Consider the following 57671-nt stretch of genomic DNA (forward strand, 5'->3'; position numbering starts at 1 on the left):
GATCATCAATTTTTACACCTGGCGGCAGCGTCAGGTCATCTGTAAAATCAAGTTCAGTGCCCTTTGTCAAATCCTCTGTCATGGCTCAGACCCCCACCCTAATAAATGGAAAACAATAACATGATGTTTTCTCTAACAACGGTATACTCTATTTGACAAATTAGTGCTATTATGCTATTATATAAGCGATGTTGAATTGATTAGCCCATTGATTTGACTATCCGTCATTTTAACATGTTTTTTATGGTTTTACAAGATCATTTTTTTCTAATAAAAATGAACGCTGGTCCTTCGGGATCAGCGTTTTTATTGTTTTCCTTCATTAATCGTGTTGGCTGGGCCTAACTCTGCTTTTCGCTCCGCTTCTCCCAAACCTGCTGAAGTGCATTGCGGAATGCTTCAAGAGGTTGGGCTCCGGAAATGGCATACTTCTCATCCAATACAAAGAACGGAACGCCGCGGATTCCAATTTCGCCGGCCACCCGTTCGTCACCCCGGACTTCAGCGAAATACGACTCGGAGGTCAATATTTTTCCAACTTCCTCACCGTTTAATCCAATGCCCTGAGCCAGAAACACAAGGGTATCTAAATCCCCGATATTCAACGAATCCGTAAAATAAGCTTTAAACAGCCGTTCGGACATCTCGTTCATTTTCCCCTGCTCCCCCGCATAATGAGTCAAGCGATGAGCATCCAACGTATTCGTAGGAATCATCGTATCGAACCGTTAGACGAGACCTTCGTCGGCGGCTTGCTCCGCTACCCGGTCATTGGCGGCTTTCGCTTCTTCCAGGGACATTCCATACTTTGCGGCTAAAATTTCTTCCATGCTGGATCGGGTTTCTTTAGGCGCATTCGGATCCAGTTCAAAGCTGCGGAACATCACATCAACCTCATCTTTATGCGGAAACTGCTGCAACGCTTTTTCGAATCTTCTTTTTCCGATATAACAAAATGGACAACCATAGTCCGACCAGATTTCTACCTTCATGATGTAATTGCCTCCCATTCATGATCGCTGGTTTATTCAGCGGATCAACCCCAGTTCCTTCGCCTGCTCTTCCGTTAAAATAAACTGCTCGCTTTCCCAAAGCTCATCGGTACTTGAAATGCCGAACATGATCATAATTTTTGACCAGATGTCTTTTTCCACAGCTTCACTCTGCGTAATTATGATTTTCATGATCGATCTTCTCCTTTTATCCGTTCACTCTTTGCCTTACTTCCTGTTTAACCGGTTACCCGGATTTTGAAGCTAAAGAAGGTCTACGTTATAAAGAGGACAAATATTCCAATGAAATATATCGAACCTACGTCTACTACCTCCTGAAGTACATTATTTAACATACCCCGGCTAAAAATTCAAATTCGAACGACAAGTTAATCCAAAAGGCCTATGGCGTTTCATTCCAATTATGACGAATATATTATCATACCCCTTTCTTTGGTCGCAGATCCTTCTTGGTATTCAGGGACTTCGGCCCAAGTTCGGGAAGCTCCATTTTTAATTCTGCGTGGGAGGTAAGGCCTGGAATCGTCATTGCATTCATCCCTACTTTGCTTTTATGTCGTTCGCCGCTCCTATTTCCGCTAAGAACTTACTAACTTAATTCCATAAAAGGAGTGTACTTCTTCGTGAAAATCAACGCTTTCCCCCGCAGATTTGCCATGCTTATCGCTATCTTTTTAGTGTTTGCCGCATTCGGAAACCATGTTCAAACCGCCCAAGCCGACAATAATCTCGCCCCGGGGGCTAAAACAACCTGGTTGTGGCACACGCAATTGATCAAAACCTCACCCGCCGAAATTCTTGATTTTTCTGAATCTCAACATATCGGAATCATCTATCTTCAAATCAGTTCGAAAGTTGATCTTGATTCATACAGAACCTTCATCCGTCAGGCCCGTTCCAAGCAGATCGAAGTCCATGCTCTGAACGGCGCCCCGGATTGGGCATTATCCACCAGCCGGCCCAAACTGGATTCATTCATGAAATGGATTGTTGACTATCAGAAGACCGCTGCTCCCGAAGAGATGCTGGCAGGAATTCATGTGGATATCGAGCCCTATCTCCTTCCCGAATGGAAAACCGATTGGTCAGGTCTGGTCACGCAGTGGCAGGAAAATATTGATGCGCTCGTTCAACAAGCGGAAGCCGCAAATTTGCCGATTTCAGCCGCATTGCCATTCTGGCTCAACAACTATAAAGTACCGGGAAGCGACCAAACCTTAAGCTCCTGGATGATCTCCAGATTCGAATCGGTTACGCTCATGTCCTACCGCGATCAAGCCAAAGCCATCTATGACACGGCCAAAAATGAGCTCCTGGAAGGTGAACGGTTAAATAAAAAAGTGTACACGGGCGTTGAAACGAAACCCTCTTCCGAAGGTAACTTTATTACTTTCTACGAAGAAGGCAATGCCGTATTAAACGAACAACTCTTGCAACTGGAACAGCTCGCTTCGGCCCACGCTTCCTTTGAAGGGATCGCCGTGCATGACTTGGTAGGCTGGATGGATCTCGTTAAACGGGACGAGCCCCCAGCAAAATAACAAAGAACCCGGTTCGTTTAGCCTTCAGTTGGCTTGACGGACCGGGTTTTTCTTTTATGAATTACGTTCGGGACTCTGCAATGCGATAGTTGTTCCACGCGAAGCGCCAATTATTATTAAAAGGTAGCGTTTTCATAAAAAGGAATGTCTCTGACTCAAGACTTGACTCATTCATTACTTTCTTATTTCAAGTTTAATCGACTCCGCCCGATTTCCAGGACTTTACGGCTCGTACCAAATCGACCGCATTTTGCTTTATTGTCTCGTATCGTCCTTCTCGCACGAGTGCCGAATGTACTAAATACCCTCCAATCCCAACGGCCGTTGCTCCCGCTTCCATGAATCCGTGAATATTGTCAAGCCGTACGCCGCCTGTCGCGATCATTGGAATATGATTCAGCGAAGCCCGGATCTCCTTCAAATAGCCAACCCCAAGCGTAGCCATCGGAAACACCTTCACTGCGGTGGCCCCAGCCTTCCAGGCTCTTACGATTTCCGTCGGCGTCATGGCCCCCGGAAAAACGCCGATGTTGTTACTCCGCGCAAAGTCTACAACCTTCTCGTCCAGGTTCGGCGAGACCAGATATTCCGCTCCGGCCCTGACAGCTTCTTTGGCCTCTTCCAGATCCAGCACCGTGCCTGCTCCGATCTTCATCCGTTCACCGAATTTTTCCCTCCAGCCTGAAATCATATCGATCGCACCTTTGGTATTCATGGTTACTTCCGTAAATACGATGCCGCCGCAACAAAGCGCTTCAGCTATGTTACACGCCTTTTCTTTCGGTACACCACGCAAAATGGCGACGATCTTTTCTTCCTTTAGCCGTTCCAATAATGCTGTTGTCATACCGTTCCTCCTTAGTATGTACTTCTTTTCACTTACATTCTAACTCATAACATATGACTTGTAGAGCCCAAAAAGTTATAATGATTCGTAACGCATAAATTTCCAAAGGAGTGACATTTATGAAGTTTACATTTTTGGGACATTCATCACTTTTTATCGATACCGGAGAGTACAAACTGATCGTCGATCCATTTCTGACGGGAAACCCGGCAGCAGCGGTCCAGGCCGATGAAATCCAGGCGGATTACGTACTGCTGACCCATGGTCATTCCGATCATATCGGTGACGCGGAGCATATCGCTAGGGCAACCGGGGCAACGATCGTCGGGATTGTCGAACTTGCCGATTTTTTTGAATCAAAGGGGTTAAAAACCATCGGCATGAATCTGGGCGGGTCTTTTAAGTTCCCTTTCGGAAAATTAACCTTCACCCCCGCCCTGCACAGTTCTTCCGTACAAGTTGACGGAACTAATGTTTATCTCGGCGTAGCGGCTGGAATTTTGCTGGATCTGGACGGTTTCATCGTTTACCATGCCGGGGATACCGCCTTGTTCAGCGATTTGAAACTGATCGGAAATCGCCGCGACATCGATCTCGCCTTTTTGCCGATCGGCGATTATTTCACCATGGGGCCCGAAGACGCCCTCATTTCAGCCGAATGGCTTCATCCCAAGCATGTCGTCCCGGTTCACTACAATACGTTCGGACTTATCGCCCAGGACGGAGAGCAATTTGTCGAGGAATTGAAAAAAATAGATATTCGCGGCCATGCACTGAAACCGGGAGAGAGTCTGGATACTTCAGATTTGGACAAGTAAGAATGCTGTAAACGCTAAACTCCACAGTCTTCCGGTATGAATATCTGTGGAGTCTATATTCACTCTTTTAATTAATGTAATGAATCATTCAATCCGTTAATTCTTTTCCCTTCGTCTCGGTACCAAGCAGGAATACGGCCAATGCGCCAATCAGGATCGTGACGAAGAAAATCCAGAAAATCGAACCGATGGAGAATTGACGGGCAACCAACATGCCAACGAGATACGGCCCGATAATGCCTCCCACCCGGCCGAAGGAAGCGGCCAAGCCTACCCCGGTAGAACGGACCCGGGTCGGATACAGTTCCGGCGTATAGGCATACATGCCTCCCCATGCTCCCAGGTTGAAAAAGGACAAACAAATGCCCGCTGCAATAAGCATTCCTTCGCTTGTTGCATTCCCGAACCACGCAGCGCTCACCGCCGTCAGGAGCAGATAGACCACCAGGACGAATTTGCGGCCGAATTTCTCGATAAAATAGGCGGCCGTAAAATAACCCGGCAGTTGGGCAAGCGTCATGATCAGCACATATTCAAAGCTTTTCACAAGACTGAAGCCTTTAAGCATCATCACATTCGGGAGCCATAAAAACATGCCGTAATACGAGAAAACAACCGTAAACCACAGGATCCACAACATGATCGTGGAACGTCTATGAGGGCCTGTCCAGACCGATACAAAACGTTCCTTGACGGAAAGCCTGCGGTCCTTCTTTCCGGCTATCCTTTGAGTAAACCGCGGCGGGTCCTGAATCGACTTCCGCAGATAGAGCGCATATAATGCCGGAATTGCGCCAATCAGAAATGCGGTTTGCCAGCCGTATTTCGGAATGACAAAATAGGCGATCAAAGCGGATAAGATCCAACCGGCGGCCCAAAAGCTTTCCAGCAAGACAACCATTTTCCCCCGGTCTTTTGCCGCAACCGACTCCGATACCAGCGTGGATGCAACGGGCAGTTCCCCGCCCAGGCCGAAGCCGGCTATAAAACGCAGCACGCATAACACGGCAAAACCGGTGGCAGCCGCCGACAATCCGCTGGCTATCGAAAAAATGAGCAGCGTCCAGAGCAGTACAGCTTTGCGGCCGTACTTATCGGCCATAATTCCGGCAATCGCCGCGCCAAACGCCATGCCGACCGAATTGATGCTCGTAAAGAATCCGGTCTGCTGCGGCGTGAGGCTCCATTCCGCGGCCAGTGCCGCAGCGATAAACGAAATAATTCCGACATCCATCGCATCGAACATCCAGCTTAGCCCGGCGCTCATCAGCAGCTTACGTTGCTTAGGCTTTGAAGCCGTTTCTGCAGTATTCATTTGTATTCCCCCACTCATCCTCGAATCATTTTCTATATCGCTTAGCTTGCATCTTATTTTAGCAAAAAATGCTATTCTTTTCACAAAAAAATCCCTGTGACGAAGCTTAATGAACCGCGAGTACAACCATGCCAATCCCGGCTGCCGTCAAATGGCCACGTTCAATATCTTGAACGGTTTCGTCCCCAAAAATAACTTCCCAACGCCCTAACTCCGGTAACCGGTATTTCCCTCTATCGGGTAAGGCTTGGTACAAAACGTACAGATGCCGGGCGGGATCACCTCCGGCATGATCCCGTAACGTATATGCTATCGCAGAATCCTGAACATGCTCTACCTGAAGATGCCTTACCACTTCCGCCGCCGTTCTTAGCCGGAAAGCGGGATGCTGCCTTCTTAGTCGGATCAGCCTGCGCACACGCTCCACTTCATCCCAATGCTCCGCACAACGAACCCAGTCCAACCGATTGATCTCCGCTGGAGCCTGAAAGCTGTTTTCAAGCCCATTTTTGGACCGCAGAAACTCCTGACCGGCATGAAGAAACGGAATCCCCTGGGAAGTCAGGACGATCCCCGTAGCCAACCGGTGCATGCATCTACGCGCTTCATGACTTGCCTTCAGCGCCGAACAGGACAATTTGTCCCACAGCGTTTGATTGTCATGGCATTCGGCATAATTCACACTCTGGGAAGGCTCGGACGCAAAACCGCGTAAATCGTCATTATAATGAATGGCACCACAGACCCCGCTCATAATTTGTGCTGCCTGCCCCAACCCGCCGTTCACAAAGCCAGGCTGCTCAGGTTTGAAAATATCACCTTTGATCGCATTACGAAGCTCTCCGTTAAAATAGCCGATCCCCGGCATCCGGGATGCTTGTGACTGATTCGCTCTCCGCTTCGGATCAAGCTCCGTTTCCATCAACCATCCCTCCCCGAGCAGCAAAATGCTTGGATCGGTTTCATTCAGCCGACGGCGGATCTCGTTCATCGTCTCCACGTCAAGCAGACCCATCAAATCGAAGCGAAATCCGTCTACCTGGTACTCGGTTGCCCAATAGACCACAGAATCAACTATAAATTTCGACATCATCCGGCGCTCTGAAGCGCAGTCGTTTCCGCAGCCCGATCCGTTCGAGAAACTCCCATCCTTTTTGTAGCGTAAATAATATCCCGGAACCAGCTTCGTGAAATGAGCGATATATCCATCGTAAATATGGTTGTACACCACGTCCATAATCACCCGAAGGCCTTGGTCATGCATCGTTTGAACGGCATGCTTCAATTCGGAGATCCGGAATTCCGGCTGAAAAGGATCGGTAGCATAGCAACCTTCCGGCGCATTGTAATTTTTCGGATCATAGCCCCAGTTGTACTGCCCACCCAAATATCCTGTCCCGGATTTCGCTTCATCCACGCTGGCTTTAGCGAAATCTTGAAACGGCATGAGTTGAACATGGGTGACCCCCAAATGCTTCAGATAATCCAAACCGGTAAGAATGCCTCCGGGCCCCTGCGTTCCCGTTTCAGTAAATCCGAGATACTTCCCCTTGTTCTTGATGCCGCTCTCCGGATGAAGCGAGAAATCGCCAATATGTACTTCATAAATTACCGCGTCGGTGAATGAGGCAAACGGCGGTTTATCCTTAGTCCAGCGGTCCGGGTTGCTTTTGAACAAATCAAGAATAACGCCTTTGTCCCCATTCACCCCAACCGCTTTGGCATAAGGGTCCACCGCTTCTTTCCAGTTTTGGCCAACCCGGACGAAATAAGTGTAATAAACTTGTTCCAGGTTGCGGGTAACGGTTAATACCCAAGTACCGCGAACATCCCTGGTCATCCCCAATTCTTCATAGGTCTTGCTGTCCCAGGAGGGGTATAATCTCAGTTTTGCCTCCGAAGCCGTAGGTGCCCAAAGCCGAAATGCTGTCTGTTCCGGTGTATAAAACGCACCTAAATCATTCCCTTCGTAATTGAACGCTGCATCAAAATCGCGCGAAAAAACAGAGATCCCCCCGGTTACGGCGAGATCTCCATAATCTGTTACCATGTTTCTTTGCTGCTGAACCGCCAAATCGGTCCCTCCCTAAGCCTAAGATCACAAGCAAGTTCCTGTGATCATAACATGTTCTTGGCGCAGCCAAGTTATGCGGCTTATAAAGAATCATTGAAAACTCGGCAAGCGCAGAACATGACCCTGAAGGGTTAGTACATATTTTGTTTAGGCGGTCATGCTGCGGTCTTTTTTTGCCATCATCCGTTGTCTTATAAAAAAAGCTCCCAAAAGCACCAGTAAAAATCCTACATAGGAAAGAATCAGCAACCGGAGATCCATGCCCGGAAAAACAATCGATGCACTCAGAATCCCGAACAACCAAATGCTCGATAAGTTACCGATAATGTTGGACCATGTATAGGGGACCGTTCTCAAATTGGACACGGCCGACATAAAAGAAATAAGGTTATTAGGCATGATCGGAATCGTCCGCAAAAAAATAACGGCCCAAACCCCGTACCGGTCCAGGCTTTTTTGCCAGCGTTCATATTTTTCCAGCTTGGACAGCCATTTTCGGTTAAACCAATCGAAAAACATGAACTTGCTAATTAAATAAACGGCCATTCCGGCCACCGAACCGGCGATCCAACTGGCCAACAGTCCATTAGCTACGCCAAGAACGGAAATATGAAGCATGACGAGGGTCGCGAAAGGAAATACCCCGACAATGCCCTGAAGCAATGCGAGCGGAATCGTGATCAGAAGTATCCAGAATCCTTTGATTTGGGTAACTTCAAGCAGCCACCCGGTTATTTGCTCAATCCAGTCGTTCAATGCAGTTCTTCTCCATTCTCATCATCCGGTTCTACTCTTTTCCCTAAAATCACCAGGTCGCGTTCTACCCCGTCCAGATTCGCTACCCGGGGCAAGAATGCCCACGCTTCAAATCCGAATTTGCGGAGCAAGGAAAGACTTGGTTCATTATGGGCGAACACAAAGCCAAGTAACGTCTTGACCGAGATAATCGGGCAATGTTCGACGGCCTTCTTCAACAATATGCTTCCAATGCCTTTGGAGCGGTGAGCCTCAGAAATATAGATGCTGATCTCCGCGGTCGCTTGATAGGCCGGTCTGCCGTAAAAAGATTGAAAGCTGAGCCAGGCAACGATCTCTCCCCGTGATTTCATGACCCATAAAGGCCTTGAATCCGGAGCATGATCATCAAACCAGCCCACGCGGCTTTCCACCGTGACCGGTTCCAGATCGGCCGTAACCATCCGTCCCGCAATCGTCTCGTTGTAGATCGCCACGATGGCATCCAGATCGGTAAGCGACGCATCTTCAATCGCGTAACCTTCAATCTCGGATTTGTACATAATGTTCCACCTTCGGGAAAGGATCATAAAAATGATGCAACAATGCCTTCCATTCTTCATATTGCGGCGACTTTCTAAAGCCTACTTCATGGTCAGTAATCGTGTTCCATTTTACGAGCAAAATATATTTATCCGCCGTTTCCACGCACTTGTGCAATTCATGGTCTATATACCCGTGCATCTGAGATATGATTTTGGAAGCTTTGCGGAAATTACTCTCAAAATCATTGATCATTCTGGGCTTTACCTGCAGCTCGGCTACCTCCAATATCATTTCATCATCTCCTTCGTTTACTGATTATAGCACGGACTAAGCGCTTTATGAATCCATATCGCAGCTAAGGAACCTTCGCCCATGGCAACGGTAACCTGTTCAGCATGAATTCCTACATCTCCAGCCGCGAACAGGTCTTTAACATTGCTCTCTTTGCTGCGCGGATCGGTTTCGATATACGTTCACTCCACCTCTTACTATTCATCCCGGTGACCCGGTTTCATTCATTAAGAATACGAGGTAATGAAGCGGGGGAGCCTAAGTGTATATTAAACACAATGGGGCAAATCCAAAGGAGGTGAAATCATGGATAAAATTTTGGTAAAGCTGCTGGGCAACGGAGTCATTGTTATGGCTATGATGATGCTACTCAGTAATGCCACTTTTATCGGTTCGCTCCTTACCGCGGTGGCCTTGTCGGCCTTGGCTTATTTGTTGGGCGATCTGTTCGTCTTGCCGAGGACCAATAATGTAATCGCGACCCTTACCGACGGGGTACTTGCTTTTGCATTCATTTGGGCTATCTCGGCAAACAGTGCCTGGAGGCTATCGCTGGGTGAAATATTGTCTATAGCAGTGGTTTTGATGCTATTTGAATACATGTTCCATAACTGGCTGCTGAAGGATGGAATCCGCCGGGACCGCAGCGCACGGATTCGATAAAAGATGGGCTGATAGTTTAGCCCCTGAAGCAGCAAAAAAAGCCTATCGATTTACTGATGTCTCCGTTCTCAGATAGGCTTTTTTGCTGTTGTGCTTGGTTAAGAGCCGAGGACTACTCGGTCGTCAGACAACTTGTGCCCGCTGATGCGCTCAAATTCGCCGATCAGCGATTCCATCGTCAAATGGCGTTTGGTGTCTTCATCCACATCGAGGATAACGCGGCCGCCGTCCATCATAATGAGACGGTTACCCAGGCGGATCGCCTGCTCCATGTTATGCGTCACCATGAGCGTCGTCAGCTTCAGTTCGCTGACGATATTTTGCGTAAGCCGGGTGACGAGCTCCGCACGGGCGGGATCCAGGGCTGCCGTATGTTCGTCGAGCAGCAAAATTTGCGGCTCTGTGAACGTCGCCATCAGCAGGCTGAGCGCCTGACGTTCCCCGCCGGACAAAGTTCCGACCTTGGCCTTGAGGCGCCCCTCCAACCCGATGCCGAGCCGGCCCAGTTCCTCGCGGAACATGGCGCGCCGCTTCGAGGTGACGCCGATGTTAAAGCCGCGGGATTTGCCGCGGGAATACGCCATGGCGAGGTTCTCCTCGATCGTCATATGCGGCGCGGTCCCGGCCATCGGATCCTGAAATACCCGGCCGATCCAACGGCTGCGCCGGTATTCGGGCAGATGGCTGATTTCATGACCGTCGATGCGGATTTCACCGGTGTCGGGTTTGATCACACCGGAGATCATATTCATCAAGGTCGATTTTCCCGCGCCGTTGCTGCCGATGACCGTCACGAAATCTCCCGGCCGCAAATGCAGATTCACGTCGATCAGCGCAATTTTCTCATCGGGGGAACCGGGGTGAAACAATTTGGATACATGGCTAAGTTGCAGCATCAGAGCCCACCCCCTACTTGCTTGCTATCGGTCATTGCACTGATTTCCATGGAGCGCTTCTTGGCCACGTTTTTCTGTTTCCACGATCTCCGTGCAGAAGGCAGCACCAACGCAATCACGACAATGACGGCCGTAATCAGCTTCAAATCGGTTTGTTCCAGCCATTCGATGCGCAGCGCCAAAGCTACGACAATACGGTAAACGATCGAGCCCAGAACGGCGGCCAGCGTGGCGAAGAACACGGTTCTCGCCCCGAATATCGCCTCCCCGATAATGACCGAAGCCAATCCGATAACGATCATCCCGATTCCCGAAGAAATATCGGCAAAGCCCGATTGCTGGGCAATCAACGCTCCGGAAAGAGCGACAAGGCCGTTTGAGAGGCTCAGGCCCAGGATAATCGTATTGTCGGTGTGGGTTCCGAAGCTGCGGATCATCCGTTGGTTATCCCCGGTGGCACGCAGCGCCAGCCCCAACTCGGTACGCAGAAACAAATCCAGCAGCAGCTTCACGATCACGACGATGAACGGCATCAGCAAAAGCGGAGAAATCGAATTGAATACCGTCGTTTCCCCTAGGAGCCCGACGTTCGGTTTACCCATGATCCGCATATTGACGGAGTATAGCGCAATCATCATCAATATCCCGGACAAGAGTCCATTAATTTTTCCCTTCGTATGAAGCAGTCCCGTAACCGCTCCGGCAACCATGCCGCCGATCATGGCGGCGATGGTCGCCAGCCATGGGGACGATCCGCCCGTAATCATGACGGCGGCGATAGCTCCGCCGGTGGTAAAACTCCCGTCCACGGTCAGATCCGGAAAGTCCAGAATCCGGAACGTGATATATACACCCAGTGCCATCAGTGCGTACAGCAAGCCGGATTCGAGAGCGCCGAGTAACGAGTTCATCATGATGATTACCTCCTAAAATTAAGCCCAAAAGGCCACTAACCTCATCGACTATTCGATCAGATTGTTTTCCTTGTCCTGAACCTGATCTTTCATCGCGTCAGTCACTTCAATCCCTTGCTCGGAGGCAGCCTTCAAGTTGAGGATAAAGTCCAGCTTGTCCGGTACCGTAACCTTCATATCCCCGACTTTCTTTCCGTTCTTCAGGGCTTCGACCGCCATTTGCCCGACTTGATAGCCATGGTCGTAATATTTGAAACCTACGGTGGCAAATGCCCCATGCTCTACGGTATCCCGGTCGCTGGAGAAGAAAGGAATGTCGTTGTCATTAGCTACTTTAATGACCGTATTGACGGCTTCCACCACGGTATTGTCCAACGTGATATAAATCGCATCCACCCGGCCGACCAAGGATTCGGCGGCTTGCTTAACTTCCGAAGTATTCGTCACCGATGCTTTTACCAGCTTGATGCCGTGTTTTTCGAGCGCCTTTTCGGCGTGGTTTGTCATGATGACGGCGTTCGGCTCGCCTTGGTTAATGACGACGCCGACGTTTTTTACGTCCTTGAAATTGCCGGCAATAAAGTCCATCAGCTTCGTAATCGCCTCCGGATTCGTATCGGAAGCGCCGGACACATTGCCGCCCGGCTTGTCGAGATTGTCGACCAGCTTAGCGTCAAGCGGATCCGTTACCGCCGCGAACAGAATCGGCGAATTTTTTACTTGTCCTACAATCGCTTGAGCCGGAGGCGTTGCGATCGCCAGAACGAGATCGTATTTTTCGCCGGCTATCTTTTGCGCAATCGACATATTGTTGGTAGGGTCAGCTTGTGCGTTGCTATAATCGACGGTCAGATTTTCCTTTTCGATCAGGCCCGCATCCTTGAGCGCTGCCATGAAACCTTCGCGCGTGGCATCCAAAGACGGGTGCTCGACATACTGGGAAATTGCGATTTTGTAAGATTCCTTCGCAGAATTCTCAGCCGCTCCCGCATTCGATGCATTTGTTTTGTCTCCCCCGTTACCGGCATCGGAATCCGCCGTTTTGGCCGAATTGTTGCCGCATCCGACCACGCCGACTAATAATGCCGTTACCGCCAAAAACATGCTTAGCTTTTTCCTCAATTTCATTTAAATAACCCCTCTCCCTTTAAATTGACGACCCAATAAATTTAGGCCATGAAAGCATGATCCTGTTACCGCTTTTATCGGTGAAAGTTTTAAAGCAAGAAGGTGTACAGGTATGCTTCTCCCTCTTACCGATGTATTATTCCTATATTAAATGGTGGTCAATTATCCGTCAATCGCTTTCTTGCGGTTACTGACTACCCTGACAATCCACGTTAAATTTCCAAACCAAAAAGGGTCCCGTTATGGAACCCTGTTCATTGAATATGAAAAAAGGAGCCGTTTTCTAACCCCCTACACTTTGGAGTCGAAAAAATGATGTTTCGCTTTGATCCCTGTCGCTGTCAGTTCGAGGATTCCAAAAGAGTACTTCGGTTGTCTCCGTTTATCGGTGGGCGAGCCCGGGTTGAACAGCAAGAGACCATCCTTCCGTTCCGACAACGGCAGGTGGGAATGCCCGAACAAAATCCCGTCCAGCGTCTTGCCCGCAAAAGTCCGTAGCGCTTTCTCCTTGGCGGTTCCCCTTCCCTCCGGCAAAAAACCGTGGGTTAACCCGAGCTTCAACGATCCCGATCCCAGCGTGATCACTTTATGATAACCAAACCGATTGACCACTGCAGCGGGATCATTGTTGCCGGCAACTCCTTCAACCGGTGCCAGCGCGGAAAGCTGGTCCAGCACTTCGAGCGAGGTCCAGTCACCGAGGTGAATGATTAGATCAGTCCGACGTAAATACTTCACCAGCGTCGGCGGCAGGCCCTTTGCTTTCCGCGGCATGTGCGTATCCGATACGACCCCGATCCTCATCTTCGGCTACCTCAGCGGAGAAGCGGCCATACGGATGTAGGTATGCCTGCGGCCTCGGATCGCCATGGACAAGGCCATAATGTTCTCGGGTGTCGCCATGCCGGCAAATCCGGCATCGCCGATATGCTGGATGTCGGCCCCCGCCCGCTTGGCGCTGAGCGCAATGGAGCGCACGGTACCTTCATCGGCGCCTTCCTGGCTGGTGCCGATCGCTGTCAATGCCAAAGCGCCTCTTTCTTTAACTTTGGCGATGATCTCCGCCAGTTCTTGCTCGCGAAGTCCGGGCACGGTTCCCGGTGCCGGGAACAAAACGATGTCCGCCCCCGCCTCGGCAAACGCGACGGCGGCCTCCCGGTCGACGACGCGGCCGCGCGTGCCGGCGCCATGCATTTTACCGGCGATGATCAATCCGCCGAAATGCTGCTGAGCGGTGCCGATCGCTTGCGATATCTGCGCATTGGTAACCCCAGTCTTAGGGTTACCCGTCAAGCAGACGAAGTCGCAGCCAAGCTCCTTCGCTTTCGCCAGACTGCGGGCTGTCGCACGGCGACCTTCCGGGAGCGCGTTCAAAGACTCCACCGCGTCTGCGGACTCATCGACCGGCTCGAGATTGATCCCGACCGGCAGTCCGGTCAGCCGTTTGATCTCCGCAATGGGGTTGCCGTCAAATCCCGGTCCGCCAGAAGGCGAGAACATATCAAACGGAACGATGCCTTTCACTTCCGGTTGAAATACATCAAATACGTTGAGCAAAATCAAGTCCGCACCGAACGCCTTGGCCAGTTCGGCATTACTGATTTCCGGCAGCAACGGTTGCGAAACGACGACCGTTTCCGCCACGACAGTTCTTCCTTCCGCGGCCAGAATTGCTCCCTTCAAATCCTCGCGGCCCATCTGCCGGAAATCCGATGCCCGGCAGTCCAGCACTCTTTTCATAGACTCACCTCATTGGTTATTTAGTTTTCTTGCTTCTATTCTACATTCCTATTGTCGCTCAAATTCCATTACCCTCAGTTTATCACCGATCAAAGCCGGTGAACATTGAAGAGTGAGGGAGTTTCGTTGGATTTTTCCAACGAGCGGCCCAATTCGTCGACAACACAGCCCTACCCAGTCCAATTCAGACCAATTCAAACCTACAGTCGCTTCAGATATACCCGCGCCTCGTATGGACGCAGCTTCAATCGGGTAAGGTCCTCTCCCTTTTTCGGTTCGAAATTGGAGATCAGCAGTTCCATTCCTTGCGGATCCATTTCCTCCGGCATTTCGAACACCGGCTCGCGGCCGAAAAAATTCAAAATTATGAGCAACTGCTCATTTTCCAGTGTGCGGGTATACGCATAAATCTCCTCATGGAGCGGGAGCAGCAGTTTGTATTCGCCGTAAACGATGACTTTGTGCTTTTTTCGCAGCTGAATCAGTTTCTTATAGTAATGAAAGATCGAATCGTGATCTTTGACTGCCCGGACGACGTTGATCTCCATATAGTTGGAGTTAACGCTCAGCCAAGGATCTCCCGTCGTAAATCCCGCATTTTCGGTAGCGTCCCACTGCATCGGCGTCCGCGCGTTGTCGCGGCTCTTCTTGTGAACCGCCCGCATGATCTCCTCTTCGGAAACTCCTTGGCTCCGCTTTTCCTCGTAATAGTTCAGCGTTTCGACATCCCGGTATTCATCGATGGAATCGAAGGCGACATTGGTCATGCCGATCTCCTCGCCCTGATAAATGTAAGGCGTTCCTTCCAGCGTATGGATGAACGTTGCCAGCATTTTGGCGGACGGAACCCGGCATACTACATCGTCGCCGAAACGGGAAACCGCGCGCGGCTGGTCGTGATTGCATAAATAGTTGGCATTCCATCCCCGGTTATGAAGCACGATCTGCCAGTTGCTCATGATTTTTTTGAGTTCGATCAGGCTCCAGGGAACCGCATCCCACTTCCCGCTGCCAGCGGATGCGGCGTCCAGAAACATATGCTCGAACTGGAACGTCATGTTCAACTCGCGGCGGCCGTCCCCCACATAATCCAGTGCCTCTTCAGGCCCGAGGCCGGATGTCTCGCCAACCGTCATAATATCGTAAAAATACAGCACTTTATCATACAGATTCTGCAGCAAAGTGTGCACGTCATCCAAATTCGAAAACATCTCGTAGGCGCGGACAGTGGGCCTTTGATGCGGATTTTCCGCGTCGGGCAGCCCCTGTTGCTTGACGATATGCGCAATGGCGTCGAAGCGAAAGCCGTCAACGCCCTTTTTTAACCACCATGCCACCATTTCATGCAGCTTCTCGATGACTTGCGGATTTTCCCAATTGAGGTCCGGCTGATATTTGGAATATAAATGAAGGTAGTATTCATCAGTCTCTTGATCGTATTCCCAAACCGACCCGCTGAAATAGGATTCCCAGTTGTTAGGGGGACCTCCGCCTTTCCCTTTTCGCCATATGTAGAAGTCCCGCTTGGGATCGTCCTTGGATCTCCGGGAATCGAGAAACCAGGCATGTTTATGTGAGGTATGATTCAGGACAAGGTCCATCATCAGTTTCATTCCCCGGAGATGGATCTCCTTTAACAGCAGATCGAAATCTCCCATCGTGCCAAATTCATCCATTATGTCGCAATAATCGCTGATGTCGTATCCGTTGTCGTGGTTGGGGGATTTATAGATCGGGCATACCCAGATCACGTCGACGCCCAGGTCCTGCAAATAATCCAGCTTGGAAATGATTCCTCGAAGATCCCCTATGCCGTCGCCATTCGAGTCCATAAAGCTGATCGGATAGATTTGATAGACCACGCTCTCTTTCCACCATTTCGGGTTCATCCGCTATGCCTCCTTTTTTCCATATCTATAACATACCCGAAACGGCAAGGTTTTTCGCAGATCGGATGAATTTCAAACCTGCTGCCGGTTCGTTGAGCTTGTAGTATAATTAATAAATCTATTCAAGAAAGGATTGCAATCATGAGTCTTAGCGCAGAAAAAGTATCAGCTTCTTCCCAAACCTCAAAATCCCGCGCCAACCGTATTAAGGCTGCGCTCATTCTCGGCAGCTTGTCCGCCTTCGGTCCGCTGTCGCTGGATATGTACTTACCCGCCCTGCCAAAAATGGCGGACGACTTGAACACGAGCGCCCCGATGGTCCAGCTCAGCTTGACAGCCTGCCTGCTGGGCCTGGCACTCGGGCAACTTATCGTCGGCCCGCTCAGCGATACGCGGGGGCGCCGCGCCCCGCTGATCGTGTCGATGGCCGCCTACGCCATCAGCTCACTGCTCTGCGTCTTCGCACCGAATGCGGCTATCTTGAATGTGCTTCGCTTCATTCAGGGTCTGTCAGGCTCCGCCGGCATCGTACTGTCCCGCGCAGTCGTTCGGGACATGTATTCCGGCTCCGAGCTGACCAAATTCTTTTCGCTGCTGATGCTGATCAACGGCGCGGCTCCGATTCTTGCCCCGATCCTCGGCGGTCAGCTCCTGGCGTTCACCTCTTGGCGAGGCGTATTCGTTGTTCTCACCGTGATCGGAGTCCTGATGCTGCTCTCCGTCCTGCTCGGACTGCCGGAAACGCTGCCCAAAGATCGGCGGCAGAGCGGCGGCTTGCGCGAAACGTTGTCCACCTTCTCCCGGCTGACCCGCGACCGGCTCTTTATCGGCTATTGTTTATGCCAAGGGCTGATCTCGGCAGCGATGTTCGGGTATATTTCGGGTTCGTCTTTCGTGCTGCAAAATCGGTTTCAGGTTTCGGAGCAGACGTTCAGCCTGATCTTTGCCCTGAACGGACTAGGCATTATTTTCGCCAGCCAGATTACCGGGCGGCTTGCTGGAAGAATTAACGAATCTTCCCTGCTCCGGTTCGGCATCGGACTTGCTGCACTGGCCTCGCTCGTGCTGCTTGGCGGTATTTTGCTGGACGGCGGACTGGCTGCGGTCCTGATTCCGCTGTTTTTTGTCGTGTCCTGCGTCGGAATCGTCGGGACGGCCAGTTTTACGCTGGCCATGCAAAATCAGCAGGACTCTGCAGGGAGCGCCTCTGCGCTTCTCGGCCTGCTGCCGTATATCCTGGGCGCGGCGGTCGCCCCGCTGGTCGGGCTCGGCGGCGATCAGACCGCATTGCCGATGGCCTTGGTCATCGCTATCGCCGATGTCGGCGCCGTCCTGAGTTATATCTTTCTCGTTAGGCCTGTGAGCCGTCGTGGTTAATAATGAATAAATCCATTTGCCTGTGTCGAAAGTGAGGAATGACTTTGTCAAAGCTCCTTAAAGGTATCGGAATCTTGTTCATCGCCGGAAGCTTGCTTGCATTCGTAGTCCTTGGCATTTTTGAAGGGGCTTGGGGAGCCGGATTCCTGCTCTTCCTTCGATGTTTTTTAATCGGAGTCGTATTGCTTGCCCTGGCCTCGATCCTTGATCGTTTAAACGAAAACCGTTACTACTTGGAGGTTCTTCTTCAAAGAACAGAGGAACTGGCTCCGGATAAATCCGCTCCCCAGCGGCCGGCTTATGCCAAACCCAAGACAAAAACGGCGCTGGAATCGTTAAAAGACTTTAAAATGAACGCGAAAGACTGACTTCGAGGTTAACTTCACTTTCATAGGTTATAAAAAGGCGGTGATCTTGTGTCGCATTCAAGAAAATCCGAAAATCATCCTTCCGATCAGGAATTGGTGGCGCAAGCGCGTTGCGGGCATCAGGATGCTTTCAACAAGTTGATGGAACGGCACCGCCGCCAAGCGTTGAACTGGGCGCGCAAAATCGCTGACGACCCTCACCTGGCCGAAGACATCGTCCAGGAAGGGCTGATCAGTGCCTTTTCTTATTTGGGCTCACTGGAGCAAATTGAAAAGTTCATTCCCTGGTTCCGCCGTATCATTACGAATCAGGCACTGATGCAGGTAAGACGGGGAGGTCCCTATGCCAAAGAGCGCCCCTTCTCTTCTTATGTCAGCAGATCCGGGGACTATGAAGGTGAGAATTTTCAGCAAATCGAATTCATTCTCGGAACACTGGCAAAAAATACAGCCAAAGAGCTACAGCAAAACGGAGACCCCGCAAGGGAGATTCTCCGGCTGGATACCTACGATATGCTTCAAGAAATGCTTCAAGGGCTGGGCACCAAAGAGCGCGAAGTGTTTGAAGCCCATTTTTTCAAGCATTATTCTCCCCAAGAAATCGCAGCCATCTATTCTACTTCCTCCAGCAACATTTACACCATTTTGTCCCGAACGAGAAAAAAAATTAGTCAAGCCCGCTATGAAAGCAACCTGCAAAACTATCTGCAAAGCCGGCACACCAGCCCTTCTTCCCGCACCCGAAATCAGCTACAAGAACGAGGCATTTATATCGGGGAAATATGGGACACTTACGCGCTAAGCGTTCAGCATGCGCTGCAATATACGAACTTCAACCATTACTCGATGTCCGAAATCATGGGGCTTACCGGTCAGGCCTTCCGGCTTCAGGTCCACCGGGACCGGGTTGATCTTGCCGGGGTAACGGCCTTTCATTGGCGAAACGTCTTCGGCAAGGGCTTGTTGAACCTTGGCTTTGCAGGCCGCTCGATCGGTGACGGAAGCCGGATTCCGCAATCTCATGAATTACTGGTCGAAGCCTTCTCGTTCATTCATCAAATGATCGATCATGGTCAGCCGGTCATTGTATGGGGAGTGCAGCTGCCTTTCTTTGCCGTCATCCACGGTTATGATGATGAGCAGCGGCTTTTCCGCATCACAGGGCTGTTTGAGCAGACTCATCTAGGCTACGAAGAGCTTGGCCGCGAATGGAGTGCCGATTTATTTGCATTATCTTTAGGAACGCCGATTGCGTTAAACCCGCAGGATGCGCTGCGCGGAGCGCTCGGAATGGTTCTAACGCACGCCGAAGGACAGGAACGGACGCCACATGCCGATTATGTTCAAGGACTGGCTGCCTACGATTCATGGATTAGCGCCTTATCTTCAGGGCAAGTTGATCCACTTTCCCATGCATATACGGTTTGGTGTACAGCTAATGCCAGATCCTTCGCCGTCCAATTTCTTGAATTGGTCGCTAACCGACCGGAGGTTTATGGTCTCCTAATTTGCCGGCTTGCAGGCGAAGCCGCGGATTATTACGGTAAGGCTACGGATGCGCTTCGCCAGATGTGCAAGCTCTTCCCCTTTCCGGGCGGAGGAAATCCGGGAGAACCCGAAGTCAAGGAAATCGGACTCCAGTTGCTCGAAAAAGCAAAGGTGGATGAAGTGCAAGGGCTGCAAATTCTAGAAGCACTGTTTTTATTGTTGTGTGAATCCGAAACGTTGTAAGAATTCCCCCCTCTTTGGCATCAGATTCTATGTATGAGGATTCTATTCCACGGAGGTATTCAAAAATGAAAAGAAAAGGTACATTAATGGGCTGGTGTGCGGTACTTCTGTTGACTGCGGGGGTCGTCAGCGGCTGCGGCGGTCAACCGTCGGCAAGATTCCAAGGCTCTTACCCCTTTCGGGGAGATGCGGCAAATACCGGGGTTTATGCCACAAAGGGTTTGCCCAGGCTGAACGGAGAAAAATGGAGTCTCAAACTGGAAGCGCATATTCAGAGCTCGCCGGTACTGGCGGAGGGTACGCTGTATTTCGGCTCCGAGGAAGGCAAGTTTTACGCGGTGGATGCCAACGATGGAACGATTACCTGGGAAGCTAAATTCCCCGGGAAGATCAGATCATCCGCGGCCGTCGTGGAGGATGAACTATACTTTACGGATACGACCTCCACTTTATATGCGCTGGAACGGGAGACCGGGAAGCTGAAGTGGAAGCAACAGCTGGATGACAGTCTCACGGATGAAGGTTTACCGGATATGTGGGATTATTATATCGGTTCTCCGGCGGTGGACGGGGATTACATTTACGTAGGCGGTGAGGGTCCGCAATTTTACGCTATTAAGCGGCAAGATGGTTCTGTAGTCTGGGAAACCGAGACGGCTTCCTTCGTGCATGGAAAAGCGGCTATTGCCGACGGAAACATTCATATCGCGGATATGAGCGGCGAAGTCGCAGCCCTGGACCAGCAAACCGGAAACAAATTGTGGAGCGCTAAGTTCGGCCCGGTGCAATCCAGCATGACCTACAAAGACGGAGTGCTTTATTTCGGCTCCCGCGACCAGTACGTCTATGCCCTGGACGCCGAATCCGGCGCTATCCTGTGGACCCATCTCTCCCCGAGCGGCTCCTGGGTTGTCTCTTCCGCTGCTGCCAGCGACAAGCATGTCGTCATCGGAGCTTCCGACTCGAAGGTCGTGCATGTTTTTGATCGTTCGGCAGGCAAGCACAAGTTTGATTTCAAACTGGACAGCCGCGTGTTTGCCTCCCCGGTGATTACCGATCAGATCATGTATTTCGGTAGTGCTTATACCGATGGCGGCAAGGAGAGAGATGCCTTTTACGCGGTCGACCTGGACAGCGGAGAAGAACTGTGGCGGTTTGAGGGCACCAAATCTCCGATCCTTTCCACGCCGATCGTCGCGGACGGAATCGTTTTTTTCGCAACCCTTGACGGATATGTGTATGCGCTGCATTAAACCATCACCATACGAAACTTCTCCTTACTCGGGTTTAAAATAAAAATAGAAAAATGACGGTGCCAAGGAACCGATCCTCGCGCCGTCATTTTTTTTATAGGACTCTGTCCGTTACTGATACAATTCCACCGACTGTACATATTTACGCCGAACCGTCTCCAGTTCATTCTCGGTCCGCCGCTGGGCGGATTGCAGCTCGGAAACGAGAGAATTTACTTCGTGCTGCCTTCCTTGAACCTGTTCGAGGGCATCCTTGATCCGGCCCTGAACGAGCCAGTCGGTGATCAGTCCGTCGAAGAAGTAGTCCGAGAATTTCAGCAAGCCTCCCACCTCCAGCCCGGAACCGGTGAAACTTCCGCCTACATCCTTCAGTTCTTTTTCAAATCGCCGCAAATTATTCTGTACCGCATAAATATGATCCATCGCTTCATCCAGACGGTTGTGTTTAATATGCGTGGATAACATCCCGCCGCCCAGCATATCGTAAGTGCCCCAATTGCGCGCCGATTGAAGCCCCTCTTCCGCGCGCGCCAGATCATCCTGCACCGAGTGTCCCGCCCGGACGGCTTCCTCCAGTTCCCGGACCTCCACGGTCAAAACCGCCTGCCGTTCCGCAAGGTCCATCAGTTCCTCATTTTCTTGAAGGATTTGCTTTTCCTTGTCCCGGAAAATCAGATCATAGTCGTTTTTCCAATACCGTACTTCCTGCAACTGCCGTTCCAGCTGACTGATTTGCTGAAGACCGTCCTGAAGTGCCCGGTCCGCTTCTTCATATTTAAGCCTGGCTACAACCGCCTCCCGCTGCTCCTCGTCGAGCTTTTCCATTTTTTTGCCGAGTATCGTATATAATGTGTTGGACAAAGACATCCCGGTGAGCCGGTCCACGTCCTTCTCTTCCGCCGCTAGCTTGCTCTTTGCGATGTCTTTGGAATGCTCCAGCGAGGCAACCTCCTGCTTCAGCTGTTTTAGGCGCTGTTCCCATTTTTCTTTTTGGCGTCCTTTTTCCTTCAATTCTGCCATTCGTTCATTCAGGTTTTCGAACAAAAAATTCTCCTCCTTTTCGATGGCTTCATAACTAATTGCCCTATCCCTAATCGCAGATGCTTATCCGTTATTGCCATACCTTGTAATGCTACCTTATACACTTATTTCAAAAGGCTTCGCCAATTCCCGGCCGACCCGCCGGATGACGAGAAGGATCATCAAGAAAGCGATCGCGGTGGCCAAGCTGCTGATCAAAATCAACCCGGTCACTTCCGCGTTCAGTATGAACGGATAGGAAAACATGTATAAAGCCGAACAACCGAAGTAAAAATACCACCGGAATCGCACGGATGCGGCCAATTCACCTTTTCCGCGAATCTCGGCGAGCTTGAAGCTTCCTGCGCAAATGCTGTACAGGAGCACCCACTGCAGGACCGTTTCGGCCAAATTCAGCACAAGATCGACATTCAGGGACAACACAGGATTGTTTAAATGCAGTTCGTGCGCGCGAAAAAACTGCGGAATCGAGATGATGCTCAGCGCAACGGAAGCCCGAACGCCCATTCCAAAGCTCTGTTCCTTTTTACGCAATCCGGAAAGCGCCGACAGAATCATAAGATAACCGATTACATTGGGCATCAGATCGATGCCCACCCGGATATTGATTATGACAAAAACCATCCCGTAACCGATACGGTAAAATAAGGTTTTCATGATCCCGACCTCCTGGACTTCACAATCGCGGCGACTTCGCGCTGTGATAAATAGGGGTCACTCTGGACAAAAATCGGATAGGCGGCTTTCTTGCCGTTATCCAACTGAAGTTCCATTCTAAGCAGAAACCGGTAAACTTCACTTTTGGCCATGGCGTCGGCATTTTGTAAAGGATCGAACTTATAAGTTACGCTTGCCGTATCCCCTTTTTTAAACTTTAGCGGAAAAGGTATTTGAGACAGAGGCACACCGCTATGCGTCGTTTCGCTCCCGAACTGGATCTCACTTTGTTCCAGATGCTTGATGCTTGGAGCTTCCAGAATCACCGTTAAACGATCACCCAAACCAGGTAAATATGCGGAAGATATCTCGGTAATTACGGTATCCTTAGTAAACTTCACCCGCGTATATCCCGCATTCTCCGATGAAGATCCGCCGGATGTACTCTGTATGGGAGAATCCCCCTTCAGCAAATCGTTATAGACCCGAATCTCGCCGATCTCCAGCTCTTTGGTCGAATTATCGTCAAAAACCGCCTCGACCCGGTGAATCACCAGCGGTCCGTCTTCGGGAAACGTCGGCTGCAAGAGATCATAATCCATAATCTGCGTCCGCATCGTTCCCTGATTTTGGTGAACGTAGCTGTTTTGCACGAGAATCGGGGTCACGGTAGCATTCGGAAGCTCCGGAATCCGGATCGACTGAATCTTTACTTTGGCTGATTTATTTTCCAGATAGTTCAGGTCAAAGCTGTAACCCGGCGAATTCTCCACTTCAATATAATGTTTGAAAAACACGGGCTCCGGAAGTTGAGAGTTATAGTAAACCCACAGATTACCTCCCCAGCTTCCCGCGATCAACGCCAGCACCACGATAAAAACAATTCGTTTCATTGCATGTCCTTTCATGATTTGGAAGTCTCGCTTCGAACAAACGAACGAAGGCTATGCACAATAAACGCTTTAGGCAATAAAAAGTTGCCTGTTATTCCGCTTAACGGACGGCTAGACTCTACCGTTTCTCCCAAGGGAATGCCCCATTTTCTTCCGCCTGGGCAATCACCAATTCGCATAAACGATGGCTTTCCAGCGCGTCCCGCGGCGAAATGGACGGCTGTTTGTTTTCCCGGACACAGGTCAGGAAATGGTCGATGATTTGCACGAACCCGCGGCGATACAACACCGGATCCCAGTCGTTGAATTTCAGCACCATTTCTTTTCCGCCCGCAAAATGATCGGTCGTGTTCAAGCCGTCAACAACCCACTTGTTCCCCGGGTTCATCACCTCAAGGAGCTCATCGTTTGCACCCGAATCCCGGTTCATCACCCCTGTGCAAAAAAATCCGCTCCCTTGCAGCTGCAGCTGGGCATGATACAACTTCCCCTCTTGAGAGAAAGTTACTATCTGAGGCGTTCCTTCAACGTCCGGGGGTGCCAGAAAACGAATCGTATCGATCACATGAATGAAATCGTCATACACAAACCGGCGCGCAAAGTCCGGCGAGAAAAGACGGTTTTTTTGCAGCAAAACCACGCGACGGTCGTTCTTCTCCTTCATGGCCGCCACCATCGGGGCAAACCGGCGGTTGAAGCCGACCATCAGAATGACGCCAAGCTCTTCCGCCAGCAGCGTAAGCCGCTCCGCTTCCTCATAATGGTAAGAGATCGGCTTGTCCACGTATACATGCACTCCGCTGCGCATCAACTGCTCCGCAATACCGGCATGCGATTCCGTCGACGTATGAATAAACGCCGCCTCAATGCCCGACGCGATCAATTCGTCCACGGTCCGCACCGCTTCCCGGACCCGGTACTTATCGGACAACCTCCCTAACGTCTCCAGGTTCCGGGTACAAAACACAAGCTCAATATCCTCCCGCGCCGTAATCACCGGCAAATACGCCTTTTGCGCGATGTCTCCAAGACCGATTATCCCGATTCTCATCGTATTTCCTCCCTATGGGCTAAAGTTATATATGTAGCGATTGAAATGACAATTCCTCATTTACTGATTCCATTTTGGCATATGGCGAGGGTGAGTGTAAACTTGGGGGCGGGTAAGAAAAAGTAAAAGAAAAAGGGGCTACCCTCTCTGGATAGCCGTTTAAACTTTTCAATAGTTATGGTTTCATACTGTCAAAATATCTGCTTCATTCCCCATTTTGTGAATGTTTAATTATTTTCATAGATTATCAACAATTTATTTTTTTCCTCATCACATAGTGAATCTGAACAAATTTATAAGTTGGGAATCCCCCTCCCCCCTACTTCCCCTCCGCTACAAACCTCTCCATCCGCTCCGAAATCTGGTCGCGCACCCGGCGGAATTCCGCCATAATCTCCTCTTCCGTGCCGATCACTTTGGCGGGATCGTCGAAGCCCCAGTGCCAGCGGGCGGCGGTCGGGTTGGAAACGGCCGGGCAGTGCTCGTCCGCATGGCCGCAGAGCGTAATGATGTAATCCGCGCGATTCAGGATCGCGGGGTCAATGACCTCCGAGTGATGTCCGCTAATATCCACGCCAGCTTCACCCATCACTTGCACCGCCCGGGGGTTCAAGCCATGGGCTTCGAGTCCCGCGCTGAACACCTCAAAGCGGTCGCCGCCCAGCTGTTTCAGGAATCCGTCCGCCATTTGGCTGCGGCAGGAGTTGCCTGTGCAAAGAAAATACACGGTCTTCTTATTCATTAACATTTTCTCCTCTCACTATCTCATTTAATGATTCACTATCACTTAAGAAATAATCATGAGCCACAAATAAAGTCCGGTTAAAGTAATGAACAACGTAGGTACGGTCAGTAGAATCCCTGTTTTGAAATAACGTCCCCAAGTGATTTTAATTCCTTTCCGGGACAAGACATGTAACCACAGCAAAGTTGCCAGAGAGCCGATCGGCGTAATTTTCGGCCCGAGGTCGGAACCGATTACGTTCGCGTAAACCAGCGCTTCCCGCACCAGTCCTTCGGTATTCGTACTATGAATAGCCAGCGCATCAATCATTACGGTAGGCAAATTGTTCATAACCGACGATAGAATCGCGGCGATAAAGCCCATGCCGACGGTGGCGGCATAAACGCCCTGATCGGCCAGCCACTGAATGACGTCTCCCAGATGATCGGTGAATCCGACATTACGCAGACCGTACACCACCACATACATCCCGATGGAAAAGACGACGATCGACCAAGGCGCTTCTTTGATCACCCGACGGGTTTCGACGGCTGGACTGCGACGGGTCGCGATGATAAAGAATATCGCCACGACTCCGGCGGCCAACGATACCGGAATACCGATGAATTCGGCGGACAGATAAGCTACCAGCAGCAGGCCGAGAATAATCCAGGACAACCGGAACATGCGCGGATCCCGGATGGCGTCTTCCGGTTTCTTTAGCTGCTTCAAATCATAGTTGCCCGGGATTTGCTTGCGGAAAAACAAGTACAACACCAGCATGCTCGCTCCTAGCGAAACCAGGTTCGGAACGAACATTCGGACGACATATTCCAGGAACCCGATGCCAAAAAAATCGGCCGAGACGATGTTGACCAGGTTGCTCACCACGAGCGGCAGCGAGGTTGTATCCGCGATAAAACCGCTTGCCATTATGAACGGCAGCACCATCCGGTCATCGAATCGTAGCGCCCGGACCATCGCCAGCACGATCGGCGTCAAGATCAAGGCAGCACCGTCGTTCGCAAACAAAGCGGACACGGCCGCACCAAGTAAAATAACGTAAACGAACATGCGCTTGCCGCTTCCACCAGCCAGTCGGGCCATATGCAGCGCGGACCACTCAAAAAAGCCGATTTCATCAAGCAAAATCGAAATGATGATAATCGCGACGAAAGCCAGCGTGGCATTCCATACAATGGCCGTTACATCCCCCACATCGCCAAAGCTCACTACCCCAAATGCCAGAGCCAACACCGCACCGCCCATGGCGGACCACCCTATGCCGAGCCCCTTAGGCTGCCAGATGACAAATACCAAAGTAAGTAGAAAAATAAATCCCGCAACGTACTCCAACTTCAAAACTCCTCTTCCGTCAATTGCAACAATCGCCGTCAGCACAGGTACCGATCAGCTTCAAAGCTTCTTCAGGGACGGGCACCGCGTCCATCACGGCTTGAACATAAGGCTTGTCTTCTACCATGAGCATATAGTAAGACCACTGTCCGCGCCGGGATTCTTTGACCAGTCCCGCTTCCCGCAACTTGCGCAGATGCTGGCTGATATTCGGCTGCGTCGTTTGCAAAGCGTCCACCAGATCGCAAACGCAGCGTTCCCCGTCTTTTAAAATCGCCAGAATCGTAAGCCTTGTCTTATCCGCCAACAGCTTCAATACGGTAATCATTTCATCCATGCCTGCACGCCCCTTTCAGAAATTATTATATAATCAATCAGTTATATAATCAATTACTTATATTCATTCTTCGCTTTTGGTTTTCAAGTCCGATTATTTCGTACATTATACATGGACAAAAATAAGAAATTGTCCACTTAAAAGTGGACATCGGGACTATTTGACACAAGCCGAGAAAAAATCTATATTCAGGCAAAGCAACGTATCAACTCACTATATATAGATGATTCAATTCATTATTAATCATAAATCTTCAACAAAGATTGTCCACGCTCTGGTGGACAGTTCTTTAAAAAATCCATCCATTAAGGACAAAACACATTCGTGATACTCCTCTGAACGCTTAACGATGCCCATAAAAAAAGCATCCCTTAGGATACGCGGCCCGGGAGCAACCCGGACCACGACCCCAAGATGATGCGATTAACGATTAATGTTCAACCCTGACCTCAACGCGCTTTAAAAATTAGTCAAAATTACTCTGCATCGCTGAGCTCGTTTCTGCTCTCTGCCGACGCAAATGCTCTCCGGTTCAACCAACCTACCCCGGCTGCCAACATGCTGATGGCTGCGGCGAACAGATACATATTGACGATCCCGAACCACTCGGCCACCCCGCTCATGAACAGAAGCGATAGCCCGAATACCGTATTCAGAAGCGTGGCTTGCGCCGAGAACACTTTTGGCAACAAATCCGGACTGGCACTCCGCTGAATCAAGGTCCGTCTGGAGACTGCGGCAAGCTCCGTAAACGGGCCGGTCACTAGGACGATCAGCAAGGTTAGAGGCGCAAAATCGTTCAGTGCGAACCAGACCGTCAAGACTGCATACCCCAACATGCCGAGCAGCATCGCCGGAAAGATTCTTTTTTCCAACCGCTCCACCAGAGCGACGACAAGTATTCCTCCGATAACGGCTCCGGCAAAATAACTGGCGTTGATATATCCCCACCACTGCTCGTCTTTGAGCAGAACTTCGTTCACGAAGACCAGCATGAACGCCCCGGCCCATACGGACCCGCCCAGCATATCGGTCATATCCATCAACGTCAGCGAACGCAGGCGCGGGGACCGCCATAAAGCGACCCAACCCTCCTTCAAAGTATCCCAACGGGATGGCGGGTTAGAAATACCAGCCGGATTCAATTCGCCAGCTTCATCAACCTCAACTGCGGGAATAAGAGCCAAACCGGAGCGCACATCCCAAAGGCTGCGCCGCTTCGGCTCGGTCGGGTCCTCGATCAGCACCGTGATCGCCATGGCAAAGCCATAGCCGACCGCAACTGCGACGAGCACGGGAAAAGATCCGAACGTCGCCACCAGCAAGCCGCTAATGGCCCAACCGGCAAACTGGACGATCTGATCGGTCGTTGCGATCAGCCCGTTCGCCTTCAACAGTGCCTGATCGGATACGAGTCGTGGCACCAGCGCATTCCGGGCTGGTGTTGTCCAACCGTCGAGGAATGAAATGCAGACGATGAGCACATAGACAGGCAGGAGTTCATCCCCGCCGAACATCGGCGACAGATAACCGGCCAGCAGCACAAATAGCAGGAACTGTCCGAACTGCGACAAAGTTAGCAGGAAAGGCAGCCGATACCGTGAAATCATGAGCGGAGCAATCAGACCGCTAAACAACTGCGAAGCCACCCGCAAAAATGGCACCAGCGTGGCAAAAACGACGGAACCCGTCACTTTGAGCACATACGTAGTAAGCGCAACAATATAGAGCACGTCGACGGTGTTGGACAGCGTCTGCGAACCCCATAAATAATAAAAAGACCGTTTGAACATCACTTTATTCGCTCCTTATTCAATTGTATAAGTCCCGTTGTAACCGGGATTAGGAAGTGAAGACAAAGTTCAAACTCAAATCGGTCTCATAACGGCTCCTTTATTTAACGTATTAATTTTACGGTGAACAAACTCTACTTTAACAATCTCATGATAAGATATCGGTGATAAATGTAACTTTGTCTAGCGATATTGCCGGAAAAGGAGTGCTCCATTTGAACACGGACCTTGATCATGAAATAAAACAACCTAAAAATTCAAATCCAAGCGCGGATTCGATCACATCATCTTCATTGTTTCCAGGCTCACGCCCCAGGCAACTGCTCGAGATATTTTCGGTTTCCGCCAAACTGGGCTTCACCTCGTTCGGCGGCCCGATCGCGCATCTGGGTTACTTTCACAATGAATATGTAAAAAGTCGCAAATGGCTCGATGAAAAAAACTACGCCGAGCTTGTGGCGCTGTGCCAGTTCCTTCCCGGCCCGGCGAGCAGCCAGGTCGGCATCGGCATCGGCCTCCGCCGGGGCGGCCTGCTCGGCGCCGTCGCCGCCTGGATCGGCTTCACGCTACCGTCGGCCGCGGCGATGACGCTGTTCGCGCTTACGCTGCGCGGCAGCGACATCAGCGGTGCGGCCTGGCTGCACGGCCTGAAGCTCACCGCCGTGGCGGTCGTCGCTCACGCCGTGTGGAGCATGGGCCGCAAGCTGGCTGCCGGCCCCAGCCGCGCCGCGATCGCCGTGTTCGCCGCGGCGCTCACGCTGCTGTGGCCGGGCGCGTTCGGCCAAGTGGCTGCGATCGCCGCAGCAGCACTTGCCGGGCTGTGGCTCTACCGCCGGGAGGCGGATGCTCCACCACCGCCCGGCTCGCCCAGCTACGAGCCCGCCACCCCGGCAGCTCGACCGCCGCTGCCAGCGCTCCGCCGCAGGGGCGCCGCGCTCAGCCTGGCACTGTTCGCCGCCCTGCTCATCCTGCTGCCGCTAATCGCGCAGCGATTTCCCCAAGCAGGCGGCGGCGCACTGCCGCTGATCGACAGCTTCTACCGAGCGGGCTCGCTCGTCTTCGGCGGCGGACAGGTGGTTCTGCCGCTGCTGCAGAGCGAAGTCGTCCCGCCGGGCTGGGTCGGCGAGCCCGACTTCCTCGCCGGCTACGGCTTCGTCCAGGCCATGCCCGGCCCTTTGTTTACGTTTGCGGCTTATCTCGGAGCGGTCAAGGACGGCCTTTCCGGCGCATTGATCGCGACAATGGCCATCTTCCTGCCAGCTTTCCTGCTGATCGTCGGCGCGCTGCCCTTCTGGAGCCGCCTCTGCCGGAACGCCAACATCCAAAGAGCCCTGCAGGGCGTCAATGCCGCCGTCGTCGGGATTCTGCTCGCGGCGCTGTACGACCCGGTCTGGACGAGTTCTGTCCGGACCGCCGGTGATTTCTTGCTCGCCCTGCTGCTATTCGCCATGCTGGCCTGGTGGAAGATGCCGCCTTGGACGACGGTGCTTGCCGGGGCCGCAGGCGGAATGCTCTTACCGCTATTAGGCGCGTAATCAAATTCAATAACGGTTATTCCTCGTAAATCATTGTCCGCGTCATCCCGCCGTCAATGACAAGATGCGCCCCGGTAACGAACGTATTGTCCGGGTGGCTCAAATACAGGCAGGCCCGGGCGATACCCTCCGGCGTTCCGACCCGGCCGGGTGCTGCCAGTGATCGGCTTCCTTCAGCGCCTCCTTGTCTCAAGCTTGACCCGCCGCAATTTTACCGATCAAGTCCGGTAACCAGTCCATGACCGATCCAAAAGAATACCCCGCCGCTTTGGCTTTGGAAATATCCAGCACCCAGTCCGAAGGAATACCGAACGGCGATTCATTCCCCTCACCCGCTTCGTTTTCCGGCAAGACCAGCGGTTGTTTGCCGGTTGCCCTTCCGATCAGTTCAAGCAAGCCCGCAATCGTCAACTCCCCATCCGAGCTTGCATTGACCGGACCGGTTAGCATGGAGCACCCCAGCCATTTGAGGAAAGAGGCCGTTTCCGCGGAGGAAATGTAAGACATGGACGCTTCCACATTCGGAAACCCAATCGGCGTTCCGTTCATGACCCGCTCGACGTGAAAGTGGAGTCTACGGGTATAATCGTCCGGTCCCAGCACGATCGGAATCCGCATGGCCGCAACCGGAAAGTCCGCCTGCTGGAAAAAGACCGCTTCCGCCTGTCTTTTTCCTTCCCCGTAATCCATATCTTTCCGGTCCCCGGCATTCCATTCGTATCGATAGGGATCAAAGACTTCTTCTTGCAACGGAGATTTGCCGAACTTGTAAACCGACAATGTCGAGGTCAGCACGTAACGCCCCACATTTCCGTCAAAAGCGCGTACCGCCGCCAGCGCCTCATTCGGCGAATAACAGATATTGTCATAGACGATGTCCCACGGACCGACTTTAGCAGCCTCCACCAGCGAAGACTCGTCCGTTCGATCCACAATAAGCCGATTCAAAGGACCGTTAAAGACCGCCTCCGTCAAACCTCGCGTAGCCACTGTCACTTCGTGACCGCCTTCCCGAAGAAGCAAGTCTACCAATCTTTTGCCGAAATATCTTGTTCCGCCTAATACTAACACCTTTGCCATTCAAAACACCCCGTTCGCTTCGTTTTTAGAAAAGCATCAGAGACGAATTCACACATATTAAAAATATTAGGACAGTTCCCTTCTTATTCTGTCTCCCTCTTTCTAGCGGCTGCCGAACAAGCTTTTCATCAAACTCAACCCGCACAGCACCGAAAAATAAAAATGTCCTTCCTGAGCCGCTACATCTTTATATAACGAGTAGTAGGGCATGTTTAGATACAGGCTCAGCACCGGATACAGCATAAGAATTAAACTTGGGATGAATATGAAAAAGAACAACGGACGGTAAAACTTTCTCCGGTTTGGAAGGCCGCCAAGCAAACTGGCATACGCTCCCAGTACCAGGCCGTACAACATGTTTCCTAACATGCCGTAACTGATTTTCAGCAATCTCTCCGGATTCTGTTCCATTATCGCGACAAAACGGTTGCCGTAATATACCAGCACCAATGCGCCGAGAAGCCACAGCAAATAATAAAAGTACCCTTTGGATTTGTTCATGGGCCGACTCTCCTATGTATAAATTTGCGAATCCAATTAAACAGCGTCCTTCGGCGGAATCTCCGTGTCCTTCATCCCCGCCTTAACCCGCTTCAACTGGGCGACAATGATGATGCTGATCACGACGAGCAGGAACCAGGAGCTAATTTTTCCGATATGCACCAGCCGCCATACTTTCTCCTGATCCGGGTAACTCCAGGCTCCGAGAAAGGTCGATATATTTTCCGCTACCCAAATAAAAAAGCCGATCAGTAAAAAAGACAAGGTCAATGGCATCCAGTACGTTTTGCCGAGCAGCATAAAATGAACCCGTGACCGGATGAATACGATGACCAGCAATCCCGTAAGGACCCAGCGATAATCCCCGATAAAATGATGCGTGAAAAAATTAAAATAGATCGCCGCGCACAGCGGTACGACATAGACGGCTTTCGGCCAACCGGTCATTTGCAGGTTCATCCTGCGCCAGGCTTGGCAAATGTAGCTGGCAACGCTGGCGTACATAAAACCGCTGTAAAGCGGAACCCCGAACACCTTGCTCCATCCCGCTTCCGGGTAAGACCAAGAGCCCATTTGCACTTTAAACAGCTCCAGAGCGAGCCCGATCAGATGAAATACGCAAATGACTTTCAGTTCATCCCTCGTTTCCAGCTTGAAAACGACCATGCCCACCTGGGCCAGCAAACAGATCAACAAAATCAGATCATACCGGGGAATGCCCGGAACCGTGACCACCTTGGTCAGTCCAAGCGTTCCGAAAATGATGACCGGAAAGATGCAGGATAACGCCTGCAGCCAGGCAAACTGAAGCAAATTGCGGATAAAAGTCATAATTCCTCTCCCTTCCCTGCACGACGATTGCTCCGTCCTCCTCAAGTCGTCACAACGGTAAGCTGCGGCCAGATCCTGAGCCATTCTTTCTCCCGAATTCTATGCTCAAATATACTCCTGTCAAGAAAATATGGACTTTGCCGCACCAGCAAACCAAGTAAATCATCGAGGTCGAAAGGGGCTACGATATCGATGTCCCCAACTTCATTTAGCCTTGCCCCGACGGCTGTTGCGGTTTCGGGCCAGTACAACATGGCGTCTTCCACCGATCGGTAAGGCGGCTCGCCGTTTTTCAGATGCATACGCGCCTGATTTTTGACAGACCAGTCCCGATTCGGAATCAAACCCTTTAACCGGGCGTCCAGCTTTTTTTCCATGCCCTCGTCCAGACATTCCGGATCGAAATAAAGCACATCCACATCGTGAAGCGGCGTTCTGTCCGCATAACCATGCATTACGTCCCATACAAAGTTGCGAAAATATCCAGCCGCGATGCACCCTTGCGGCAATCCCAAGGAAGCTACGGCTTTCAGATCGGCTACCATTTCGGCTTGTTTTCCAATCGCAGCCTTAAATCCTTCGGAATCGGTAATCCGCGAGATCTTCTTCGTAGGCAACACAAATTCCCCCACCTTTCACGGATCAAACGTTCCTTCATTATACACCAGAAAATCCGTGCTTCGGTATACAAAACGCGTCTCATTCGATTCTAACGGACACAGGAGACCTTAACGGGCCAAAAATCTCCGATTTTTTGGGTTAACGGACACGGGAGACCTTATTTCAAAGAAAACAACGGCAAAACGGTAGATTTCCCCCGATTAACGGCTCTCATGTCCGTTGGATTCCATAACTAGCTTAAAATCTTGATTTAACGTCGGCCATGTCCATTAGAATGGATACGATCGCATTTCGCGTACCCTTCCTACTTCCTTACTTACGCAAAATGCGGCTAAATCCCCATAGGGATCTAGCCGCATTTCATATCAAACCGCTCTTGCCAAGAGCGCAATCCAGGCTTAAGCCGACCGCAGCGCCTCATCCTTCGGCAACAGCACGGTCAATAACCCGATCAGCGGCAAGAAGGAGCAGAGCTGCATGATGAACAAAATGCCCGACTGATCGGCGAAATGACCGAGCACCGCCGAGCCGAGTCCGCCGAGCCCGAAGGAAAGGCCGAAAAACAGGCCGGACACCAGTCCCACCTTGCCCGGCAGCAGTTCCTGGGCATAGACGACGATAATTGAGAAGGACGAGGACATGATGAATCCGGCTAACACGACGAGTACGCCGGACCAAAACAAGTTGGCATATGGGAGCAGCAAAGAAAACGGCGCAGCTCCGAGAATGGACAACCAGATGATATTTTTGCGCCCGTACCGGTCAGCCATCGGGCCGCCGAAAAACGTACCGACCGCAGCCGCGGCGAGGAACGCGAACACGTACCATTGTGCAGCGCTTTTGCCGACGCCGTAATGGTCCATCATGAAGAAAGCATAAAAGCTGGAAATGCTGATGGAGTATACGTTTTTAGAGAACAACAGCAGCACGAGCACCGAAATGGCGAGCCCTACTTTCCTCTTGCTTAGCCCCGATTTTTTCGCGTCTTCCCCGTTTTGGATAACTCGGCGCGGACGTGGCTGTACGTTCAAGGAAGCATACCAGCGGGCGACGAAAAACTGGATAATAATCGCCGCTATCGCCGCAAAAGCGAACCAGACCACGCTGCGCTGGCCAAGCGGAATAAAGATGAGCGCCGTCATCAGCGGGCCGAGCGAGGTGCCGATATTGCCGCCGACCTGAAAGATCGACTGCGCCAGTCCGCGCCGAGCCCCGGCCGCCAGGTACGCGACTCTGGAAGATTCGGGGTGGAACACCGAGGACCCGAGTCCGATGCAGGCCACGGCCAGCAAGATGATGCTGTACGCGGGGGCATACGCCAGCATGACGACGCCGACCAACGTGAAGCATACGCCGAGCGGCAGTATGTACGGTCGCGGCCGGATGTCCGAGTACAAGCCGACCAGCGGCTGAAACACCGAAGCCGTAATATTCATGGCGAACGAAATCCAACCGATCTGTCCGTAGCTTAACGCCAGCGAATCCCTCAGAATCGGGAACAAGGCCGGTATGGCCGATTGCATCGTATCGTTTAGCAAATGGACCATGCTGATCGCAAACAGGATCGGGTACACCGTTAATGCCTGCGCAGTGGGCTTGATTGCTGCGGCTTTATTCATTCAAATCTCTCCATCCGCTCTGTTTGTCTGTAATATTAGAAGTTAAAATTGTCCGGATCAGACCCAAACCGTTTGTTTAAGTTCAAGCCATCGATAGCGGCGATATCCTCGGTGCTAAGCTCGAAATCAAAAATGTCGGCGTTCTCGATAATCCGTCCCTCATTGACCGATTTCGGAATGGTGATCACGCCAACCTGCAGATCCCAGCGCAAAATAACTTGAGCTGCGCTTTTGCCGTATTTTTTGCCGATGGAAACCAGAATGTCGTTTGTGAGCAAATTGCCTTGGCCAAGCGGAGACCAGGCTTCAAGGAAAATGCCTTTCTCCGTCGCATATTTCAACAGTTCTTTCTGGGTCAGTTGCGGATGAAGTTCTACCTGATTCACGGCCGGTACGACTTCGGCGTCAGCCAGCAAATCCTCCAGGTGATGTATTTGAAAATTGCTCACGCCAATCGCGCGGACTTTGCCTTCTTTATAGACTTTTTCCAGCGCACGATAGGTATCTTTATATTTGCCCTTTACCGGCCAATGCACCAGGAACAGGTCGATATAGTCCAGATTCAATTTGCTCAGACTGGTCTCGAACGCTTGCAGCGTCGTCTCGTAGCCCTGATTGGAATTCCATACTTTCGAAGTAATGAACAACTGATCCCGAGTCAGGCCGTTCTCTTCCATCGCTTCCCGGACTGCTTGTCCGACGCCTTCCTCATTATTGTAAGCGGCAGCGGTATCGATGCTGCGGTAACCGGTGCGGATCGCCGATTTGACGGCCTGGATCACTTCCTCGCCTTCCTGGGCTTTATATACCCCCAAACCAAACCACGGCATGTTCACTCCGTTATTGAGCTTTACAGTTTCCTGCAAATTTTTAGGCATGATTTTTTTCCTCCTTAGGTTGGGTTTTGATGAGAAAAATATTCCAAAGTATATTATGACCTACCTCGGACAAAATTTAAAGCCGCATTGAAAAATGGCAGCTCTTCTCCCCCATCATGATATTAACTGGAAAACATACAGCTAATTTAGGTTAGATTAGCTTTTTACCCCATTCAGATGGAAGAACTACAGTTATTTCTCCGCAAATCAATGACATGGGCTTATATCAGTCAAAATAGCTGCAGGTTCTCCAGTTAATTTCCTTCGAGATGCCATTTTCACAAAATTAACTGTACCATTTCCAGTTATTTTTTCTCGATGCTAGATAGGGTGGGTTCCCGAAACGCAAAAAAAGCCGGAAAGCGATCTCCCGGCCTTACGATATGGAACGAAAATAAGATTGCTCGTGCATCTCTCTTCGCTAAAATGAAATCATTGCGCCCGTTTCATCGAAAATGGCCGATGGGTTCCAGGCGACTTCCCACACATTGAACTCGGGATCGGCAAAATACGCGGAGCGTCCGCCCCAAAACGCCTCCTCCGGTTCCTTCAGAATCACCGCACCGGCTTGCCGGGCTTTTTCGATGGCAGCATCAACCTGTTCAGGCTCCTCCACATTGACCGCCAGCGACATCCCTCTGTAAGCCGGCTTTTGGATTTCCGTTCCTTCGGGAACCAATCCTTCCAAACGGGCGTCCTTCAACAATTCTCGGTAAGGGAAAATGCTCAGCAGTACTCCGGCCGTTGTGAAAACACAGTAATCGTCAGAACTGGTCGGGGTGTCTTCCCATCCTAATCTGGTGTAAAAGGCCCTGAGCGAAGGAAGATCTTGCGCGCCAAAAGTGATCAAAGTAATCCTCTGCGGTAACATTTCTATCCCTCCCAAACGTATTTTGTTTAGATGGACATTTCTTCCCAAAAAACAATTAACTTTTTCTGGTATTCTATATCCTACATCAAAACAACACGATTGACTAGGCCGTCTCTTTCCCTTTCCGCAATTTTTGTCTGGCGCGGTACAGCACAATTTTAAAATGGGACAATGCGATTCCCATCAAATTAGCCGACTCCTGATAAGAGAATCCGTGCACATCATATAACAACACTGCATGCTGTTGATTCGGGGGAAGCATGGACAGCATGGCGAACAGTTCCTCCCGGCTTTCCACGGATAATACGCTGGCTTCCGGCGTTTCTTCGCTCGGCATATTATGAAAGAACTCGTTCTCGTAGGCTGAGGAACGGCTCTCTTTGCGTAATCTGTCAATATACGCGTTATGAGCGACGCGGAGCAGCCAGGCTTTCGTTTTCTTTCCTTCCAGATCTTCGATTCGGCTGCACGCCCGGTAAAACGTTTCTTGCATCAGATCCTCGGCGTTATGATGGTTACGGCACAAATAAAACAAATATCGGTAAACGTCGTTTTTATATTCACGGTAGATCATATCCATCGATGACTTTTTCATATGGACCCTCCTCAAATTCTGAACCCGTAGTCGAGCAACTTGACCGTGTCGGACCAGACACCCTGCTCGGTGGAATGAAGCACTACGGTGATCAGTTCTCTCTCTTCTCGTACAGCCGAGCCAACTAGGCAGTATCCGGCTTTTTCCGTGTATCCGGTTTTCACTCCGTTGGCCCCTTGAAAATACCACTCCCCGTTGCTATTCAGCAGCTTGTTCCGGTTTTGGAACAAGTGATCTCCTTGCCCCTCCAGATCCGCGGCGTATTCGGTTTCCCCGACAAGCTCATTAAACACTTCAAGATTCATGGCTTCCCGGGCGATCAGCGCCATGTCGTAGGCGGTTGAATAATGATCCGGATCGTGCAAACCGTGCGGATTGACGAAATGGCTATTTACGGCCCCCAGTTCCTTCGCCTTCTCGTTCATTAACTTGGCAAAATAAGCGATAGCCTGTTCCGGGCTTTGGCGTTCCCCCGTTTCCAGTTCGGTTATGTAAGCCGCTGCCGTTCTGGCTGCATCGTTTCCGGAAGGCAGCATCATCGCCGCCGTCAAATCCCTGACGGTCAATTTCTCCCCGGGAACAAGTCCGGCCGAGCTTTCGTCCGGCGTTCGCAGGAGCACCTCGTCGCCAACCGTCACTTCGTCATCCGGCGCACTTTTCTTCAACAGAATGAGCGCGGTCAATATTTTCGTAGTGCTGGCCGGATACATTTTTTTCTTTCCATGATCACTGTATAAAAGCTCCCTGGTATCCCGGTCCATAATCAAGACCGCCTGCCCCTCTACTCCGGCAAGTTCGGGAGTCTTTAACCCGCGCCATGTTTGCTCCACCCGGTCGATCAAGGCGTTCCCGTGTTTCTGCACGTTTTGAAACGACAACTTGTCATGAAACAGAAAAATGAGAATGATAAGCAACAGTACAATGTAACGTTTCTTTCTAAACAAAACCGCCAACCCCTCTTGATTTCCCAAACATGGTTTCCTGTTTATTATTATGACTCCCAGAGTTTGCGCGGCGGATAAGAAATTCTTAAGATTCCCTTAAGATTTCACTGCGAAATCCTTAAACTGGTATAATAATCCATTTTTAACCTTGGATAGTCCAGATTCGTACATCTATGTAAAAAAAAACGGCTGACCAAGGTGCAGCCCCGATCAGCCGTTTCAATAATTTCAGTCTTGTTGATGGCGCCGCTCCATATCGTCTTGAGATAACCGGACCGAAAATACCGTTCGGTCTTCATCGCTTTCGGCCGAAATGACGCCCCCGTGCAGGTCAACGATATGCTTGGCGATGGCGAGCCCGATGCCCGAGCCCCCGGTGTGCGCGGCGCGCGATTTTTCCACCCGGTAGAACCGGTCGAATAAATGCGGCAAATCCGATTCCGGAATAGGTTCTCCGTAATTGATCACTTCCGTAATCACTTCGTTTCCTTCGATCCGTCCCCGGATATCCAGCAGCCTGCCGTCGCTGCCGTAGCGCATGGCGTTCGTGATCAAATTCTCGTAAACCCGGCGCAGCTTGTCCCCGTCGGCGATCACGAACAGAGGCTGCTGGCTCATGAACAAGCGGCATTCCATTTTGTTTTCCTGTAGCTGCCATCCAAAATGGGCCGTAATTTGGTACAGCATTTCCGCCAGGTTAATTTTGTTTTTGTGCAGCTTCATTTCCTTATTTTGAAGCCGCGTGTATTCGAACAAGTCTTGAAGCAGCTGCTTCAAACGCAAAGACTCTTCGTAGGCCATATTGACGTAATGGCGAAGTTCGACTTCATCGCGGTACCGGTCCTGATCGATCAAGCCCAAATAGCCAGTAATCGAAGTTAGCGGCGTTCGGAGGTCGTGCGATACATTCGTAATCAGTTCGTTCTTCGTTTGCTCGGCCCTACGTTCTTCTTCCATGGAAGTACGCAGCCGTTCGACCATCCGGTTAATGTCCGTCGCGAGTTGCCCCAACTGTCCGACGTTATCCACCGGAATTTTAGCTGCCGAACCTTCTTCGATCCGGTGAACTTCCTCGATCAACAGCTTGAGGTATTTCTGCTCATGACGTCGAACGCTCCGCCGGTAGAAATAAAGGGCGAACAACAATAGAATCGGAACGCCCGATAAATAATACACTTCGGGAAACCCGATATTGCGACCGACCCATATAATAAGTGTATTGAAAGTGACTTTTGGATAAAAGAAATAGAACGCTCTTGCCAGAAAAACAAGCAGAAGCAATGAAACGATCGTTGCGATGCTGGTCCAAAACAGCCATGCCAGGAATCTTAAGCTAGCCTTCAATTTTGTAGCCGACCCCCCATACCGTCCGAATCAGCTTCTCCCCGTCCATTTCTTTCTCCAGCTTATCCCGCAGCCGGCTGATATGCACCGTGACGGAATTGTTGCTCTCGAAATATTTATCTTTCCAGATCAGCTCGAAAATCTCCTCCGAACCGAACACCCGGCCGGGATGACTGGCCAGCAGAAACAAAATTCCGAATTCAAGCGGCGTTAACTTGACCGGCCTCCCGTCAACCATGGCCGTGTGGGTCTCCTTGTCGATTTGCAGGGAACCCAGCTTGATCAGATGATCCTGCGGCGGCTGCGGCGGCTGAACCGAATAAGAGGATCTGCGTAGCAGCGATTTCACCCTTGCCACCAGTTCCAGCGGATTAAACGGCTTGACCATGTAATCGTCGGCCCCGGTCATCAGCCCGGTGATTTTATCCATATCTCCGTCTTTGGCGCTTAGCATCAGGATCGGAGTGGTGCGGGTTTCCCGGATTTTCAGGCACACCGAAATACCGTCCATGCCCGGCATCATTATATCCAGCACGACCAGATCGATCTCTTCCTGCTCCATCATCTCAAGGGCCAGAAGTCCGTTATCCGCCCGATGAACGGCAAACCCTTCATTGAGCAGATAGATTTCGATCAGCTTCGCTATTTTTTCATCGTCGTCCACAATCAGAATTTGTTTACTCATTGTTTTACTCATCCTTTATTTAACCTGGCTTGACTCATAATACTATCATACCATGACGTACTGAGCGGAAAAGATACAAAAGGTTAAAAAAGGATTACGAAGTTATTAAGATTTCCCCCAGACGCAGGGAATCGTAGTTATGAATGTCGTTCCTTGACCCGGAGCGGACTGGGCCGTAATGTCTCCCCGATGGATATCCACGATTTTTTTGACGATGGACAGCCCCAGCCCGCTTCCTCCCACGCTTCTGTTCCGGGAACGGTCCGCTTTATAGAAACGCTCGAACAGTCGCGGCAAGTCGCTTTCGTCAATGCCGATGCCCGTGTCCGATATCGCTATTTCCACTTCATTCTCCCGCTTAATAAGCGAAATCACGACCCGCCCGCCCGGCGGCGTAAACTTGATGCTGTTATGCAGCAGATTCACCCATACTTGTCTCAGTAAATCCTCGGCCGCAACGATTTCCGCTTCCTGCAAGTCCAACTCGACATAAAAGTTTTTGGCGATCCACTGCGGCTCGCTGGCAAGCACCACGGCCTGCAACTGACGATCCAATCTATAGCGGCTGGTTTCAAATTCGGCTGGATCGCTCTCAAGCGAGGACAGCTTAAGCAAATTGTCGCTCATTTGGGACAATCTCAAGCTCTCGCGCTCGATGATGTCCAAATAATGAATTCGTTTTTCCTCGGACAACCCCAGATTTCGCAGCGCTTCGGCAAAACCCTGGATAGAGGTCAAAGGAGATTGGATTTCATGCGAAACGTTGGAGATAAAATCCTGCCGCATCGTTTCCATTCTGCCCAATTCGCCGGCCATCTCATTAATGCTGTGGGCAATCTTCTCAAATTCCCGCTGATTGCTGCGATACTCCAGCTTGACCGAGAAGTCTCCCTTTGAGATCCGACGCATAGCATCGATGATAGCCGTCAACATCGCCATTTCTTTTCGGTTAAAATAAACGCTGAACAACAGTAAGCAGCACATAAACAAGATAACCCCTATAATGACATTGATGAGTTGGACGAGATAATCCGAAGAAGGACTCCCCGTATAGAAATAAAGCGCCTTGGTGATATAGAGCGTCCCCGTCCAGCAAACCGCCAAAAGCAAAAAGAGGCAGATCAACTGCAATATATGCTTCAAAATATTCCAGATGACCTTAAGAGCTCTTTCCGTTCCGGATTTCACTCTCCGCCCACCTCCAGCCGGTAACCCAGGCCGCGGATCGTCCTGATCCTGAACCCGTATCTATCCTCGGAAAAGCGTTCGCGCAGCCGGTTGATATGAACGTCCAGCGTCCGCTCATTGCCTTCGAAATCGTAGCCCCAAATCTCCTCGATCAGTTGCTCGCGGGTCAAGGTTCTTCCCATGTTGTTGCCTAGCCGGAACAACAACTCGAATTCTTTTAACGGGAGCGTTAAAACCTCATCATCGGCTTCCGCTTCGAAGGTGCGGCGGTTCATGCGGATGCTGCCGATCGTCACGGTCTGGGAAATGATCACCTGGTACCGCTTCAGCAGCGCTTTGACCCGAACGACCAACTCCGCCGGCTGAAACGGCTTGACCAGGTAGTCATCCGTGCCAAGATCGAAGCCTTTCACGATCTGCTTCGTTTCGCCTTTGGCGGTGAGCATCAGCACAGGCATTTCATACAGCCGCCGAAGCTCCCGGCACAGTTCCCAGCCGTCCATGTTCGGCATCATCACATCGAGAATGACCAAATCGGCCTTCTCTTGCTCCAGGAAGGCCAGAGCTTTCACCCCATCCTCCGCCTCGGCCGCTTCCATTCCCGCTTCCTCCAGAAAGACCCGCACAAGCTCGCGAATGTGCGGATCGTCATCTACAATGAGTATTTTAGCCATACCTTCTCATTCCCTTGCTTCTTCTAAAAGCCCTTCGGCAATTTGCAACTGTTGGGCCGCAAACTCCCGGTACATCGCATGGTCATGCAGTAATTCTTCATGCGTTCCCCGCCCGGTCACGGACCCTTTCTCCACGAATATGATTTGATCGGCTCCAACCACCGTCGACAACCTATGGGCTATCACTATCGTCGTCCGGCCCGCCATCAGGTTATTCAGCGCCTGCTGGACGACTTGCTCCGAGCGGCTGTCCAGGCTGGATGTCGCTTCATCGAGCATCAAGATTTTCGGATCCCGCAACAGCGCACGGGCAATCGCAATACGCTGCCGCTGACCGCCTGATAGCTTAACGCCCCGTTCTCCCACATCGGTGTCATACCCATTCGGCAGCTCGGATATAAAGCCGTCGGCGTACGCCATAGATGCCGCTTGCCGAAGTTCGTCATCGCTCACGGCACGTTCGACCCCGTAGCACAGATTCTCCCGGATCGTACCTGCAATCATCGGACTGTCTTGAGACACGTATCCGATAATCGAACGCCAGGATCGTAACGAGAAACTATCGATCGGCTCATCGCCAAGCAGAATCTGCCCCTGCTGCGGAAGATAGAACCGCTCCAGCATGGAGAATAGCGTCGTTTTCCCGCCTCCGCTCGGACCGACCACCGCTGTAACGGTTCCTGGATCCATGCGGAAGCTGACATTATTAAGCACGGATTCATCCTCTTTGTAGCCAAAAGAAAGATTTTCGATCTTCACAGGACGATTGGCATAATCGACCTCTTTGCCGGCGTCAAAAGATTCCTCCTCCGCGTCCAGCGTCTCCATAATCCGCTCGGTCGCTCCCTTTGCTTTTTGCAATTGGGTGAAAAAGGTGGTTAATTGCGTCATCGGCATAACGATCTGGATCAGATACAAAATAAACGCGACCAGCTCTCCTGCCGTCAACGCGCCCGAGGACACCTGCATGCCGCCATAGCCGATGACGACGACCAGCAGCATCATCATCACGACCGAGATGAGCGGACTGATCCAGGCCATTACGAGTCCTTCCCGGATACCGAATTTCAGCAAATTGGATATCCCTTTGCTTCCGGTTGCATATTCTCTTCGTTCCGCGTTCGAAGCTTTTACGAGGCGGATTTCCGAGAGTACCTGGCTAAGCGTGGCCGTAAAAGAAGCCGTCTCGTCCTGCATCCCCACCGAAATCTTGTACATTTTTCTGCCTAACGGATAAAGGACCAGCGCAGCCAGGGGAATGACAATGAACATAATCAGCGTCATTTTCCAGTTTAAATACAACAGTACAATGATAGAACCGATAATGGATATGATGCCGGTAAAGAAGCCGGCCACATGCTCCGAAATCAGCGTTTTAATTACGCCCGTGTCGTTCGTCATCCGGCTGACGGATTCCCCCGTCCGGTTATTGTCGAAATACGAGACCGGAAGAACCAGGTGTTTTTTCCATAGTCGATCCCGCAAAGACGCCACCATATTCTGTCCAATATAATTCAGCAAGAAAATACCCACTCCGGAAGCAAGCGTCTGACCGGCAAAAGCTGCGACCAGCGAGATGATTTGTTTTCTGTCCATCGCGGCCAGCGAAAACCCGTCCACCAAATTTTTCGTAAACATCGGGATTACCAATCCGACCAGCGTAGATACCACGCTGAGTAAAATCGCCGTTACCAACAATCCCATCGATGGTTTGGTTTCGCGCATCAAGCGAAAGAAAGATCCCTTTTTTTGTTTTTCTGCAACTTCCATTATTCTTCCCCTCTCCTATCATGAAGCTCTTCCTTCTATATAAGTTCAGGAAAAGAATACCCCAGCTATATAAACTGAGTTTAAACTGGTTTCGCAGATAAATGTAAATTTCGAAGGATGCTTATTTTCTATCCAAAGCGACTATAAGTTCTCCACCTCGACGCTGATCACATAATCGATATGACGCACAAAGTGGTAAATCTCGGTGGTATACTCTTTTTCCGAAGCGGCAATAACCATGTCAACCCGCTGTCTTCCTTCTTCGAGATCCTTGATTTTCAGCCGGCGGATCCGGTGCTGGTTCTTTTTCGCTCCAGGCCCCTTCCCGTCTTTCCGTTCGATAATCCGAATCAGTTCCGCCACATCGCCCTGATTCCCCATCACCACTTTGATGGACACATCACGCTGATTCAGCTTGTAAGGGCCGATCCATTTAATCACGCTCGGAATAAAATTGACGGCAATAATAAGCAGGATGACCGCCAGTGCGGCCTCCAGATAAAATCCGGTGCCGATCGCGATCCCGATGCCCGAAGCGGCCCAGATCATCGCGGCGGAAGTTAGTCCTGATATGCCTTCATTGCTTCTGCGGAGAATCGCCCCGGCTCCGAGAAAACCGATCCCGCTGACGATTTGCGCGGCAAGCCGCATCGGATCCATGTTCGGATGCTCCGGTCCGGCGAATTTTTCAAACGCCTCGATCGAAACGATCGTGACCAGGCAGCTCGCAATACAAATGACCATACTTGTCTTGATGCCAAGCGGCTTCTGCTTCAACTGACGATCAATCCCGATAAACAGACCGAATAATAATGCCATGCATAATTTAAAAATCATTTCCAGATCGACCTGTTCCATAATCTCTCTCCTTAAACATTATAGAGTGAGTATAAGTGTATTTTGCCATTTCGTGCAAATCACTCTTCACCTTTACTACCTTTACCCAAACTACTGTTTTATAGCAGTATATAAAATAACCCCCGCAATTTAGCGAGGGGGTCATGTTTATTCAAAATCTAACTTATAGTCCGGCGATACGCCGGTAGGTTGCTTCATCCGATACGATATACAACCGTGCATCCGGAGGTATCGTTTGATCCAGCTTACGGTTGATACCCAAATCGCTGCGGTCCGCAAGCAATGTCGCTCCCTGGTTTAGCAAGGCCTGAAAGGCATCTTTATACGTTTTCCATTCCTTTGAAACCGAAATCTCATAGATATCGTCCCCATGCTGGCGGCTGAGCAACTGCCGGATTACTTCCGAGTTTCCTTCCTGCAGTGCCGCCCTTACCGCCAATCTGGAAATGGCGTCATGCGATAGGACGAATTCGTTGACCTGAACATGGCGGAAATTCTGGATATGCTTTTCTTGCGTAATTTCCACCGTAGTATGTACATGAGGAGCCAGACGTTCGATGCTGGAAGCGATCAGAAGAGATTTGCCGTCGATCAACGACGTTTCTTCGATTCGTGAATCCGCAAAAATAATTGCCGCTTTGCTCTTCGTAAGATTCGCCCTGATCAGCACATCATCTGCCGCCGGGTCCCCGCTTACAAAATGAACCTGATGCAAGTGAATGAGCGGGTGCGAATTGCTTTCATCGATGACAACAATCTGGCTTTTTGGCGAATAGCACAAAATTTCATCCACCGCCGACTGCGCTTTTTTGCTCCAATTTATGATCAGGATATGATCCTCGCCCCGAAAGTTCAAGGTTCCCGCTCCTCTCTGCCTTTGAATGCTGCCCAATGAATCGATCACTTTACCGATGACCAAGCTGAGCAGACCGATCCCGAAAACATATAGAAATATCGTGAACACCTTGCCCGGGTCGCTTTTGGCGAAATAATCGCCATAGCCCACCGTCGCCATCGTTGTCATGACCCAGTACAGGGCGTTAAACCAATTTCCGAACGTTCCCGGTTCCAGCAGGAAAGCGACGGTCGCGCTAACAACAATGAAACCGAGGATAATCAAGGTGATGGACGTTTTTCGCAGAGTCATAAGCTTCGTAGTGATCTTGAGGAAAAAATGCACGGCTTTTGCCCCTTCCCCGCCTACTTCTTTAAATAATGAGGCTGCTAATGGCAAATGCGGTGCCGATAAACACCAGGCACAGCAAGATACCTACCGCCACGTTGCCCTGCTGTAAATGATCGGAGATTTTGAAGCCTGGCGTAACCAGTTCAAAAATCCAATATACCGCGATCAGGCATACGTAACCGACGGCGAACCACAAGATCATGAACCAGATGGAAGTATTCGTATAAGCGGACACCCCCAGTATGATCGCCGTGCCGATAAACTTTCCGCCCATGGCCAGCGCGGCGGCTTTGTTGCCTTTTTTTAGTTCCTCCATATCTTTGTAGGGAGTCATCCAACTGAAAATCACCATGCCCAGCAATTGAAGCCCGATAATGACAACTACGCTCACTAGAATATTAATAATTACCGTCATTTCGCCCACCCCCTAAATTTCGCAAAGGCCGAATCATAATCGGCAAAATCATGAACTTCCTCAAGTACAACGGAAGCGGTTTTCTTTTTTTCCAATTCCTTGTACCGTGCATCATCAATCGGCTGTTTGATCCGGTTACCGGTCGGGAGTTCCAGCACGGCAAAATTTCTGGTTTTTTCTTTATACTCAGTCTTATAAACCCCAACCAAATCGACATCCGTCGTGATGGATACTTTCAACTCGGCCAAGTCTTTATCCACCGACGCCTTATCCGCATACGATTTGATTGTATTCCAAGCCGATAAACGGACTTCATTCTTCTGATTTTCATCCGTCGTCAGCTCGGCATCCATAAACTGCAAAATCCAGATTTTATCCCCTGTCCCGTAATTGCCGTCGTTCGGAAGCAGCTCATTGTCCGGTAATACCGTCATATCGCTGCCGATCAAATCCCCGACAGTGGCTTCCTGAACCCGGTAATCCCATGGCACCCGTACGGAATTAAGGGTGGTTTCCGAGCCGGAATCCGTATGAAACACGCTACTCTGCCCGCCGCAGGCGCTCAGCACCAGCAAGGACAACGTGATTAAGATTAGCCAAAACTTCCGTTTCATTCCCATTTATTTCACTCCCATCGCAATAAAATGACTGGCATTGCCGGTAATCGGACCGCCCGCTCTGCCAAGAAGGCCGCAAGGAGTCCCGTTGATCACAAACATACCGGTCAAAAGATGAAGTTCTCCTTCAGCCGTATCAATCTTCGCAAGCTCCGCCCGCTTCTGGTATACCGAAGGGAAAAGCACGCTGCTATCGAATCCTTCCTCATCTTCGAGCTCCAATCGGCCTTCGGCGTCAAATAGCCGCACCGAACCGCCCTCACGCCCAAACATCGACTTGGACACGAAGCTTCCCGAAAAGACAGGCTTGTTATAAGTCGGAAGCACATAGGCCGAGATGACTTCCTTTTCCTGCTCGTTAAACAGCAAGCCAAGTTCGTGAAGACCCCACACGGCGGCCAACAAGCCTTTCGATTGCAGCAAAAGACTGTGCGGCGGATTGAACAGAGTCAATCGGCCGGTCTCGATCGCGAACGCCATCGCTTCGCCGGCGTCGTCTACGGCCATCCATTCCTTCGGATACAGGGCAAACATCGCTTTAATGACTTCCCCGTCCTTGTTCTTCAAATAACCTTCATCAAACCAAAGCTCCAGACAATCCTCGCAGGTCATCTCCCGGCCGCTATGGCGGACGAGCGCCTCGATCGTTCCGGAATCTTCAAGATGCTGGCCGTAAGCGACGCAAGCTGCCGTCTCCGGCTGCTCCACCGCCCAGGCCGCGGCTACGAGATCCTTCATCCCCGAATTCGGTGATACCAGCCCGGCCTGTTCCAGCACCCAAGGCGTAGCGATCGAAGACTCCACATATCCGGTCGGGGTGTCCGCATTCAATTCGAGAAGCTTGATGCTGCCGTCGTTCGATATCGCAAAATCAAATCTGGCATAGCGGCTGATCAGTCCTTGTTCCGCCAGAGGCGTTTCATCCAGCAATGTCCACAGCACCGGCGGTATTCCGAGCAGCTCGTAAAGATCCGGCTTGCGGTGAATATAGCGGACCGTTTTGTCCAGGATACTCCAAAGCATCCGGGATGCGTATTCCAATTCTTTATATTTAGAGTGATCCATTAAAACGATCTGGTCGATCCAGTAAGCTTCATCCTCCAGATCCGCCCAGGTAAAGCCCAGCTCATAGAGCTGTTGTACTCGGGATGCCCGGTCGGGATCCGGTACTCCTGCAACTTCGAACACGCTGCCGGTCATCCGCCGAAAAATCCTTTGCTTGAGCTGGATTTGGAGCTGGATGAACCCGAAATGGAGCTCTTCGTGCTCGATTTACTGCTGGACGACGAGCCTAAGCCGCTGGATTTTCCACCGATGCCTCCCGGACCGGATGACGTAGAACGTCTAACGATCGAGCCCTTCGTCGAAGTCGAAGTTTTCGGAGGTACTACCGAACCCGCTACTTGCTTGTTCTGGAACGATCCGCTGGAATAGGTGCGCGGCTTGTACGGGGTACTCGTACCCGTATAGTATCCGCCATGATTTTTGTGCCAGCTGCTTGAAGAATAATTGGACCCGCTGTTGAACAGCAAATGATACAGCAACATGTCATCCCAGCCGAATCCCGTTCCGTATCCTCCGTAGTTATTAATGACGGTCGTCCCGCCCGATGCGGCTCCTGTTTCCCCCGTGCCCTCGGTTTGCTGCCCCTCTTCTTCCGTGGGCGGCAACGGGAGATTCCAATCGACAGTTTTGTCAAAATACTGTTTTACTTCATCATTGGACCATGATACTAATTTAGGTTCATCACCGGAGGCCGTATTGCTGCCCGAAGCCGAAGCCACCCCACCCGGAATCAGAAACGCATTAGCCAGAAGGGCTATGCCCAGCGAGGTCGACAATACCTTCAGCGGTTTTCCATCCGGCGTAAAAAGTTTCGAACCGCCAGCCTCTTTTACTTTGTCTTCTTCCATTGTCAAAACAATTTCCTCCTTTCGGAGCTTTAGTCGTTCCGTACCGGAACGAGCAGGAGCTCCAGTATTCCCTCATCCACATTCAAACGGCCTTCAACCGCTTCGAATTCGCGGCCGCCAACGACGATATAGTTTGCATGCTCAAGAGCCGTGATCATTGCCGGATTCCATTTCCGCTCGTCAATCTGACTGATATTGCCATCGGACGTTTTCTCAAACATCTTGACGTTCATGCAGTTCTCCACTCTGACACCCCATCCTTTCCAAATAAACGACTATTTAATGATACGATGTTTTTACTCGATAGTTTCATATCTAGCCGAAATCTTCGTACCCAACATTATGGAAATCGCGTTTGGGTGACCGGCCCCCCATCCCGGAAAATCAAGGACACATTCAAACCGATCAGACTAAAGATCAGCGGCCATACAAACAAATAGCTTCCTCCAGGGAGGTAAAAGCAGGTTCCGGCACCTAGCAGAAGCCAGAACAGCATCGCGCGCCTGACCAGATATTTTCCGCCCGGACGCTATGAATCCCTATGAATCCCTTACGTCGAACCGGCCGGCCTTGGAGCAGATAATTGCAGTAACCCGATAAGAATGGACCCGGCAATGCACATAATTATAAACGCCCTGCTTATCCATTTCACCGGTTTCTACGCTGTCCCGGGCCGTAGCTTGATCACTGACGCTGTTAGGTTGTTCAAAGTCCCCCCCTTTGTAATCGTTAACGGAATCCAGATGGAAAAATATTCTTTTCTCATCATAGACAACAACGCGGTAGATGCCAAGCACATTCTATACCTTTTTCCGGACACTTTCTTGGCATGAAAAAAATGAATAGATACTCATAAACATCTTAAGTATACAATAACGTTCTTCGTTTTAAAGGTCTGACAATCACCGTCGATATAACTCTGCTAACCGGTAAAAACGCCGCGGGTTCAGTTCAGAATAAAATTCCTGAGCTCAGGCCGAGAAAAGGGTACGCGATCGCCGCAGCCGCCAAAATTAACCGGAAGACACCTTCGGAAAAGGATCCCGTGTCAATAGCCAGAAATTTCGGAAGAAGTCGGATTTTGACTTTCCACGGCCAGAACAAAGCCACGCCTTGATCATTAAACATATCGATGAGGGAATGTGAGGCGTAGGCGAGTATAGCGGTCAAGTAGAACAATTCCGGCAAAGCCGACAGTAGGCTGGCCAGCGCCAGAATAAAGATAAGCGAGTGCGTCAAGGTCCTGTGTTTGACCTTCAACAGGTGCAAACCCCATGAAATCGGCAAAAGAATCTTTGCCATGGTCGATCCTTTTTTGTCAATATCGGCCAGCGGTCCGGCCACGCATCCGATCAGGAGGGCGGCCCCTCCCTCCCATGTCAATAGGGGCTGATGGAAATAAGATAATACGCATTCTGCCGTCAATAAACCGGCCAGAGTGTGTGTTTTCTGAAGCATATGTAATTCCTCCAAGTTTCTCCATGATGTCACAGGCCATTATAGCAAACAAATGCCTTTTGGGGTGCCCTGCATTTTTCTAATCAAATCTCGATAATGTTAATAGAATCACCCAACGAACACGAACGTTTGTTTGTATTATATGCTAGTTGATGTTTGAAAAGCAATGCATTTTCATCCTCAAAAAAACAGCGGCAGTTCAGACTCGCACCCGAGGTCTGCTGCCACTGTCCCAACTTATTCTTTCTTAAAAAATAATGAACGAAGAAATGCTATAAAGCATAGTATGAATTACTTATATAGAGGAGGAATCGCTGATCATGAGTCTTCAGCATGGAAGTTATCATCAAAATGTGCTTTATCAGGCAGACAAACACCTAGTCCAAAACTTAAAGGACGCAAGAAAACATGTGCATCATATCTGCAGCCTGCATAAAAACAAGGTCGTAAAAATTGAAACATTAGACGGCCAAACGTTCGTGGGCAGAATCATTAATTGCAATAAGGGCTTGCTGTATTTGGCAGTACACAACCCCCATCAGGGAGCTCAACGGGCGTTTTTCGGCAATCCCTACTACAACGATGATGAACTCATTCTAACCCTAGTCCTTTACGAATTGCTTGTTATCACTTTGTTATCCACGTAACTTGCCATCTTGGAGCCTTCCTTGCGTTGACATCAGTTAATCAAATCGGATTACTTCATTAGAACGTTCTAAGAACAATGACCAACAGAATGTAAAGAACCAAGATCGTTGCAGTAGAAGTGAATCCCCCAAGAACTCCTTTACAATCACCCATTTGATTTCCCTCCTTGTGTATGATCGGTTTACACAACCATACTATGTAACTTTATCTATCCCTGTATGGACTATAACCTAAAAGTCATTAAATTTTCTGTTGGGCTGAATGAAAAAAATGGGCTATTCTGCAGGTGATGACCTCTCACCTTGTCAGAATAGCCCCTTGATTTTCAGTAATGCAGCTACTTGCCTGCGAAATCTAATTAGAACTTGGCAGCCAGGTCCGCAGCGCGCTTCACGCCATCTTGTACAATGGCTTCAGCCCGGTCCGGGAATTGATTATGCCCTTCGACAACAACGGTTTCCGGATGGGTAATTCCCCAGAATGCCAGCGAAGCGGCCATGTATTTCATGGACATTTCTATGTCAGCCATAGGACCTTCGGAATATACGCCGCCGCGAGCTTGCAGCAAAGCGACTTTTTTGTCTCCAACGAGACCAACCGGTCCTTCTGCCGTATACTTGAATGTTTTGCCCGCTTGGTTCAAATAGAACATATAAGTCAACAATTGAGCCGGAATCGTAAAGTTCCAGAGCGGAAATGCAAATACGACTTTATCGGCGCCAAGGAATTGATCCAGGTAAGTATTCGCCAAATCGGCGGCTTTTTGTTCTTCCGGAGTTACCGAAAAACCTTTGCCCAGTTTGAACAAGCCATTCAGCATATCGTTGTCATAATATGGAAGATCCGCTTCGAACAGGTTCAGCTCGGAGATCATATCTTCCGGATGAGTTTCTCTGTATGTTTTCAAGAAGCTTTCATACAGTTTAACGGTAACCGATTGGTCTACCGGACGGTTATTTGCTTTAACAAATAATACATGTGACATGGTGTGGTTTCCCTCCTGTTATCTATAACGCTAACTATTTTTCTAGTACTTTATAAAGTATAGTACAGTATAAGGAATCCACCTGTCAAATGCAGAATTTTACTAATCCCAATTAAACTCCGGAGCCCGAGGAAGCAAGTGCCTGACGGCTACGCTCAGCGGCGCCTACCATATTTTTCAAGGCCGCAACGGTTTCCTCTTGTCCTCTAGTCTTTAGCCCGCAATCCGGATTGATCCAGAACAGTTCCGGATCCAGCACTTGAAGCGCCCGCCGGATCATGGATACCATCTCCTCCTCGGAAGGAACCCGGGGACTGTGAATATCATAGACTCCCAGCCCGATGCCGAGCGGATAGGTGTGCTCCTCAAAGCTCTGAATGAGCTCGCCGTGGCTGCGTGACGTCTCGATGGAAATCACGTCCGCATCCAGCGCCTGGATCGAGCCCAGCATATCATGGAACTCGCAATAACACATATGGGTATGAACTTGCGTCGTTTCTTGAACGGTGGAGATCGATATTTTGAATGCTTTCACGGCCCAATCAAGATAACGATCCCGATCCTTCGGCTTCAGCGGAAACCCTTCCCGAAGCGCAGGTTCGTCCACCTGGATCATGGTGATGCCTGCCTTCTCAAGTGCCTCCACTTCCTGGCGAAGCGCCAAGGCGATTTGATAAGCCACGGTCTCCCGGGATACGTCGCTGCGGACGAAAGACCAGTTCAGAATCGTAACCGGACCCGTAAGCATCCCCTTGACCGGTTTGGAACTCAGCGACTGGGCAAACGCCGTCTCCTTAACGGTCATCGGCTGGTCGAATTCCACGTCGCCGTAAATGAGCGGCGGCTTCACGCAGCGCGTGCCGTACGATTGAACCCATCCGCCCCGCGTAAAGGCAAATCCGGGAAGCTTTTCGCCGAAAAACTCCACCATATCGGTGCGTTCGAATTCCCCGTGGACCAGGACATCCAGGCCGATCTCTTCCTGGATCGTGATCCACTTCTGAATTTCCGCCCGGATAAACTCGTCATACCGCTCTGCCGACCACTCACCCTTGCGCCATTTCTGTCTGGCGGCACGCACCTCCGCGGTTTGAGGAAAGCTCCCGATGGTCGTCGTCGGCAGCAGCGGTAAATTCCATTTGGCCTGCTGCTTCAACCGGCGGCGGACAAACTCACTGCTGCGTTCCGATGGCTGCCGGGAGATCGTAAGAACCGCGTCCTGGACTTGTTTGCGGCTACGCGAAGGATCCGCGGACAAAAGCTTCAAGGCATCGCTATTCATAGCAAACAAGGCCGGAGTCGATCCTGTCTTTGCCGCCTGACATAAAGCCGAAACCTCCTCCAGCTTTTCTTCCGCAAAAGCGAGAGCTTTATGCAATACAGTGGGCAATCCCGTTTCCGCTTTGGCGGAAACCGGCACATGAAGCAAGCTGCAAGAAGGCTGGATGATAAGATCTGCAGAAGATGAAGTCAATGCCAAGATTTCATTCAACAATTGCCCGGTCTCGGAAAGATCGGTACGCCATATGTTGCGCCCGTCGACTACTCCCGCCGCCAAGGTTTTGTCTGAAGGAAAACCAAATTGACGAAGCGCCTGTAAATTCCCCTCTTTTCCATGCACAAAATCAAGTCCGATTCCCTTCACCGGCAAAGCAACGATCTGCTCATATCGTTCCACGGCATCGAAATAACTTTGCAGCAAAATCGACAACCCCGGAACTTCCCGGGAGATGGTTTCATAAATCTCTTGAACAAGCTTTACATCCTCGTCGGATACCGAGGTGACCAGTGCCGGTTCATCCACCTGCACCCAGGCTGCACCTTCCTGCTGTAATTCGCGCAAAACCTGCACGTATAAAGGCAGCAGTTTATGCACCCATTCCTGAAGGCGGTTGGAAGCGCCTTTCGACAGTTTAAGGAACGTGTACAATCCCAGCAGTACCGGTTTGCCTTCGATCCCCAGCTCTGCCTTTGCTTCACGGTAATAAGACAGCGGAACATTTGCCGTCAACTCAGGCTCTCTTCCCTCAAGTTCGGGTACGATATAATGATAGTTGGTATTGAACCATTTCGTCATTTCACTGGCTGCAGCCGTTTTACTGCCTCTAGCGATGGCATAGTACGTTGTGAGCGGTACCGGACCGCCACTATATTCAAACCGCTCCGGAACAAGTCCGAACATCACCGCGGTGTCCAAAACCTGATCATAGTAGGAAAAATCTCCGACCGGAATCAAATCGATACCTTGTGCCTGCTGCAATTTCAAATGATTTCGGCGGATTTCGCCAAGTCTGCCGTGCAGTTCCTCCTCATCGATCTTACCGCTCCAAAAAGCTTCGATCGCTTTTTTCCATTCCCGCTCTCTCCCGATCCTCGGATAACCCAAATTGCCGCTCAATATCTTGTTCAAATCTCTCATTCCTCCCCTTCTTTTCTTATGGACTGTTTGATTGATCCAATCATGCAATTATTGATTCACTGAACTACGCAAAAAAAGCCTTCTCTAGTCAATGCTAAAGAAGACCTTCGATACTGATGCGACGGCTGCGATCTTTAACACCTCCCTATCTCCCGTAGGTACAGCAGTGTTGCTAGAACAGGCAGGTCTCCTGGCTCCAGAATCATCGCCGGATACAGCCTTCCCGGTATCCTGGACACCAGTGGCATGAAACGAATCACGACTTCTCTGTAACAGTGGCGGGACCGCGCCGGCATTGCACCGGACTTCCCTTTTAAGCTCCAGCAGCGGCTGGAACACCTATTCCCACAATATTCAGTTATTGAATATGCACTAAATACTACCGGATGTTGCCCTATAATTCAACAGTAATCTTATCGGATTCTGATAATTTCAAGCGGACAGTAAAAAATTAAACGAAATTATCCGCTACCGCCTTATGAAGCATACCGATGCAACGGTCGAGATCCGTTTTAACTTGTTTCTTGTATAGCGCGGCTTTCTCTGCACCGTTATCGGTAAAGTGATATAAGACGATCTCCTGAAAATCCACGCTCGGATCGTTTCCCTTCAACTGCTTGGTCCGATACAAAACACCTTCTTGCACCAACTCATGGAGAGCGCGATAAATCTCGCTTTGCGGAGGCACATAACCGAACGGCTTGAATTCTTCCTTCAGTTCTTCCAACATTTGATATCCGTATCCTCTGCGCTGCTCCACTTTATTAATCAGATACAACTTGATATATGCCCTTTGGGCAATCATAAATGCCATTCGCTCACCTCATCCCCGTTTCTTTAAATATACCGAATATATGAAATGTTCACAACAGTTGGTTTAATTGTCTTTTTATACATGGATGATAGATTTCTAAAAGAGAGAATATGAAGTATTTTATTCGGAGTAACTGGAACGGTAATTAGGATTTCTATTGTGAATTTTTCATGTATTGAAATAATAACAACAAGACATGTTACGAATTTTCGACACGTCCGAAAATGTGCTTTCCGTCACAAGGCGGACTTCGAATTCATCTTAATCTTAAGTTATTGAAATTGTATTTTCTTTAAGGAGGTTCGCCCCTATGAAAATTGCGAAATCGGCCTTTTTCATCCTATCCTGTCTCCTCGTAATTTCGGTGGTCTGGCTTGCTCCTCCCCCGGCTCAAGACAGCGAATCCGAACCGGAACAGGAGGTTCAAAAAATCAATCAGAACCCGGTAGAACCGGTTATCCATCGCGATGGCGACACCGTTCATATAGAAATGACCGCCCAGGTGACGGATGTGGAAATTTCGGAAGGTGTTTTTTATAACGCCTGGACCTTTAACGGAACGGTTCCCGGCCCCGTGCTTCGGGTTAAGGAGGGGGATACGCTGAGCTTTACCCTGAAAAATATGGATCCCGACATGCCGCATTCGATGGATTTCCATGCGGTTCATGCCGCGCCGAGCAAAAAGTTCGTAGACGTGATGCCGGACGAACAAGGCACCTTTACTTATCCCGCCGATACCCCCGGCATTTTTATGTATCATTGCGGCACAAGTCCGGTCCTGCTGCATGTGGCAAACGGCATGTACGGAACGATCATCGTGGAACCGAAAAACGGCTATCCGACGGATGCCGAGATCGACCGGGAATTTACCATCGTCCAAAGCGAGTGGTACCGGGAGCATGACGAGGAAGCTTTTATGAATGAAGAACCGGAGTACGTCGTTTTTAACGGGGATGACTTCACGCTGAAAAATCACCCTCTTCTCGCCAAAACAGGGGACAAAATCCGGCTCTACGTCAGTAATGTGGGGCCAAACGAAGTATCTTCATTCCATGTTGTAGGAACGACGATGGACAGGGTCTACATTGACGGCAATCCGAAAAACATCATGTACGGTTTGCAAACCGTCATGCTTCCGGCAGGAGGATCGGCTGTCGTTGAATTCACGGTGACAGAGGAAGGGGATTATCCGGTCCTTACACATCAGCTAAAGCATGCCTCAAAAGGAGCTACGGCCATATTACGGGTTACGAAAGACGGTAAGGACACGCATGAGCCTACGATGACCCATTAGTAAAGCACCAAAATGAACATGAGCCGTAGTTATTTTGAAACCTGCAATAATGCCTGTGACAGAAATCACAATCCGTCAATACAGCTATTTTATAATGAAAACGAGGTGATTCAAATGAATCGAAACGAAGCAAAAATCGTGGAACTGGACGTAAGAGACCAACTGCGCAAAAAACTGGAGCCGTTCCAGCTCATTATGGATACCGTCAAAACACTGGAAGCAGACGATATTTTCGTCCTGCATGCCACGTTTAAGCCTACACCGTTGCTTGGTTTTTTGAAGATGCGGGGTTATGCGGGTAAATCTCAGCAGAAGGACAAGGAGCACTGGATTACGACGTTCGTAAGCAAAAAGAACAAGCATTGGCTTGACGAGCAGCCAACCGCCGGGAAAGAAGACGCCATGCCGGCATCAACTTCTTCGGATCAGACCCTTTCCGCTGAGGCTGATCATCAACCGAAGGTGATCGAACTGGATAACCGCGGCCTGGAGCCGCCGCAGCCGATGATGCGCACGCTTGCCGCCCTTGACCGCAGCCGCCCTGGAGATCGGGTCCTGATCCACAATGACAGAGTCCCTGTATTTCTTATTGAAGAATTGAACGGTATGGGTTGCCCGTTCACCGTTGAAGAACAACCGGACGGATCGGCAAAAGTAACTATCACCAAAGCTTAAAGTATAAGGAGGGTTAAGCCATGTCATCCATGTCACGTCTCCCCTTCCTGTTTATCATCACTGGAATTTTCGGCTTCGTGCTGTTTCACGCGACGTCCGTGATGTCGCTGACCGGTTGGATCGGAGAAGGGATTCGCGGCCCGACCGGCTGGTTTCACGTCCACTTGTTCGTGCTCGGCTGGGCAACCATGTTCGCCATGGGAGCCGTTTATCAATTGATCAACGTCATTTTGCAATCGAATATTTACAGCGAACGGCTTGG

62 protein-coding genes, 1 pseudogene and 1 riboswitch (2 of these 64 cut by a window edge) are annotated in these 57671 nt (G+C 50.5%); of the genes and pseudogenes, 12 read left to right on the plus strand and 51 right to left on the minus strand.

From position 1 onward, the window contains the following. The 3 genes and pseudogenes from rpoD to DFP94_RS25595 form a co-directional block, all read right to left on the minus strand. Positions 1-82 carry the beginning of an RNA polymerase sigma factor RpoD gene (gene rpoD / locus DFP94_RS19420; RefSeq protein ID WP_114498137.1) on the minus strand. Its footprint begins 815 nt before the window's first position, so 82 of the gene's 897 nt are visible here — the first part of the coding sequence; its start codon is at positions 80-82; its stop codon lies off the left edge, out of view. Positions 83-341: 259 nt separating this feature from the next. Beyond that, positions 342-992, minus strand: a pseudogene (locus DFP94_RS19425) (DsbA family oxidoreductase). A gap of 36 nt (positions 993-1028) precedes the next feature. Next, positions 1029-1184 carry a hypothetical protein gene (locus DFP94_RS25595; protein ID WP_181873225.1) on the minus strand — a complete coding sequence of 52 codons (156 nt, stop codon included), beginning with the start codon at positions 1182-1184 and terminating at the stop codon, positions 1029-1031. Between the two features lie 452 nt (positions 1185-1636). On the opposite strand from DFP94_RS25595, the gene DFP94_RS19430 reads away from it, so the two are divergent. Continuing rightward, positions 1637-2554, plus strand: coding sequence for a hypothetical protein (locus DFP94_RS19430; protein WP_114498138.1), 918 nt, complete (start codon positions 1637-1639; stop codon positions 2552-2554). A gap of 193 nt (positions 2555-2747) precedes the next feature. On the opposite strand, the gene DFP94_RS19435 is transcribed toward DFP94_RS19430, so the two are convergent. Further along, complete coding sequence (locus DFP94_RS19435) at positions 2748-3401, minus strand: bifunctional 4-hydroxy-2-oxoglutarate aldolase/2-dehydro-3-deoxy-phosphogluconate aldolase (protein ID WP_114498139.1); 654 nt, start codon at positions 3399-3401, stop codon at positions 2748-2750. A 119-nt stretch (positions 3402-3520) separates the two neighbouring features. Between DFP94_RS19435 and DFP94_RS19440 the strand changes: the two genes are divergently transcribed. After that, a complete protein-coding gene (locus DFP94_RS19440) occupies positions 3521-4219 on the plus strand; it encodes a metal-dependent hydrolase (RefSeq protein WP_114498140.1) in 699 nt (232 codons plus the stop codon). Positions 4220-4307: 88 nt separating this feature from the next. On the opposite strand, the gene DFP94_RS19445 is transcribed toward DFP94_RS19440, so the two are convergent. The 5 genes from DFP94_RS19445 to DFP94_RS19465 form a co-directional block, all read right to left on the minus strand. Continuing rightward, on the minus strand, positions 4308-5534 hold the full coding sequence (locus DFP94_RS19445) for an MFS transporter (protein ID WP_114498141.1): 1227 nt from the start codon (positions 5532-5534) through the stop codon (positions 4308-4310). A 106-nt stretch (positions 5535-5640) separates the two neighbouring features. Further along, complete coding sequence (gene pulA / locus DFP94_RS19450) at positions 5641-7608, minus strand: type I pullulanase (protein ID WP_114498142.1); 1968 nt, start codon at positions 7606-7608, stop codon at positions 5641-5643. Positions 7609-7755: 147 nt separating this feature from the next. Next, positions 7756-8364, minus strand: coding sequence for a TVP38/TMEM64 family protein (locus DFP94_RS19455; RefSeq protein WP_114498143.1), 609 nt, complete (start codon positions 8362-8364; stop codon positions 7756-7758). Then, positions 8361-8906, minus strand: coding sequence for a GNAT family N-acetyltransferase (locus DFP94_RS19460; RefSeq protein ID WP_181873226.1), 546 nt, complete (start codon positions 8904-8906; stop codon positions 8361-8363). Before DFP94_RS19460 ends, DFP94_RS19455 begins: the two co-directional genes overlap by 4 nt. After that, entirely contained in the window at positions 8887-9180 is a 294-nt protein-coding gene (locus tag DFP94_RS19465) for an antibiotic biosynthesis monooxygenase family protein (protein WP_114498144.1), read from the minus strand. Before DFP94_RS19465 ends, DFP94_RS19460 begins: the two co-directional genes overlap by 20 nt. A 306-nt stretch (positions 9181-9486) precedes the next feature. On the opposite strand from DFP94_RS19465, the gene DFP94_RS19470 reads away from it, so the two are divergent. Next, complete coding sequence (locus DFP94_RS19470; protein ID WP_114498145.1) at positions 9487-9843, plus strand: DUF2512 family protein; 357 nt, start codon at positions 9487-9489, stop codon at positions 9841-9843. Between the two features lie 98 nt (positions 9844-9941). On the opposite strand, the gene DFP94_RS19475 is transcribed toward DFP94_RS19470, so the two are convergent. From DFP94_RS19475 to DFP94_RS19500, 6 genes are all read right to left on the minus strand, one after another. Next, complete coding sequence (locus DFP94_RS19475; RefSeq protein WP_114498146.1) at positions 9942-10739, minus strand: ABC transporter ATP-binding protein; 798 nt, start codon at positions 10737-10739, stop codon at positions 9942-9944. Beyond that, the gene (locus tag DFP94_RS19480) at positions 10739-11653 is read right to left on the minus strand and encodes an ABC transporter permease (protein ID WP_114498147.1); all 915 of its coding nucleotides are present in this window, start codon (positions 11651-11653) and stop codon (positions 10739-10741) included. The genes DFP94_RS19475 and DFP94_RS19480 overlap by 1 nt, the downstream gene beginning before the upstream one ends. Positions 11654-11701: 48 nt before the next feature. Next, on the minus strand, positions 11702-12781 hold the full coding sequence (locus DFP94_RS19485; protein ID WP_114498148.1) for an ABC transporter substrate-binding protein: 1080 nt from the start codon (positions 12779-12781) through the stop codon (positions 11702-11704). Between the two features lie 291 nt (positions 12782-13072). Beyond that, on the minus strand, positions 13073-13585 hold the full coding sequence (locus DFP94_RS19490) for a metallophosphoesterase family protein (RefSeq protein WP_114498149.1): 513 nt from the start codon (positions 13583-13585) through the stop codon (positions 13073-13075). Positions 13586-13591: 6 nt separating this feature from the next. Continuing rightward, positions 13592-14521 (minus strand): DUF7916 family protein, encoded by a 930-nt coding sequence (locus DFP94_RS19495; protein ID WP_114498150.1) that lies wholly within the window; start codon positions 14519-14521, stop codon positions 13592-13594. A 200-nt stretch (positions 14522-14721) separates the two neighbouring features. Further along, positions 14722-16410 carry a glycoside hydrolase family 13 protein gene (locus DFP94_RS19500; protein ID WP_114498151.1) on the minus strand — a complete coding sequence of 563 codons (1689 nt, stop codon included), beginning with the start codon at positions 16408-16410 and terminating at the stop codon, positions 14722-14724. Positions 16411-16551: 141 nt separating this feature from the next. Between DFP94_RS19500 and DFP94_RS19505 the strand changes: the two genes are divergently transcribed. From DFP94_RS19505 to DFP94_RS19520, 4 genes are all read left to right on the plus strand, one after another. Beyond that, positions 16552-17787 carry a multidrug effflux MFS transporter gene (locus tag DFP94_RS19505; RefSeq protein ID WP_114498152.1) on the plus strand — a complete coding sequence of 412 codons (1236 nt, stop codon included), beginning with the start codon at positions 16552-16554 and terminating at the stop codon, positions 17785-17787. A 44-nt stretch (positions 17788-17831) separates the two neighbouring features. Beyond that, the gene (locus DFP94_RS19510) at positions 17832-18155 is read left to right on the plus strand and encodes a hypothetical protein (RefSeq protein WP_114498153.1); all 324 of its coding nucleotides are present in this window, start codon (positions 17832-17834) and stop codon (positions 18153-18155) included. A gap of 48 nt (positions 18156-18203) precedes the next feature. Continuing rightward, positions 18204-19886 carry an RNA polymerase sigma factor gene (locus tag DFP94_RS19515; protein WP_114498154.1) on the plus strand — a complete coding sequence of 561 codons (1683 nt, stop codon included), beginning with the start codon at positions 18204-18206 and terminating at the stop codon, positions 19884-19886. A gap of 65 nt (positions 19887-19951) precedes the next feature. Then, the gene (locus DFP94_RS19520) at positions 19952-21139 is read left to right on the plus strand and encodes an outer membrane protein assembly factor BamB family protein (RefSeq protein WP_181873227.1); all 1188 of its coding nucleotides are present in this window, start codon (positions 19952-19954) and stop codon (positions 21137-21139) included. A 111-nt stretch (positions 21140-21250) separates the two neighbouring features. Here the strand turns inward: DFP94_RS19520 and DFP94_RS19525 are convergent, their stop codons facing one another. The 8 genes from DFP94_RS19525 to DFP94_RS19560 form a co-directional block, all read right to left on the minus strand. Continuing rightward, the gene (locus DFP94_RS19525) at positions 21251-22183 is read right to left on the minus strand and encodes a coiled-coil domain-containing protein (protein ID WP_114498156.1); all 933 of its coding nucleotides are present in this window, start codon (positions 22181-22183) and stop codon (positions 21251-21253) included. A 93-nt stretch (positions 22184-22276) separates the two neighbouring features. Next, on the minus strand, positions 22277-22837 hold the full coding sequence (locus DFP94_RS19530; RefSeq protein WP_114498157.1) for a hypothetical protein: 561 nt from the start codon (positions 22835-22837) through the stop codon (positions 22277-22279). Then, positions 22834-23745, minus strand: coding sequence for a hypothetical protein (locus tag DFP94_RS19535; protein ID WP_114498158.1), 912 nt, complete (start codon positions 23743-23745; stop codon positions 22834-22836). Before DFP94_RS19535 ends, DFP94_RS19530 begins: the two co-directional genes overlap by 4 nt. Before the next feature lie 103 nt (positions 23746-23848). Beyond that, entirely contained in the window at positions 23849-24781 is a 933-nt protein-coding gene (locus DFP94_RS19540) for a Gfo/Idh/MocA family protein (protein WP_114498159.1), read from the minus strand. Positions 24782-25100: 319 nt separating this feature from the next. Continuing rightward, positions 25101-25523, minus strand: coding sequence for an arsenate reductase (thioredoxin) (gene arsC, locus DFP94_RS19545; RefSeq protein ID WP_181873228.1), 423 nt, complete (start codon positions 25521-25523; stop codon positions 25101-25103). A 45-nt stretch (positions 25524-25568) separates the two neighbouring features. Continuing rightward, on the minus strand, positions 25569-26861 hold the full coding sequence (locus DFP94_RS19550; protein ID WP_114498161.1) for an arsenic transporter: 1293 nt from the start codon (positions 26859-26861) through the stop codon (positions 25569-25571). 19 nt (positions 26862-26880) lie between these two features. Beyond that, on the minus strand, positions 26881-27198 hold the full coding sequence (locus DFP94_RS19555; RefSeq protein ID WP_114498162.1) for an ArsR/SmtB family transcription factor: 318 nt from the start codon (positions 27196-27198) through the stop codon (positions 26881-26883). Positions 27199-27674: 476 nt separating this feature from the next. Next, on the minus strand, positions 27675-28991 hold the full coding sequence (locus DFP94_RS19560) for an MFS transporter (protein ID WP_114498163.1): 1317 nt from the start codon (positions 28989-28991) through the stop codon (positions 27675-27677). Positions 28992-29269: 278 nt separating this feature from the next. Between DFP94_RS19560 and chrA the strand changes: the two genes are divergently transcribed. Continuing rightward, entirely contained in the window at positions 29270-30526 is a 1257-nt protein-coding gene (chrA, locus tag DFP94_RS19565; RefSeq protein WP_425459268.1) for a chromate efflux transporter, read from the plus strand. Between the two features lie 16 nt (positions 30527-30542). Here the strand turns inward: chrA and DFP94_RS19570 are convergent, their stop codons facing one another. The 24 genes from DFP94_RS19570 to DFP94_RS19685 all read right to left on the minus strand — a co-directional run bounded on the left by DFP94_RS19570 (position 30543) and on the right by DFP94_RS19685 (position 50574). After that, a complete protein-coding gene (locus DFP94_RS19570; RefSeq protein WP_114498164.1) occupies positions 30543-30719 on the minus strand; it encodes an SDR family oxidoreductase in 177 nt (58 codons plus the stop codon). Continuing rightward, positions 30716-31606: an NAD-dependent epimerase/dehydratase family protein gene (locus DFP94_RS19575; protein WP_114498165.1), complete on the minus strand. Its 891-nt coding sequence runs from the start codon at positions 31604-31606 to the stop codon at positions 30716-30718. Before DFP94_RS19575 ends, DFP94_RS19570 begins: the two co-directional genes overlap by 4 nt. A gap of 102 nt (positions 31607-31708) precedes the next feature. Continuing rightward, entirely contained in the window at positions 31709-32107 is a 399-nt protein-coding gene (locus tag DFP94_RS19580; protein WP_114498166.1) for a hypothetical protein, read from the minus strand. A 36-nt stretch (positions 32108-32143) separates the two neighbouring features. Further along, positions 32144-32938, minus strand: a complete 795-nt coding sequence (locus DFP94_RS19585) for a DUF817 domain-containing protein (RefSeq protein ID WP_114498167.1) — start codon at positions 32936-32938, stop codon at positions 32144-32146. Positions 32939-32979: 41 nt separating this feature from the next. Continuing rightward, complete coding sequence (locus DFP94_RS19590) at positions 32980-33483, minus strand: nucleotidyltransferase family protein (protein ID WP_114498238.1); 504 nt, start codon at positions 33481-33483, stop codon at positions 32980-32982. Between the two features lie 474 nt (positions 33484-33957). Continuing rightward, entirely contained in the window at positions 33958-35178 is a 1221-nt protein-coding gene (locus DFP94_RS19595; RefSeq protein WP_114498168.1) for an MFS transporter, read from the minus strand. A gap of 35 nt (positions 35179-35213) precedes the next feature. Continuing rightward, complete coding sequence (locus DFP94_RS19600) at positions 35214-36056, minus strand: aldo/keto reductase (protein ID WP_114498169.1); 843 nt, start codon at positions 36054-36056, stop codon at positions 35214-35216. A 421-nt stretch (positions 36057-36477) separates the two neighbouring features. Then, positions 36478-36927, minus strand: a complete 450-nt coding sequence (locus DFP94_RS19605) for a VOC family protein (protein WP_114498170.1) — start codon at positions 36925-36927, stop codon at positions 36478-36480. 103 nt (positions 36928-37030) lie between these two features. Further along, positions 37031-37522, minus strand: a complete 492-nt coding sequence (locus DFP94_RS19610) for a sigma-70 family RNA polymerase sigma factor (RefSeq protein WP_114498171.1) — start codon at positions 37520-37522, stop codon at positions 37031-37033. A gap of 11 nt (positions 37523-37533) precedes the next feature. After that, complete coding sequence (locus DFP94_RS19615) at positions 37534-38466, minus strand: D-alanyl-D-alanine carboxypeptidase family protein (protein ID WP_147273869.1); 933 nt, start codon at positions 38464-38466, stop codon at positions 37534-37536. A gap of 228 nt (positions 38467-38694) precedes the next feature. Next, a complete protein-coding gene (locus DFP94_RS19620; protein ID WP_114498173.1) occupies positions 38695-39810 on the minus strand; it encodes a sensor histidine kinase in 1116 nt (371 codons plus the stop codon). Continuing rightward, the gene (locus DFP94_RS19625; protein WP_114498174.1) at positions 39800-40495 is read right to left on the minus strand and encodes a response regulator transcription factor; all 696 of its coding nucleotides are present in this window, start codon (positions 40493-40495) and stop codon (positions 39800-39802) included. Before DFP94_RS19625 ends, DFP94_RS19620 begins: the two co-directional genes overlap by 11 nt. 105 nt (positions 40496-40600) lie before the next feature. Beyond that, entirely contained in the window at positions 40601-41683 is a 1083-nt protein-coding gene (locus DFP94_RS19630) for a sensor histidine kinase (protein ID WP_114498175.1), read from the minus strand. Beyond that, on the minus strand, positions 41680-42357 hold the full coding sequence (locus tag DFP94_RS19635) for a response regulator transcription factor (protein ID WP_114498176.1): 678 nt from the start codon (positions 42355-42357) through the stop codon (positions 41680-41682). The genes DFP94_RS19630 and DFP94_RS19635 overlap by 4 nt, the downstream gene beginning before the upstream one ends. Positions 42358-42363: 6 nt before the next feature. Further along, positions 42364-44127 carry an ABC transporter ATP-binding protein gene (locus DFP94_RS19640; RefSeq protein WP_114498177.1) on the minus strand — a complete coding sequence of 588 codons (1764 nt, stop codon included), beginning with the start codon at positions 44125-44127 and terminating at the stop codon, positions 42364-42366. 141 nt (positions 44128-44268) lie between these two features. Next, a complete protein-coding gene (locus DFP94_RS19645) occupies positions 44269-44985 on the minus strand; it encodes an MgtC/SapB family protein (protein ID WP_114498178.1) in 717 nt (238 codons plus the stop codon). Positions 44986-45148: 163 nt separating this feature from the next. Then, positions 45149-46165, minus strand: a complete 1017-nt coding sequence (locus DFP94_RS19650; RefSeq protein ID WP_114498179.1) for a potassium channel family protein — start codon at positions 46163-46165, stop codon at positions 45149-45151. 28 nt (positions 46166-46193) lie between these two features. Then, positions 46194-46586: a DUF350 domain-containing protein gene (locus DFP94_RS19655; protein WP_114498180.1), complete on the minus strand. Its 393-nt coding sequence runs from the start codon at positions 46584-46586 to the stop codon at positions 46194-46196. Continuing rightward, positions 46583-47206: a hypothetical protein gene (locus DFP94_RS19660; RefSeq protein ID WP_114498181.1), complete on the minus strand. Its 624-nt coding sequence runs from the start codon at positions 47204-47206 to the stop codon at positions 46583-46585. Before DFP94_RS19660 ends, DFP94_RS19655 begins: the two co-directional genes overlap by 4 nt. Next, positions 47207-48403: a glutathionylspermidine synthase family protein gene (locus DFP94_RS19665; RefSeq protein ID WP_114498182.1), complete on the minus strand. Its 1197-nt coding sequence runs from the start codon at positions 48401-48403 to the stop codon at positions 47207-47209. Then, a complete protein-coding gene (locus DFP94_RS19670; protein WP_181873233.1) occupies positions 48400-49116 on the minus strand; it encodes a hypothetical protein in 717 nt (238 codons plus the stop codon). Before DFP94_RS19670 ends, DFP94_RS19665 begins: the two co-directional genes overlap by 4 nt. Positions 49117-49145: 29 nt before the next feature. Further along, positions 49146-49349 (minus strand): hypothetical protein, encoded by a 204-nt coding sequence (locus tag DFP94_RS19675; protein WP_114498184.1) that lies wholly within the window; start codon positions 49347-49349, stop codon positions 49146-49148. A gap of 306 nt (positions 49350-49655) precedes the next feature. Then, complete coding sequence (locus tag DFP94_RS19680; RefSeq protein WP_114498185.1) at positions 49656-49913, minus strand: hypothetical protein; 258 nt, start codon at positions 49911-49913, stop codon at positions 49656-49658. A gap of 154 nt (positions 49914-50067) precedes the next feature. Next, positions 50068-50574, minus strand: a complete 507-nt coding sequence (locus DFP94_RS19685; protein ID WP_114498186.1) for a metal-dependent hydrolase — start codon at positions 50572-50574, stop codon at positions 50068-50070. A 320-nt stretch (positions 50575-50894) separates the two neighbouring features. On the opposite strand from DFP94_RS19685, the gene DFP94_RS19690 reads away from it, so the two are divergent. Further along, entirely contained in the window at positions 50895-51221 is a 327-nt protein-coding gene (locus DFP94_RS19690) for a hypothetical protein (RefSeq protein WP_114498187.1), read from the plus strand. A gap of 58 nt (positions 51222-51279) precedes the next feature. Here the strand turns inward: DFP94_RS19690 and DFP94_RS25770 are convergent, their stop codons facing one another. The 4 genes from DFP94_RS25770 to DFP94_RS19705 all read right to left on the minus strand — a co-directional run bounded on the left by DFP94_RS25770 (position 51280) and on the right by DFP94_RS19705 (position 55440). Next, positions 51280-51375 carry a YjcZ family sporulation protein gene (locus DFP94_RS25770; RefSeq protein ID WP_220270927.1) on the minus strand — a complete coding sequence of 32 codons (96 nt, stop codon included), beginning with the start codon at positions 51373-51375 and terminating at the stop codon, positions 51280-51282. Between the two features lie 205 nt (positions 51376-51580). Further along, complete coding sequence (locus tag DFP94_RS19695; RefSeq protein ID WP_114498188.1) at positions 51581-52207, minus strand: FMN-dependent NADH-azoreductase; 627 nt, start codon at positions 52205-52207, stop codon at positions 51581-51583. A 112-nt stretch (positions 52208-52319) separates the two neighbouring features. Continuing rightward, complete coding sequence (metE, locus tag DFP94_RS19700) at positions 52320-54617, minus strand: 5-methyltetrahydropteroyltriglutamate--homocysteine S-methyltransferase (protein ID WP_114498239.1); 2298 nt, start codon at positions 54615-54617, stop codon at positions 52320-52322. Positions 54618-54789: 172 nt separating this feature from the next. Continuing rightward, positions 54790-54984: riboswitch (cobalamin riboswitch) on the minus strand. 93 nt (positions 54985-55077) lie between these two features. Beyond that, positions 55078-55440 (minus strand): replication termination protein, encoded by a 363-nt coding sequence (locus DFP94_RS19705; protein WP_114498189.1) that lies wholly within the window; start codon positions 55438-55440, stop codon positions 55078-55080. 310 nt (positions 55441-55750) lie between these two features. Here DFP94_RS19705 and DFP94_RS19710 point away from each other — a divergent pair, with 310 nt between their 5' ends. The 3 genes from DFP94_RS19710 to DFP94_RS19720 form a co-directional block, all read left to right on the plus strand. After that, positions 55751-56734 carry a multicopper oxidase domain-containing protein gene (locus DFP94_RS19710; protein WP_114498190.1) on the plus strand — a complete coding sequence of 328 codons (984 nt, stop codon included), beginning with the start codon at positions 55751-55753 and terminating at the stop codon, positions 56732-56734. A gap of 114 nt (positions 56735-56848) precedes the next feature. Further along, complete coding sequence (locus tag DFP94_RS19715) at positions 56849-57409, plus strand: DUF2249 domain-containing protein (RefSeq protein ID WP_114498191.1); 561 nt, start codon at positions 56849-56851, stop codon at positions 57407-57409. Positions 57410-57429: 20 nt separating this feature from the next. Further along, positions 57430-57671, plus strand: the 5' end (the start) of a protein-coding gene (locus DFP94_RS19720) for a heme-copper oxidase family protein (RefSeq protein ID WP_114498192.1). Its footprint extends 1000 nt past the window's final position; only the first 242 of its 1242 coding nucleotides appear in the window; the start codon lies at positions 57430-57432; its stop codon lies beyond the right edge, outside the window.

Origin of the sequence: Fontibacillus phaseoli, from assembly GCF_003337355.1 — a bacterium.
In the GTDB taxonomy this organism is placed as follows: Bacteria; Bacillota; Bacilli; order Paenibacillales; family Paenibacillaceae; genus Fontibacillus; species Fontibacillus phaseoli.

Excerpts from the sequence above, each read along its gene's own strand:
- DFP94_RS25595 (WP_181873225.1), bottom strand. The coding sequence starts at position 1,184 with ATGAAAATCATAATTACGCAGAGTGAAGCTGTGGAAAAAGACATCTGG.
- DFP94_RS19435 (WP_114498139.1), bottom strand. The coding sequence starts at position 3,401 with ATGACAACAGCATTATTGGAACGGCTAAAGGAAGAAAAGATCGTCGCC.
- DFP94_RS19440 (WP_114498140.1), top strand. The coding sequence starts at position 3,521 with ATGAAGTTTACATTTTTGGGACATTCATCACTTTTTATCGATACCGGA.
- DFP94_RS19445 (WP_114498141.1), bottom strand. The coding sequence starts at position 5,534 with ATGAATACTGCAGAAACGGCTTCAAAGCCTAAGCAACGTAAGCTGCTG.
- DFP94_RS19460 (WP_181873226.1), bottom strand. The coding sequence starts at position 8,906 with ATGTACAAATCCGAGATTGAAGGTTACGCGATTGAAGATGCGTCGCTT.
- DFP94_RS19465 (WP_114498144.1), bottom strand. The coding sequence starts at position 9,180 with ATGATATTGGAGGTAGCCGAGCTGCAGGTAAAGCCCAGAATGATCAAT.
- DFP94_RS19470 (WP_114498145.1), top strand. The coding sequence starts at position 9,487 with ATGGATAAAATTTTGGTAAAGCTGCTGGGCAACGGAGTCATTGTTATG.
- DFP94_RS19475 (WP_114498146.1), bottom strand. The coding sequence starts at position 10,739 with ATGCTGCAACTTAGCCATGTATCCAAATTGTTTCACCCCGGTTCCCCC.
- DFP94_RS19480 (WP_114498147.1), bottom strand. The coding sequence starts at position 11,653 with ATGATGAACTCGTTACTCGGCGCTCTCGAATCCGGCTTGCTGTACGCA.
- DFP94_RS19485 (WP_114498148.1), bottom strand. The coding sequence starts at position 12,781 with ATGAAATTGAGGAAAAAGCTAAGCATGTTTTTGGCGGTAACGGCATTA.
- DFP94_RS19490 (WP_114498149.1), bottom strand. The coding sequence starts at position 13,585 with ATGAGGATCGGGGTCGTATCGGATACGCACATGCCGCGGAAAGCAAAG.
- DFP94_RS19495 (WP_114498150.1), bottom strand. The coding sequence starts at position 14,521 with ATGAAAAGAGTGCTGGACTGCCGGGCATCGGATTTCCGGCAGATGGGC.
- DFP94_RS19500 (WP_114498151.1), bottom strand. The coding sequence starts at position 16,410 with ATGAACCCGAAATGGTGGAAAGAGAGCGTGGTCTATCAAATCTATCCG.
- DFP94_RS19505 (WP_114498152.1), top strand. The coding sequence starts at position 16,552 with ATGAGTCTTAGCGCAGAAAAAGTATCAGCTTCTTCCCAAACCTCAAAA.
- DFP94_RS19520 (WP_181873227.1), top strand. The coding sequence starts at position 19,952 with ATGAAAAGAAAAGGTACATTAATGGGCTGGTGTGCGGTACTTCTGTTG.
- DFP94_RS19530 (WP_114498157.1), bottom strand. The coding sequence starts at position 22,837 with ATGAAAACCTTATTTTACCGTATCGGTTACGGGATGGTTTTTGTCATA.
- DFP94_RS19535 (WP_114498158.1), bottom strand. The coding sequence starts at position 23,745 with ATGAAAGGACATGCAATGAAACGAATTGTTTTTATCGTGGTGCTGGCG.
- DFP94_RS19540 (WP_114498159.1), bottom strand. The coding sequence starts at position 24,781 with ATGAGAATCGGGATAATCGGTCTTGGAGACATCGCGCAAAAGGCGTAT.
- arsC (WP_181873228.1), bottom strand. The coding sequence starts at position 25,523 with ATGAATAAGAAGACCGTGTATTTTCTTTGCACAGGCAACTCCTGCCGC.
- DFP94_RS19555 (WP_114498162.1), bottom strand. The coding sequence starts at position 27,198 with ATGGATGAAATGATTACCGTATTGAAGCTGTTGGCGGATAAGACAAGG.
- DFP94_RS19560 (WP_114498163.1), bottom strand. The coding sequence starts at position 28,991 with ATGTTCAAACGGTCTTTTTATTATTTATGGGGTTCGCAGACGCTGTCC.
- DFP94_RS19575 (WP_114498165.1), bottom strand. The coding sequence starts at position 31,606 with ATGGCAAAGGTGTTAGTATTAGGCGGAACAAGATATTTCGGCAAAAGA.
- DFP94_RS19580 (WP_114498166.1), bottom strand. The coding sequence starts at position 32,107 with ATGAACAAATCCAAAGGGTACTTTTATTATTTGCTGTGGCTTCTCGGC.
- DFP94_RS19585 (WP_114498167.1), bottom strand. The coding sequence starts at position 32,938 with ATGACTTTTATCCGCAATTTGCTTCAGTTTGCCTGGCTGCAGGCGTTA.
- DFP94_RS19590 (WP_114498238.1), bottom strand. The coding sequence starts at position 33,483 with ATGGTAGCCGATCTGAAAGCCGTAGCTTCCTTGGGATTGCCGCAAGGG.
- DFP94_RS19595 (WP_114498168.1), bottom strand. The coding sequence starts at position 35,178 with ATGAATAAAGCCGCAGCAATCAAGCCCACTGCGCAGGCATTAACGGTG.
- DFP94_RS19600 (WP_114498169.1), bottom strand. The coding sequence starts at position 36,056 with ATGCCTAAAAATTTGCAGGAAACTGTAAAGCTCAATAACGGAGTGAAC.
- DFP94_RS19605 (WP_114498170.1), bottom strand. The coding sequence starts at position 36,927 with ATGTTACCGCAGAGGATTACTTTGATCACTTTTGGCGCGCAAGATCTT.
- DFP94_RS19610 (WP_114498171.1), bottom strand. The coding sequence starts at position 37,522 with ATGAAAAAGTCATCGATGGATATGATCTACCGTGAATATAAAAACGAC.
- DFP94_RS19625 (WP_114498174.1), bottom strand. The coding sequence starts at position 40,495 with ATGAGTAAACAAATTCTGATTGTGGACGACGATGAAAAAATAGCGAAG.
- DFP94_RS19635 (WP_114498176.1), bottom strand. The coding sequence starts at position 42,357 with ATGGCTAAAATACTCATTGTAGATGACGATCCGCACATTCGCGAGCTT.
- DFP94_RS19640 (WP_114498177.1), bottom strand. The coding sequence starts at position 44,127 with ATGGAAGTTGCAGAAAAACAAAAAAAGGGATCTTTCTTTCGCTTGATG.
- DFP94_RS19645 (WP_114498178.1), bottom strand. The coding sequence starts at position 44,985 with ATGGAACAGGTCGATCTGGAAATGATTTTTAAATTATGCATGGCATTA.
- DFP94_RS19655 (WP_114498180.1), bottom strand. The coding sequence starts at position 46,586 with ATGACGGTAATTATTAATATTCTAGTGAGCGTAGTTGTCATTATCGGG.
- DFP94_RS19660 (WP_114498181.1), bottom strand. The coding sequence starts at position 47,206 with ATGGGAATGAAACGGAAGTTTTGGCTAATCTTAATCACGTTGTCCTTG.
- DFP94_RS19665 (WP_114498182.1), bottom strand. The coding sequence starts at position 48,403 with ATGACCGGCAGCGTGTTCGAAGTTGCAGGAGTACCGGATCCCGACCGG.
- DFP94_RS19670 (WP_181873233.1), bottom strand. The coding sequence starts at position 49,116 with ATGGAAGAAGACAAAGTAAAAGAGGCTGGCGGTTCGAAACTTTTTACG.
- DFP94_RS19675 (WP_114498184.1), bottom strand. The coding sequence starts at position 49,349 with ATGAACGTCAAGATGTTTGAGAAAACGTCCGATGGCAATATCAGTCAG.
- DFP94_RS19685 (WP_114498186.1), bottom strand. The coding sequence starts at position 50,574 with ATGCTTCAGAAAACACACACTCTGGCCGGTTTATTGACGGCAGAATGC.
- DFP94_RS19690 (WP_114498187.1), top strand. The coding sequence starts at position 50,895 with ATGAGTCTTCAGCATGGAAGTTATCATCAAAATGTGCTTTATCAGGCA.
- DFP94_RS25770 (WP_220270927.1), bottom strand. The coding sequence starts at position 51,375 with ATGGGTGATTGTAAAGGAGTTCTTGGGGGATTCACTTCTACTGCAACG.
- DFP94_RS19695 (WP_114498188.1), bottom strand. The coding sequence starts at position 52,207 with ATGTCACATGTATTATTTGTTAAAGCAAATAACCGTCCGGTAGACCAA.
- DFP94_RS19705 (WP_114498189.1), bottom strand. The coding sequence starts at position 55,440 with ATGGCATTTATGATTGCCCAAAGGGCATATATCAAGTTGTATCTGATT.
- DFP94_RS19710 (WP_114498190.1), top strand. The coding sequence starts at position 55,751 with ATGAAAATTGCGAAATCGGCCTTTTTCATCCTATCCTGTCTCCTCGTA.
- DFP94_RS19715 (WP_114498191.1), top strand. The coding sequence starts at position 56,849 with ATGAATCGAAACGAAGCAAAAATCGTGGAACTGGACGTAAGAGACCAA.